General features: G+C 64.0%; 47 protein-coding genes (1 of these 47 running past the window's edge). 15 read left to right on the top strand and 32 right to left on the bottom strand.

Annotated features, from left to right (window positions below; translation table 11 throughout):
• Nucleotides 1–93: 93 nt before the first annotated feature.
• The gene (locus AC0L3A_RS20485; protein WP_007593903.1) at nucleotides 94–942 is read right to left on the bottom strand and encodes a VOC family protein; all 849 of its coding nucleotides are present in this window, start codon (nucleotides 940–942) and stop codon (nucleotides 94–96) included.
• Nucleotides 943–1,152: 210 nt separating this feature from the next.
• Between AC0L3A_RS20485 and AC0L3A_RS20480 the strand changes: the two genes are divergently transcribed.
• Nucleotides 1,153–2,046 carry a sugar kinase gene (locus tag AC0L3A_RS20480; protein ID WP_007593904.1) on the top strand — a complete coding sequence of 298 codons (894 nt, stop codon included), beginning with the start codon at nucleotides 1,153–1,155 and terminating at the stop codon, nucleotides 2,044–2,046.
• A 32-nt stretch (nucleotides 2,047–2,078) separates the two neighbouring features.
• Nucleotides 2,079–2,987: a ribokinase gene (locus AC0L3A_RS20475; protein ID WP_007593905.1), complete on the top strand. Its 909-nt coding sequence runs from the start codon at nucleotides 2,079–2,081 to the stop codon at nucleotides 2,985–2,987.
• Nucleotides 2,988–3,037: 50 nt separating this feature from the next.
• Here AC0L3A_RS20475 and AC0L3A_RS20470 read toward each other — a convergent pair whose 3' ends face one another.
• Nucleotides 3,038–4,258 (bottom strand): NAD(P)/FAD-dependent oxidoreductase, encoded by a 1,221-nt coding sequence (locus AC0L3A_RS20470; RefSeq protein ID WP_007593906.1) that lies wholly within the window; start codon nucleotides 4,256–4,258, stop codon nucleotides 3,038–3,040.
• A 225-nt stretch (nucleotides 4,259–4,483) separates the two neighbouring features.
• On the opposite strand from AC0L3A_RS20470, the gene AC0L3A_RS20465 reads away from it, so the two are divergent.
• Nucleotides 4,484–5,278: an enoyl-CoA hydratase/isomerase family protein gene (locus AC0L3A_RS20465; protein ID WP_007593907.1), complete on the top strand. Its 795-nt coding sequence runs from the start codon at nucleotides 4,484–4,486 to the stop codon at nucleotides 5,276–5,278.
• Nucleotides 5,275–5,880, top strand: a complete 606-nt coding sequence (locus tag AC0L3A_RS20460) for a histidine phosphatase family protein (RefSeq protein ID WP_473255077.1) — start codon at nucleotides 5,275–5,277, stop codon at nucleotides 5,878–5,880. The genes AC0L3A_RS20465 and AC0L3A_RS20460 overlap by 4 nt, the downstream gene beginning before the upstream one ends.
• Here the strand turns inward: AC0L3A_RS20460 and AC0L3A_RS20455 are convergent.
• The 4 genes from AC0L3A_RS20455 to AC0L3A_RS20440 all read right to left on the bottom strand — a co-directional run bounded on the left by AC0L3A_RS20455 (nucleotide 5,840) and on the right by AC0L3A_RS20440 (nucleotide 10,702).
• Complete coding sequence (locus tag AC0L3A_RS20455) at nucleotides 5,840–7,180, bottom strand: TRAP transporter large permease (protein ID WP_007593913.1); 1,341 nt, start codon at nucleotides 7,178–7,180, stop codon at nucleotides 5,840–5,842. The genes AC0L3A_RS20460 and AC0L3A_RS20455 overlap by 41 nt on opposite strands.
• Nucleotides 7,177–7,758, bottom strand: a complete 582-nt coding sequence (locus AC0L3A_RS20450) for a TRAP transporter small permease (RefSeq protein ID WP_007593915.1) — start codon at nucleotides 7,756–7,758, stop codon at nucleotides 7,177–7,179. Before AC0L3A_RS20450 ends, AC0L3A_RS20455 begins: the two co-directional genes overlap by 4 nt.
• A 168-nt stretch (nucleotides 7,759–7,926) precedes the next feature.
• On the bottom strand, nucleotides 7,927–8,922 hold the full coding sequence (locus tag AC0L3A_RS20445) for a TRAP transporter substrate-binding protein (protein WP_354127741.1): 996 nt from the start codon (nucleotides 8,920–8,922) through the stop codon (nucleotides 7,927–7,929).
• A gap of 61 nt (nucleotides 8,923–8,983) precedes the next feature.
• On the bottom strand, nucleotides 8,984–10,702 hold the full coding sequence (locus tag AC0L3A_RS20440) for an IlvD/Edd family dehydratase (protein ID WP_007593919.1): 1,719 nt from the start codon (nucleotides 10,700–10,702) through the stop codon (nucleotides 8,984–8,986).
• 175 nt (nucleotides 10,703–10,877) lie between these two features.
• On the opposite strand from AC0L3A_RS20440, the gene AC0L3A_RS20435 reads away from it, so the two are divergent.
• Nucleotides 10,878–11,561, top strand: a complete 684-nt coding sequence (locus AC0L3A_RS20435; protein ID WP_007593921.1) for a GntR family transcriptional regulator — start codon at nucleotides 10,878–10,880, stop codon at nucleotides 11,559–11,561.
• 40 nt (nucleotides 11,562–11,601) lie between these two features.
• On the opposite strand, the gene AC0L3A_RS20430 is transcribed toward AC0L3A_RS20435, so the two are convergent.
• Together AC0L3A_RS20430 and AC0L3A_RS20425 are read right to left on the bottom strand one after the other, a co-directional pair.
• On the bottom strand, nucleotides 11,602–12,015 hold the full coding sequence (locus AC0L3A_RS20430) for a hypothetical protein (RefSeq protein ID WP_007593923.1): 414 nt from the start codon (nucleotides 12,013–12,015) through the stop codon (nucleotides 11,602–11,604).
• The gene (locus tag AC0L3A_RS20425) at nucleotides 12,012–12,317 is read right to left on the bottom strand and encodes a hypothetical protein (RefSeq protein ID WP_157158573.1); all 306 of its coding nucleotides are present in this window, start codon (nucleotides 12,315–12,317) and stop codon (nucleotides 12,012–12,014) included. Before AC0L3A_RS20425 ends, AC0L3A_RS20430 begins: the two co-directional genes overlap by 4 nt.
• Here AC0L3A_RS20425 and AC0L3A_RS20420 point away from each other — a divergent pair.
• Nucleotides 12,316–13,587, top strand: coding sequence for an MFS transporter (locus AC0L3A_RS20420; protein WP_007593925.1), 1,272 nt, complete (start codon nucleotides 12,316–12,318; stop codon nucleotides 13,585–13,587). The two genes, AC0L3A_RS20425 and AC0L3A_RS20420, sit on opposite strands and share 2 nt — an antisense overlap.
• Before the next feature lie 38 nt (nucleotides 13,588–13,625).
• Here the strand turns inward: AC0L3A_RS20420 and AC0L3A_RS20415 are convergent, their stop codons facing one another.
• Entirely contained in the window at nucleotides 13,626–14,450 is an 825-nt protein-coding gene (locus AC0L3A_RS20415; protein ID WP_007593926.1) for an NAD-dependent epimerase/dehydratase family protein, read from the bottom strand.
• 89 nt (nucleotides 14,451–14,539) lie between these two features.
• Between AC0L3A_RS20415 and AC0L3A_RS20410 the strand changes: the two genes are divergently transcribed.
• Nucleotides 14,540–15,517, top strand: coding sequence for an SMP-30/gluconolactonase/LRE family protein (locus tag AC0L3A_RS20410; protein WP_354127747.1), 978 nt, complete (start codon nucleotides 14,540–14,542; stop codon nucleotides 15,515–15,517).
• 154 nt (nucleotides 15,518–15,671) lie between these two features.
• Here the strand turns inward: AC0L3A_RS20410 and AC0L3A_RS20405 are convergent, their stop codons facing one another.
• Both AC0L3A_RS20405 and AC0L3A_RS20400 read right to left on the bottom strand, forming a co-directional pair.
• The gene (locus AC0L3A_RS20405; RefSeq protein WP_007593931.1) at nucleotides 15,672–17,102 is read right to left on the bottom strand and encodes an aldehyde dehydrogenase family protein; all 1,431 of its coding nucleotides are present in this window, start codon (nucleotides 17,100–17,102) and stop codon (nucleotides 15,672–15,674) included.
• A gap of 204 nt (nucleotides 17,103–17,306) precedes the next feature.
• The gene (locus AC0L3A_RS20400) at nucleotides 17,307–19,670 is read right to left on the bottom strand and encodes a transketolase (protein ID WP_007593933.1); all 2,364 of its coding nucleotides are present in this window, start codon (nucleotides 19,668–19,670) and stop codon (nucleotides 17,307–17,309) included.
• A gap of 132 nt (nucleotides 19,671–19,802) precedes the next feature.
• Between AC0L3A_RS20400 and AC0L3A_RS20395 the strand changes: the two genes are divergently transcribed.
• Complete coding sequence (locus tag AC0L3A_RS20395) at nucleotides 19,803–20,264, top strand: Lrp/AsnC family transcriptional regulator (protein WP_007593935.1); 462 nt, start codon at nucleotides 19,803–19,805, stop codon at nucleotides 20,262–20,264.
• A 4-nt stretch (nucleotides 20,265–20,268) separates the two neighbouring features.
• Here the strand turns inward: AC0L3A_RS20395 and AC0L3A_RS20390 are convergent, their stop codons facing one another.
• The 12 genes from AC0L3A_RS20390 to AC0L3A_RS20335 all read right to left on the bottom strand — a co-directional run bounded on the left by AC0L3A_RS20390 (nucleotide 20,269) and on the right by AC0L3A_RS20335 (nucleotide 33,930).
• Entirely contained in the window at nucleotides 20,269–20,664 is a 396-nt protein-coding gene (locus AC0L3A_RS20390) for an MDR/zinc-dependent alcohol dehydrogenase-like family protein (protein ID WP_473255075.1), read from the bottom strand.
• A gap of 23 nt (nucleotides 20,665–20,687) precedes the next feature.
• Nucleotides 20,688–21,347 carry an alcohol dehydrogenase catalytic domain-containing protein gene (locus AC0L3A_RS20385; RefSeq protein ID WP_473255074.1) on the bottom strand — a complete coding sequence of 220 codons (660 nt, stop codon included), beginning with the start codon at nucleotides 21,345–21,347 and terminating at the stop codon, nucleotides 20,688–20,690.
• 59 nt (nucleotides 21,348–21,406) lie between these two features.
• Nucleotides 21,407–22,348 (bottom strand): DMT family transporter, encoded by a 942-nt coding sequence (locus AC0L3A_RS20380; protein WP_007593939.1) that lies wholly within the window; start codon nucleotides 22,346–22,348, stop codon nucleotides 21,407–21,409.
• 186 nt (nucleotides 22,349–22,534) lie between these two features.
• Nucleotides 22,535–23,374, bottom strand: coding sequence for an aldo/keto reductase (locus AC0L3A_RS20375; protein ID WP_007593941.1), 840 nt, complete (start codon nucleotides 23,372–23,374; stop codon nucleotides 22,535–22,537).
• Nucleotides 23,375–23,419: 45 nt separating this feature from the next.
• Entirely contained in the window at nucleotides 23,420–24,322 is a 903-nt protein-coding gene (locus tag AC0L3A_RS20370; RefSeq protein WP_035993133.1) for an SMP-30/gluconolactonase/LRE family protein, read from the bottom strand.
• A gap of 300 nt (nucleotides 24,323–24,622) precedes the next feature.
• Entirely contained in the window at nucleotides 24,623–27,328 is a 2,706-nt protein-coding gene (locus tag AC0L3A_RS20365) for a molybdopterin-dependent oxidoreductase (RefSeq protein WP_473255073.1), read from the bottom strand.
• A gap of 15 nt (nucleotides 27,329–27,343) precedes the next feature.
• Nucleotides 27,344–28,561 carry an NAD(P)/FAD-dependent oxidoreductase gene (locus AC0L3A_RS20360; RefSeq protein ID WP_007593947.1) on the bottom strand — a complete coding sequence of 406 codons (1,218 nt, stop codon included), beginning with the start codon at nucleotides 28,559–28,561 and terminating at the stop codon, nucleotides 27,344–27,346.
• A 10-nt stretch (nucleotides 28,562–28,571) separates the two neighbouring features.
• Complete coding sequence (locus AC0L3A_RS20355) at nucleotides 28,572–29,000, bottom strand: globin family protein (protein ID WP_007593949.1); 429 nt, start codon at nucleotides 28,998–29,000, stop codon at nucleotides 28,572–28,574.
• Between the two features lie 117 nt (nucleotides 29,001–29,117).
• Nucleotides 29,118–30,509: an MFS transporter gene (locus tag AC0L3A_RS20350; RefSeq protein ID WP_473255072.1), complete on the bottom strand. Its 1,392-nt coding sequence runs from the start codon at nucleotides 30,507–30,509 to the stop codon at nucleotides 29,118–29,120.
• A gap of 338 nt (nucleotides 30,510–30,847) precedes the next feature.
• Nucleotides 30,848–31,642 carry an ABC transporter ATP-binding protein gene (locus AC0L3A_RS20345; RefSeq protein ID WP_007593952.1) on the bottom strand — a complete coding sequence of 265 codons (795 nt, stop codon included), beginning with the start codon at nucleotides 31,640–31,642 and terminating at the stop codon, nucleotides 30,848–30,850.
• An 11-nt stretch (nucleotides 31,643–31,653) separates the two neighbouring features.
• Nucleotides 31,654–32,550 carry a nitrate ABC transporter permease gene (gene ntrB / locus AC0L3A_RS20340; RefSeq protein ID WP_007593954.1) on the bottom strand — a complete coding sequence of 299 codons (897 nt, stop codon included), beginning with the start codon at nucleotides 32,548–32,550 and terminating at the stop codon, nucleotides 31,654–31,656.
• 60 nt (nucleotides 32,551–32,610) lie between these two features.
• Nucleotides 32,611–33,930 carry a CmpA/NrtA family ABC transporter substrate-binding protein gene (locus AC0L3A_RS20335; RefSeq protein WP_007593955.1) on the bottom strand — a complete coding sequence of 440 codons (1,320 nt, stop codon included), beginning with the start codon at nucleotides 33,928–33,930 and terminating at the stop codon, nucleotides 32,611–32,613.
• Nucleotides 33,931–34,600: 670 nt separating this feature from the next.
• On the opposite strand from AC0L3A_RS20335, the gene AC0L3A_RS20330 reads away from it, so the two are divergent.
• Together AC0L3A_RS20330 and AC0L3A_RS20325 are read left to right on the top strand one after the other, a co-directional pair.
• The gene (locus AC0L3A_RS20330) at nucleotides 34,601–35,440 is read left to right on the top strand and encodes a formate/nitrite transporter family protein (RefSeq protein WP_007593957.1); all 840 of its coding nucleotides are present in this window, start codon (nucleotides 34,601–34,603) and stop codon (nucleotides 35,438–35,440) included.
• Between the two features lie 61 nt (nucleotides 35,441–35,501).
• The gene (locus AC0L3A_RS20325; protein ID WP_035993136.1) at nucleotides 35,502–37,238 is read left to right on the top strand and encodes a bifunctional protein-serine/threonine kinase/phosphatase; all 1,737 of its coding nucleotides are present in this window, start codon (nucleotides 35,502–35,504) and stop codon (nucleotides 37,236–37,238) included.
• A gap of 24 nt (nucleotides 37,239–37,262) precedes the next feature.
• Here the strand turns inward: AC0L3A_RS20325 and AC0L3A_RS20320 are convergent, their stop codons facing one another.
• Nucleotides 37,263–37,937, bottom strand: a complete 675-nt coding sequence (locus tag AC0L3A_RS20320; protein WP_007593959.1) for an NAD(P)-dependent oxidoreductase — start codon at nucleotides 37,935–37,937, stop codon at nucleotides 37,263–37,265.
• A 42-nt stretch (nucleotides 37,938–37,979) separates the two neighbouring features.
• Nucleotides 37,980–38,849, bottom strand: a complete 870-nt coding sequence (locus AC0L3A_RS20315) for an SDR family oxidoreductase (protein ID WP_007593960.1) — start codon at nucleotides 38,847–38,849, stop codon at nucleotides 37,980–37,982.
• Between the two features lie 104 nt (nucleotides 38,850–38,953).
• Between AC0L3A_RS20315 and AC0L3A_RS20310 the strand changes: the two genes are divergently transcribed.
• On the top strand, nucleotides 38,954–39,847 hold the full coding sequence (locus AC0L3A_RS20310; protein ID WP_007593961.1) for a LysR family transcriptional regulator: 894 nt from the start codon (nucleotides 38,954–38,956) through the stop codon (nucleotides 39,845–39,847).
• Nucleotides 39,848–39,877: 30 nt separating this feature from the next.
• Here the strand turns inward: AC0L3A_RS20310 and AC0L3A_RS20305 are convergent, their stop codons facing one another.
• Complete coding sequence (locus tag AC0L3A_RS20305) at nucleotides 39,878–40,795, bottom strand: intradiol ring-cleavage dioxygenase (protein WP_007593962.1); 918 nt, start codon at nucleotides 40,793–40,795, stop codon at nucleotides 39,878–39,880.
• A gap of 162 nt (nucleotides 40,796–40,957) precedes the next feature.
• Here AC0L3A_RS20305 and AC0L3A_RS20300 point away from each other — a divergent pair, with 162 nt between their 5' ends.
• A complete protein-coding gene (locus AC0L3A_RS20300; protein ID WP_007593963.1) occupies nucleotides 40,958–42,232 on the top strand; it encodes a serine hydrolase domain-containing protein in 1,275 nt (424 codons plus the stop codon).
• A 48-nt stretch (nucleotides 42,233–42,280) separates the two neighbouring features.
• On the opposite strand, the gene AC0L3A_RS20295 is transcribed toward AC0L3A_RS20300, so the two are convergent.
• The 4 genes from AC0L3A_RS20295 to AC0L3A_RS20280 all read right to left on the bottom strand — a co-directional run bounded on the left by AC0L3A_RS20295 (nucleotide 42,281) and on the right by AC0L3A_RS20280 (nucleotide 45,783).
• Nucleotides 42,281–43,600: a TRAP transporter large permease gene (locus AC0L3A_RS20295; RefSeq protein WP_007593964.1), complete on the bottom strand. Its 1,320-nt coding sequence runs from the start codon at nucleotides 43,598–43,600 to the stop codon at nucleotides 42,281–42,283.
• Nucleotides 43,597–44,112 carry a TRAP transporter small permease gene (locus AC0L3A_RS20290; RefSeq protein WP_007593965.1) on the bottom strand — a complete coding sequence of 172 codons (516 nt, stop codon included), beginning with the start codon at nucleotides 44,110–44,112 and terminating at the stop codon, nucleotides 43,597–43,599. The genes AC0L3A_RS20295 and AC0L3A_RS20290 overlap by 4 nt, the downstream gene beginning before the upstream one ends.
• Before the next feature lie 79 nt (nucleotides 44,113–44,191).
• A complete protein-coding gene (locus AC0L3A_RS20285; RefSeq protein ID WP_473255071.1) occupies nucleotides 44,192–45,190 on the bottom strand; it encodes a TRAP transporter substrate-binding protein in 999 nt (332 codons plus the stop codon).
• Between the two features lie 359 nt (nucleotides 45,191–45,549).
• Nucleotides 45,550–45,783: a hypothetical protein gene (locus AC0L3A_RS20280; protein WP_219682739.1), complete on the bottom strand. Its 234-nt coding sequence runs from the start codon at nucleotides 45,781–45,783 to the stop codon at nucleotides 45,550–45,552.
• A gap of 138 nt (nucleotides 45,784–45,921) precedes the next feature.
• On the opposite strand from AC0L3A_RS20280, the gene AC0L3A_RS20275 reads away from it, so the two are divergent.
• The 3 genes from AC0L3A_RS20275 (at nucleotide 45,922) to AC0L3A_RS20265 (ending at nucleotide 49,216) form a co-directional block, all read left to right on the top strand.
• A complete protein-coding gene (locus tag AC0L3A_RS20275; protein ID WP_007593970.1) occupies nucleotides 45,922–46,266 on the top strand; it encodes a DUF1236 domain-containing protein in 345 nt (114 codons plus the stop codon).
• Nucleotides 46,267–46,608: 342 nt separating this feature from the next.
• Entirely contained in the window at nucleotides 46,609–48,066 is a 1,458-nt protein-coding gene (locus tag AC0L3A_RS20270) for a sensor histidine kinase (protein WP_473255079.1), read from the top strand.
• 13 nt (nucleotides 48,067–48,079) lie between these two features.
• Nucleotides 48,080–49,216 (top strand): mandelate racemase/muconate lactonizing enzyme family protein, encoded by a 1,137-nt coding sequence (locus AC0L3A_RS20265; RefSeq protein WP_473255070.1) that lies wholly within the window; start codon nucleotides 48,080–48,082, stop codon nucleotides 49,214–49,216.
• On the opposite strand, the gene AC0L3A_RS20260 is transcribed toward AC0L3A_RS20265, so the two are convergent.
• Together AC0L3A_RS20260 and AC0L3A_RS20255 are read right to left on the bottom strand one after the other, a co-directional pair.
• On the bottom strand, nucleotides 49,213–49,944 hold the full coding sequence (locus tag AC0L3A_RS20260) for a cytochrome c biogenesis CcdA family protein (protein WP_007593977.1): 732 nt from the start codon (nucleotides 49,942–49,944) through the stop codon (nucleotides 49,213–49,215). The two genes, AC0L3A_RS20265 and AC0L3A_RS20260, sit on opposite strands and share 4 nt — an antisense overlap.
• A gap of 206 nt (nucleotides 49,945–50,150) precedes the next feature.
• Nucleotides 50,151–50,166, bottom strand: the end of a protein-coding gene (locus AC0L3A_RS20255; RefSeq protein ID WP_007593979.1) for a hypothetical protein. It continues 251 nt past the right edge of the window; only the last 16 of its 267 coding nucleotides appear in the window; the start codon falls outside the window, past its right edge; it ends in the stop codon at nucleotides 50,151–50,153.

Below are 50,166 nucleotides of genomic sequence, written 5' to 3'. Positions count from 1 at the left end.
CGGCGACCTCTCATTGATATGGGCCCCGGCTCTGCAGCGCACCGCTGAAGAAGCGCTGCGCTGCGTCCGGGGCACGACCGAGCGTTAGGCCCCTCACTCCACCGGCTTCGACGAGCGCTCCAGCAGGACCGTCTGGATGCCGCAGGTGCCGGTCCGCACCGTCATCACCCGCGTGCCCGGCTTGCGGCCGTTGCGCACGTCGCTGACGTCGAGGCCGGCGGCAATCAGGCGGGCGCGCGTGGCGTCGATGTCGGTCACCCGCCAGCTCAGGCCCCAGAGGCGGTCATGCAGGGGATCGCCGCCCGCGACGGGGCGGCGCACCAGCTCGACCACGAGATCGCCGCAGCGGAAGAACATCAGCTGGCCCCAATCCTGGTGCGAGCGGTCGAGCGCCAGATCGAGCCCGAGCCGCGCGCCATAAAGCGCGGCGGCGCCATCGGAATCCTCGGTCGTGATCACGACGTGGTCGAGCGCATCGATCGGCCCGATATCGGTCGCCGGCGAAAGCGGACGCTCATCGGCCAGTTCGAGGAAGAACATGCGCACGCCGCGCGTGAGCTCCGTGGCGGCGCGCGTCCGCTTCCAGTGCAGGGCCGCGCCGCTCTCCGCGTCGCTGCTTTCGACCTCGGCAACCGGATCCGGCTTGAGCGCCACCCGCTCCAGCCGCCGGTGCATTTTGCTCATGTCCGCGACACGAAAGCACAGGCTGGCGAGCACGCCTTCCTGGTCGCCGAGCAACGCGCGCATGCGGTCGGCGGTCACGCTGAAGCCGTTCGGCGCCATCAATTCGATCGTCATGTTGGCGAGAGTGAACAGCACCCGATCTGCGCCCTCGCCCGAATTCTGCCAGGCCGGCGCGCGCCCGAGCAGCGTCTGATAGGCCGCCCTGGCCGCACCGATATCCCTGACCAGTGCGACGACGTGATCGAGGCCGGTGATCATGCTACCCCCTGTTGAACGGCCCGGAACCGTGGACCGAGAGACGGCGTTTGTCCGGGCTTGGCATTGTCCGGTGATGGTCGTATTCCGGCCGCATGCCGACCTCAAGCACTCCGGGCGGCGGTTTTGCGAATAATTTCAGCGGTCCCGCGGCGGAACCGGTGTTACAGTAAGCGCGCCGGCCGGGACCACAAAGCGCATCACGGACAAGCAATGCAGGCTCTCTTCATCGGACAGACCTATATCGACGTCGTCTTCATCACCGACCACATGCCGACCGGCGACGAGAAGCACGTGGCCTCCGACTACGCGGTTTCCTTCGGCGGCAATGCGGTGACCGCGGCGTTCTGCTGCGCCAAGCTCGGCATCGTGCCCGATCTGATCGCGACCGCGGCCAATGACTGGCTCGGCCGCATGTTCATGGACATGTGCGCGAAATACGCGATCTCGCTGCATGGGCGGAAGGTCAACCAGTCCTCGCTGTCCTTCATCATGCCAAAGGACGGCAAGCGCGCCATCGTCCGCTGCCGCGACGACGACCACATCCATCCGTTCCCGATGCTCAATCTCGGCGGCTGCCGCGCGCTGCATGTCGACGGCCATCAGCCCGATGCCGCGATCCACTACGCAAAAGTCTGCCGCGAGGCCGGCATTCTGACCTCGCTCGACGGTGGCGGCCTTCGCACCAACACGCATGAGCTATTGGAATTCATCGACGTCGCGATCGTCGCCGAGCGCCTGTGCGAGCAGATGGACCTGACGCCGGAGAAGATGCTGGACTATCTCAAGAGCCGCGGCTGCAAGATCGGCGGCATCACCATGGGCGAGAAGGGCCTGCTCTGGTACGACGAGACTGGAACGGTGCAGGTGATGCCGGCGATGCCGATTCCGCGCGAGCGCGTGATCGACACCAACGGCGCCGGCGACGTCTTTCACGGCGCCTATGTCTATTCTTATCTCGCCCATCCCGGCAAAAGCTGGCGCGAGCATTTCGATTTTGCCCGGGCAGCCTCGACCTTCAAGATCCAACGCCTTGGCAACGAAGCCGGCCTACCGACGCTTGTCGACATCGCCAAGGTCAGGCACGAGTTCGAGGTCAGGGTCTAGCGTTCGCCGAGGTCTCTCATCTGAGGTTTCTTATGGGGCGCGTCTTCGTCGCCGGCAGCATCAACATGGATGTGGTGGCGACGGCCGATCGCCATCCCCGGGTCGGCGAGACCGTCGCCGGCAAGCAGGTGTTGTATTTTCCGGGTGGCAAGGGCGCCAACCAGGCGGTGGCGGCGTCGCGGCTTGGCGCGCGGACCACGCTGATCGGCCGGCTCGGCAAGGATTCGTTCGGCGGTGAGCTGAGGACGTTCCTCGGCGCGCAAGGCATCGATCTCGGCGCGATCCGCGAGACGGCCGAAGCGCACACCGGCACCGCCATCATCACGGTGGCGGAGGCCGACAACACCATCGTCGTCATTCCCGGCAGCAATGCGCTCGTCGGCGTCGATGACGTCGCGGGCGTCCCGCTGGCAAAGGGCGATGTCGCGGTCAGTCAATTCGAGATCCCGCTGCCGACGATTGCCGCGTTCTTTCAACGGGCTCGCGACACCGGCGCCACGACGCTGCTCAATCCGGCCCCGGCACAAACCATGTCGAGCGAATTGCTCGCGCTGGTCGACATCCTCGTGCTGAACGAGACCGAGCTCGGCCTCCTCGCCGGCGTGGAGTTGTCCGACAGTGACGAGGCCGCGCGGATCCTCGACGTCGCGCGAAAACTTCAGGCGCGCGAGGACCAGACCATCTGCGTCACGCTCGGCAAGCGTGGCGTGCTCGCGCTCGCCGGGCGCGAGGAGATTTCGGTGTCCGGCCGCGTGGTGAAGGCGATCGACACCACAGGCGCAGGCGATTGTTTTGTGGGAGCACTCGCGGCGCAACTTGCCGACGGCGTCGACTTGCGCGCGGCACTCGCCTTCGCCAATGCCGCCGCCTCGATCTCCGTGCAGCGCATGGGCGCGGGGCCGTCGATGCCGACAGCCGCGGAAGTCGGCGCGGTGGTGTAGACCGCGCGCTTCCTTCACCTCGCCCCGCAAGCGGGGCGAGGGAGAAGAGCTCACGCCAGCGCGCCCTTCAGGTCAAAACTTTCGTCGGCGGCCTGCTCCGGCGTGATCGAGCGATCCAGGCCGAACAGGCGGCGGCCGAACATGTGGTCGCCGGCACGGTTGATCGATTCGATGCCGAGCAGACTGTCCCCCTTGTAGCAGAACGCCGAGAACGCCTTCCTGGCGGGATCGCCGCGCAGCACGACGCGGTCGTAGCCGGTGGTGAGGCCAGCGATCTGGAGCTTGTCATCGCCCTGGTCGCTCCAGAACCAGGGATGGCTGTCATAGGCCTTACGGTCGCCAGTCAGCCGCGCCGCGAGGCAGCGCGCCTGATCAGTGGCATTCTGCACCGATTCCAGCCGCTGCGATCCGCCGAAGCGCGGGCTGTTGAACAGCGCGCAATCGCCGATCGCCGAGATATCGGGATCGGCCGTCGCGAGATATTCGTCGACAATGATACCGGCCGCGACCGGCAGCCCCGCCTCCGCCGCAAGCTCGATGTTCGGCAGCACGCCGACGCCGACCACAACGAGATCCGCCGGCAAATGCCTTCCGTCACTCAAGGAGACGCCGGTGACCTTGCCGTCCTCCGCCTCGATGGACGTTGCCTGCACGCCGAGGTGAATGCGGATGCCGGCCTCGCGATGCCGCGCCTGAAAATACTCCGAGACCTCCGCCGTCACCGCGCGCGCCATTACGCGGGGCGCGAGCTCGAGCACGTCGACCTCTAGCCCCTTGATCCGCGCGGTGGCCGCGAATTCGAGGCCGATAAAGCCCGCGCCGATCACCACGATCCGCGTCTTCGACGGCATGATCTGCCGCAGCGCCTCGCTGTCGTCGAGGATGCGCAGATATTTCACGTCCGGAAGGTTGGCATTGGGCAGATCGAGCAGCCGGTTGCGGGCGCCGGTCGCCAGCACGAGGTGGCCGTAGGGCAGCGTTTCGCCCGAGGCGAGCAGCACCTTGCGCCCCGCGCGGTCGATCGACACGGCGCGGCCCGCGACCAGCTCGATGGTCTGGTCCTGGTAGAATTTCTCCGGCCGGAACATCAGGCTCTCCGGCCCGGCCACGCCCTTGATATAGGCCTTGGACAGCGGCGGCCGCTGATAGGGCAGATGCGCCTCGTCGTTGATCAGGCAGATAGCAGCGGAAAAGCCCGCCTGGCGCAGGGATGCCGCGACCTGGTAGCCGCCATGGCCGGCACCGACAATGATCACCGGGCCATCGGTCATTGGACAGCCCATTTCCGCAAGACACGAGCGTCACCCATGTCGTCTCCTCTCTCGCTGATTTTGGCTTGCTTGCCCAGGAGGAGCCGGCGCTCGTGTCCGTCCCTGACGAAGGCAGGCCCATTTGAACCTATCGTTCCGGCTTGCGCAAGGGCGGCTGGCGGGGATTGTCACCCCTCGCCTTCTGCGATTTAGTCGCACGAACGATCTCATGCCGGGGATTCCAAGATGCCAGCTCCCATCTCTCAGCCCGACGATCCCGCCTTGTTGCGGATCGATGGCCCGATCGCGACCATCACGCTCAACCGGCCCGCGTCGTTCAATTCGATCAATCTGGCGATTGCACAAAAACTCGAACAGCTTGCGGCTTACATCGAGGGCGAGGATGGCATCAAGGTTTTGGTGATTGAGGGCGAAGGCCGCGCCTTCTCGGCCGGCGGCGATCTGCAGACGATCGGTGCCGCGGCCGAGGCCAATACGGTGACGCCTGTCGTCGGCGAGCTATTGAAGCACTATCATGCCTTCATCGAGATCATCCGGCGCATGCCGAAGGTCTCGCTGTCGAGCGTGCACGGCTCGGCGGCCGGCGCCGGCATGGGCCTCGCCTTCGTCACCGATCTCTGCATCGCCGCGGAGGATGCCAAATTCACGCCGGCCTATGCCAAGATCGGCGTGTCGCCGGACGGCGGCTCCACGGTCGGCATCGTCAACACGGTCGGCTCCCGCCGCGCGCTCCAGATTTTCCTGGCCGAGGACAATTTCACCGCGCAGCAGGCCCATGAATGGGGCCTCGTTGCGAAGCTCGTTCCCGCCGCCGAGCTGAAGGCGGCAACGCGAACCCTCGCCGAGCGGCTCGCACAGAACCCGCCGACCGCGATCGCGGGCACCAAATCGCTAGTCTACCAGGCCGCCACGACGCCAGTGAAGCAGCAGCTCGACGCCGAGGAGCACAAGATCATCATGGCGATGAACACGGAGGAGTTTCGCGCCGCCGTGAAGAAATTCACGAGCAAGTCGAAGTGACACCCGCCCGCAGTTTCTACGGCCTTCGTCATGGCGCGACCGACTGGAATCGCAAAGGGCTGTTCCAGGGCCGGACCGACAATCCGCTGAACGAGGACGGTCTGCGGCAGGCGCACCAGGCAGCGAGCATGTTGCGCGGTGCCGGCATCAGTCGCATCATCGCAAGCCCGCTGCTGCGCGCGGCGCGAACGGCCGAGATCATCGCAGACGCGATCGCGGTGCCGCTCACGATCGACGCCGGCATCATCGAGCTCGATTTCGGCAGCTTCGAAGGCCTCCCCGTCGGCGACCTCATGATCAAGCACGGCGTCACATCAGCGACAGGCCTTGTCTCGATCCTGCCCGCCGATGGCGAGAGGTGGGAGGCCATGGCCGAGCGGTCGCTGGCTTGCGTCTCGGCATGGCTCGACCGTCATCCCGGCGACGATCTGCTGTTCGTTTGCCATGACGCGGTGATGCAGGGCGTGGCGAAGGAGCTTTGCGGCAATTACTTCAAGAACAGCCACGGGACGCCGTTCCGCTATCTGCACGAAGCCGGACAATGGCGCGTCGAGCAATTCGCTACCGCGGACAGATATAACCCGTCCCCGCCGGCGACTTGAAGCATCCGACCGATTCCGGCAGCACTTTCTGCGGCAGCCACAGCACCACACTCGGGAAGTAGATCGCAAACGCGATCGTCCCGAGGAACACCAGATAGATCGGCAACGCGGCGCGTAGCGCCTTTGCGAAACTGACGCCGACGAATTTCGAGGCCATCAGCAGCACCAGGCCATACGGCGGCGTGATCAGGCCGAAGGCGAGCGTGGCGATCAGCACCACGCCCATATGCACGGCGTTGATGTCGCCGGCCTCCGTCAGCGTGTTGACGAGCGGCATGAAGATGATGATGGTCGGCACCGGCTCGATGAAATCGCCGACGATCGTGAACAGCAGCACCATCAGCAGCATGATCAAATGCGGATCGTTGCCGGCGATCGAGGTGATGACTTCGGCGATGTAGCTTGCACCGCGCAAATAGGCGAGCATCCAGCCGAACGCATTGGCGGCGCCGATCGTGATCAGCGGCAGCGAGAAGATCAGGCCCGCAAGGCAGAAATCGTACGGAATCTTCCTGATATGGCCGCGGTTGAGCGCGGGGATCACGACCGCGACAATCCAGACCACCGCAACGACGCCGGCTTCCGTCGGCGTGAACCAGCCGGTCAGAATGCCGCCGAGCAGGATCACGGGAATCATCAGCGGTAGCGCCGCATCGCCGGCCGCGAACACCACCTGCCGCAGCGGCGCGCGCGGCTTGCGCAGGCCGGACGGGCCGAAGAAATAGCAATAGATCATCAACCCGAAGCCGATCATCAGGCCCGGCACGACGCCTGCCATGAACAGGCCGGCGATCGAGACGTTGCCGACGGCGCCATAGACCACGGCCGTGATGCTCGGCGGCACCAGCGCCGCAATCGTCGATGCGGATGCGATGATCGCGGCGATGAAGGCGGGCTCGTAGCCCTCGCGCTTCATCGGGCCGCCCAGCGCGCGGCTCATCACGGCGACGTCGGCGGTGGTCGAGCCCGACATTTCCGAGAAGAACATGCTGAAGACGACCACGACCTGGGACAGTCCGCCCCTGATATGCCCGACCAGTGACACAGAGAGGTTGGCTATCCGGACCACCACATTGGCCGAGCTCATGAGCTCGCCGACCAGCAGGAAGAAGGGGATCGCCAGTAGTGCCTCGGAATCGACGCCGTCGAAGATCTTCTGGATGATCGCGGCGAGCGAGACGTCCGACAGCAGCGCGCCGATGAAGACGCCGGCCATCAGCGAGAACGGCACGGGCACGCCGAGATAGCCGAAGGACAGGAAGCAGACCGTCATCAACGCCAGAACGATGGGTGCGCTCACGGCTGCGCCCTCATCTGCGCGTCGGTGATGACAGGCGCCCCGTCATCCTCTTCGGGCGGCTCGGGGTGGTCAAAGCCGTTGCGCACGCCGTTGACGAGCTGCTCGATGGTGAACAGGCCGATCAGCACGCCCGACAGCGGAATGATCGCGTAGAGCGAGGCGATCGGCGTGCCCGACGGCAGGCGAAAACTGCCGAAGCCGCGAAGATAGTTCTGATAGCCGTACACGATCAGGCAGAAGGCGACGCCAAGCACCACGATCCGGATGATGATCTCGACGATCAGACGCGGCGTGCCGTGCATCGCCTCGGAGATCGCGGTGAGATAGAGGTGGTCGTTGCGCCGCGTCGCAGCCGCTGTGCCGACGAAGATGGCGTAGATGAACAATGTCGAGGTCACTTCCTGGAGCCAGAGCCAGGGATGGCCGATGGTGCGGGTGACGATGTCGGCGGTCACCGACAGCGAGAAGCCGAAGCAGAGCACGCCGCAGAGGATCATCAGCGCGAGCTCGAGCCAGTCGAGCCCGCGCCATTTGAGGTGGCGTTGGCGTTGCACCAGCAGTTTTTCGGCGATGGGCATTGTTGCTCCCGGCTGCGGGTTTTCTGAACCTCTCCCGCTTGCGGGAGAGGTCGGCGCGAAGCGCCGGGTGAGGGCTCTCTCCTCATCGGGAGTCTCTCCGCGGAGACACCCTCTCCCCTACCCTCTCCCGCAGGCGAGAGAGGGAGCGCACCGTCTTTCGGCATCACGTCAATTGATCGAGCGGATCAAATCCTTGATCTTCTCGGCGTGCGGGCCGAGCTCCTTGGCGAGCTTGTCGAGATAGGGATCGGCGACCGCCGTGAAGCTCTTCTTGTCGACGTTGTCGACGATCTTCACGCCCATCTTCTTGAGCTTCTCCGCCGCGGTGCGTTCGAGGTCGAAGGCCTTCTGCGGCTCCTTGGAGCTGACCTCGTTCCCCGCCGCCTGCACCCAGCCCTTCTGCTCCGCCGACAGGCTCTGCCAGAGCTTGTCGGAGATGAACACCAGCGCGTTGTTGGCTTCGTGCTCGGTGATGTTCAGGACCGGCGCGACCTCGTAGTGCTTGTTGACGAGATAGACGTTGATGCTGTTTTCGGCGACGTCGACGACACCGGTCTGCAGGCTCGTGTAGACGCTGCCGAACGGCATGTGCACGGTCTGGGCGCCATAGGCCGGGAACATGGTGTCCTCGGTCGCGGTCGCCTGCACCCGGATCTTCAGGCCCTTGATGTCACCGACGTTATGGATCTCCTTCTTGGAGTACATGTGGCGCACGCCCTGCGAACCGGTCGCGATCACATGCAAACCCTGCGTGGTCTCGTCGATCATGGTCTTGAGCGCCGCGAACACTTTTGGATCGGCCAGGCCCTTGACCACGTGGTTCTCGTCGCGGAAGAGGAAGTGCAACGACATCACGCCCGCTTGCGGCGAGATCGTCGCGGTGTTCGCCGAGGAGATGATCGCAAATTCGACGTCGCCCGCTTTCACGAGCTGGAGCACCTGCGGCTCCTGCCCGAGCTGCGCGCCCGGATACTGGTCGATGATCATGGTGCCTTTGCTCAATTCCTTGAGCTTGTCGGCAAAGAGGTCGCCCGCGATCGAATAGCCGGTGTTGCGCGGCTGGTCATAGGCGAAGCGATAATGCTTCACCTCCTGTGCCGACGCGCTCGTTACGAAGAGAACAGCGGCCGTTGCCGCCAGCCCAAGCATGGATCGTGCAATCATCGTTTCCCCCTGTTTTATCGCTCGCCGCTTTAGCGGTCTAAGCGTTCGTTCGGGTGGTTGGTCACCCCTTATCCGTCTTCTTCCCAGTTCTCTGCATAAAATCGAAATCGCAGCCCTCGTCGGCCTGCATGATGGTCTCGTTGAACAGCCAGGCATAGCCGCGCCGCGCCTCGTCGGGAGCGGCTGCCGGCTTCAATAAGGCATGGCGCCGTTCCAGCTCGGCCGCATCGACCAGCAGCTCGATGCTGCGCTTGGCGACGTCGAGCCGAATCATGTCGCCGTTCTTCACCAGCGCCAGCGGCCCGCCGACGGCGGATTCCGGCGTGATGTGCAGCACGATGGTGCCGAACGCGGTGCCGCTCATACGCGCGTCGGAAATGCGCACCATGTCCTTGGTGCCGCCACGCGCGAGCTTCTTCGGGATCGGCAGATAGCCCGCCTCGGGCATGCCGGGCGCGCCCTTGGGCCCGGCATTGCGCAGCACCAGCACATCATCGGCGGTGACGTCGAGATCGGGATCGTCAACCCGCAGCGTCATATCCTCGACGGATTCGAACACCACGGCACGTCCGGTGTGCTGCAACAGTTTTGGGCTTGCAGCTGACTGCTTGATCACCGCGCCGCGCGGGGCGAGGTTACCGTGCAGGACGGCGAGGCCGCCTTCCTTCTTGATCGGATTGTCGCGCGCGCGGATCACGTCCTGGCCGGGTACGTGTTCCGCGTTGGCGGCGACATCGCGCAGGCTCTCGCCCGTGATGGTCTTCGCGTCGAGATCGACGAGGTCACCAAGCTGCGCCAGCAGTTTCGGCACGCCGCCGGCGTGATGGAAATGCTCCATGTAATGCTCGCCGGACGGCTTGAGATCGATCAGCACCGGCACCTCGCGGCCGATCTGGTCGAACACGCCGAGGTCGAGCCGGTGCGGCGAGCGATGTGCCATCGCGGTCAAATGAATCAGGCCGTTGGTCGAGCCGCCGATCGCCTGGAGCACGACTTGGGCATTCCTAAAAGATGCAGGCGTCAGCACCTCGCTCGGCTTCGGACCCTTGGTCTTGGCCATCTCGGCGGCCACCCTGCCGCTCGCTTCGGCGAGCCGAAAGCGCTCCGCATGCGGCGCGGGGATCGTCGCGCTCATCGGCAGCGACAGACCCATGGCCTCGATCATGCAGGCCATGGTGGAGGCCGTGCCCATCACCATGCAGGTGCCAACCGACGGCGCGAGACGGCCGTTGACCGCCTCGATCTCAATGTCATCCATTTCGCCGGCGCGATACTTGCCCCAGAGACGGCGGCAATCGGTGCAAGCGCCCAGCACCTCGCCCTTGTGATGACCAACCACCATGGGGCCAACGGGAATGACCACCGTCGGCAGATCGGCGCTGATTGCGGCCATCACCTGCGCCGGCAGTGTCTTGTCGCAGCCGCCGATGACGATCACCGAATCCATCGGCTGGGCGCGGATCATCTCCTCGGTGTCCATCGCCATCAGATTGCGCAGATACATCGAGGTCGGATGCGCAAAGCTCTCGGCGATCGAGATAGTCGGGAACACGAACGGCATCGCGCCCGACAGCATCACGCCGCGCTTGGCGGCCTCGATGATCTGCGGGACGTTGCCGTGGCAGGGATTGTAGTCGCTATAGGTGTTGGTGATGCCGACGATCGGGCGCTCCAGCGCGTCGTCGGAATAGCCCATGGCCTTGATGAACGCCTTGCGCAGGAACAGCGAGAAGCCGGCATCGCCATAGCTTGTCAGCCCTTTGCGCAACCCACTCGTCATCATACCGCTCCCATTACCGGGTCATTGTCGTACAGCCTGCCCCTTGATTGTCAATAAGACAGACGTCAAACCTGCTATTTTGGCCGTCGACGCCCCGGTGATGACCAGATTATTGACAATCCAAGCCTTCCCTGCTCCACAGGACGGACCGGCCGAGCGCCGGGAGGCCGAGGGCATGTCCGACACTCACACCGCAGATGCCACGATGGTCCGGCGCGACGATCCGGACGACATCGTCGCGCGGCTCGAGGAGGACATCATCTTCGGCCGCCTCGCGCCCGGCGCGCGTCTGACCGAGGACGCGCTGATGTCGGCTTACGGCACCTCGCGGCACTTCGTGCGCCAGGCGCTGGTGGATGCGCAGCGCCGCGGCATCGTCCGCCGCGAGAAGAATGTCGGCGCCACCGTGCGGTTCTACTCGGCCGAAGAGGTCCGGCAGATCTACGAGGTCCGGGAGATGCTGACCCGGCAGGCGGCGCTGATGATCCCCCTGCCCGCACCGCAAGGCCTGATCGACGAGCTCTCTGCATTGCAGCGGCAATATTGCGCGAAGGCAGAGGTGCGGGATCTGCGCGGCATCCATGAAGCCAATGACGCCTTCCACCTCGCGCTGTTCACGGCCTGCGGCAATCCATATCTGGTGCGCTCGCTGCAGGACTACATGAACCTGACGCTGCCGATGCGTGCCAAGAATCTCGCCGACCGAGACGGCCTCGCGCAATCACGGCGCCAGCACGAGCTGATGATCGAGCTGTTGAAAGGCCGCGACAGCTGGGCGCTGGCCCAGCTCTGCGTCGATCATATGCAGTTCAGCAAGAAGGATTATCTGGCGCGGATTGCGGGTGAGGCCGAGCGCTAGCGCGTGCGCCCGTTAGGCCATGGCAAGCCAAGTCGCAGGTTCAGTACCGTCTTAGCAGGCCGCGCTCCACGCTGGTATCACCATAGTCGGCGCAGGCCGCTTTCGGGTCGTTGATCAACTGCGCTCGGATGCGCCTGAACGTTTTGGCGGCCGCGTCGGACACCTCGATGCGGAATTTACCGGCATCGTAGTTTTCGCCGTCGCGGGCCTTGATGGCTGCCGCATAGGCGTCGATCATCGCCATCGCGGCATCCGTGCTGCCGAGAAGTCGGGCGCCGAGCTGGACACTGCCGGCACCATTGACCTCGTAGCCGACGCATCGTTGTTCGAGCACCGCGGACGCGGTGACGAGCTGGTCGAGAAACGTCGCCTCGGCGTCGCTGAGCATCGCGGCTCGCGCCGGGGCCGACATGATCAGCGCGAGCAGTACGACGGCTGGCAATTTGATTTTCATTGTTCTGACTCTCGCCGCCGCAATCGAACCGTGATCGCGGCACCGGCTGCCGAAATGCGATCGCGCAGATCGAGAACCAAATGCCGAAGGCAAGGTTGACCTGGATCAATGGGCAGGGCGGCCAAGCCAAAGCTCGGCCCCCGCATGCGCTCGTCCTCAATGAACCGGGGCACCGCGTCGTGATGGACATCAAAACCTTTTGTCAACCCATCGAAATAGCGCGCCGTCGGAAATAGATAGGACCGGCGTCCAGCCGCGAATCGCACGTTCTTCCCCGTATTCCCTCCCGAATGAAATGCCATGACCGAACAAACCCTGACCGAGCCGATCGTCGAGTCGCAGGAGCGATCCCGCGGTTTTACGTGCTACCAGACGATCCTCGTTGCGCTGCTGGCGCTGGTCCAGTTCACGATCATCATCGATTTCATGATCATGTCGCCGCTCGGCGCCATCATGATGCCGGCGCTCGATATTTCGGCCGCTCAGTTCGGCGTGGCGGTCTCGGCCTATGCGTTCAGCGCGGGAATTTCCGGCATCCTGGCGGCCGGCTTCGCCGACCGGTTCGACCGCAAACGGCTGCTGTTGTTCTTCTACGCCGGCTTCACCCTCGGCACGGCGCTGTGCGCGATCGCGCCCAACTATCATCTGTTGCTGCTGGGGCGGATCGTGACCGGCCTGTTCGGCGGCGTGATCGGCTCGGTCGTGCTCGCCATCGTCACCGATCTGTTCACGCTGCAATTGCGCGGCCGCGTCATGGGTTTCGTGCAAACCGCCTTCGCTGCAAGCCAGGTGCTGGGCATCCCAGCCGGCCTTTTCCTCGCCAACCAGTGGAACTGGCACGTCGCGTTCGGCGCGCTGGTCGGCCTGTCGGTGATCGGGATGATCGCCGTGATGCTCCTGATGAAGCCGGTGAACGGCCATCTCGGGCTGAAGCAGGATCGAAACCCGTTCCGGCATCTGATCGCAACGGTCTCTCAGCCGCGTTATTGGATGGCGTTCTCGGTGACGACCCTGCTGGCGACCGGCGGCTACATGCTGATGCCGTTCGGCAGCGCCTACACCGTGCACAATCTCGGCATCGACATCGTGCATCTGCCGACGATCTATCTCGTCTCCGGCCTGTTCAGCATTGTCATCGGCCCGCTGGTGGGACGCGCGAGCGATGCCTTCGGCAAATACCCGACCTTCGTCTTCGGCAGCGCGATGTCCATCGTCATGGTGCTGATCTACACCCATCTCGGCGAGGTGAGCCTGACGGTCGCGATCCTGGTCAACGTCCTGATGTTCGTCGGCATCTTCTCCCGCATGATTCCGTCGCAGGCGCTGATTTCCGCAATCCCCGAGCCGGCGCAACGCGGCTCCTTCAGCGCGGTCGGCGCGTCGCTGCAGCAGCTCTCCGGCGGGCTCGGCTCCGTGCTCGCCGCCGCGCTGATCGCGCAGGATCCCGACGGTACGCTCCGGCACTTCGACCGGCTGGGATACGTCGTCGTGACGACGGCCGTGATTTCCCTGATCCTGATGTACTTTGTGCAGCGGCCCATCGCGGCCCAGGCCGGCAAACGCGTTGTCTAGGGCGTCGTTTCCGACGCCCTGGATTTGCGAATGCGCTCCTACCGCTTATTCCAATCGATGATGCGACTTGTGTCGCCGTCGAACTCGTTGCTGCAGAACGCGCCGCCCTGATAGTGATCGCCGACCGGATCTGGCTTCAGCTTGGCCTGCTCGGCCATCGCATGTGCCACGTGGTCCTCGGAGCGCCCCGTCGGACGGTAGCCGAACTCGTAGGCGCGGTGGTTGTCCCACCAGGCGCGCTCGTTCAGGGACACGCCGTAGAAGATCTCGAAATGAATGTCGGGATGCTCGAGCCCGATCTGGCAGAGCTGCACCAGATCTTCCGGCTTCAGCCAGATCGAGATCCGGCGAAGGTCCAGGGGCACGTCGCCGAAATTGCCAATGCGAAGGCAAGTCACCTTCAAGCCGTGCTTGTCGGCATAGAGCGCCCCGACCGCTTCGCCGAACACCTTGCTGACGCCATAGCGGCCGTCGGGGCGCGGGGTCACGTCGGTGCCGATCTTGTGGTGGCGCGGATAGAATCCGACGGCATGGTTCGAGGAGGCAAACACCACGCGCTTGACGCCCTTGCGATATGCAGCCTCGAACAGATTGTAGCCGCCGATGATGTTGGCCTGGAGGATGTCGTTCCAGGGACCTTCGACCGAATAGCCGCCGAAATGGATGATGCCGTCGACGCCCTCGCAGATCGCCTCGCACTGCGCCAGGTCAGAGAGATCCGCCGCCTTGAATTCCTCGTTCGCGCCGAGGTCCTTCGGCGGGCGGATATCAGAGAGCAGCAGGTCCGGATAGATCGGCGGCAGCAGTTTCCGCAGACGCGTTCCGATCCCGCCCGAAGCTCCCGTCATCAAGATACGCGGCATGTCTTTCCTCGCCTTTGGCAACCAATTTGCGGTCACATGTCTCTAATGATAGCAGGATTGTCCAGAGGGAACGAAACGAGAGAACCGACATGAATGAGGCATCGTCCCATCCCCAGGAGCGGCCAGGCTGGCGGCCGGCGAGCTACTATCCCGATCCGGCGATAAAGGCACTCGATCCCCGCTTCGAAAAATACTGGCTAAAACTCTCGGCGGTGGAGCGGCTGACGACCGGCCTGCGCTGGGCCGAGGGTCCGGTGTGGTTCGGCGATGGTCGCTATCTCCTGTGCAGCGACATTCCGAACCAGCGCATCGTCAAATGGGAAGAGGAGACCGGCGCGGTCTCGGTGTTCCGCAAGCCCTCCAATTTCGCCAACGGCAACACCAGGGATCGCCAGGGTCGGCTCGTCACCTGCGAGCATGGTGGGCGCCGCGTGACCCGCACCGAATATGACGGCGAGATCACCGTGCTGATGGATCAATTCAACGGCAAGCGGTTAAACTCACCGAACGATGTCATTGTTAAATCGGACGGCTCGATCTGGTTCACCGATCCAACCTTCGGCCTGCTAGGCAATTACGAGGGCTACAAGGCCGAGCCGGACATTGATCCGAATGTCTACCGGCTCGATCCCACAACCGGTAATGCGACCATCGTCGCCGAAGGCGTGCTGGGTCCGAACGGGCTGTGCTTCTCGCCGGACGAGAAAATTCTTTATGTGGTGGAATCGCGCGGCGTGCCGAACCGCAAGATCCTCGCCTATGACGTCTCGGCGGATGGCACCACGATCTCGAACAAGCGCGTCTTCATCGACGCAGGCCCGGGCACGCCGGACGGCATGCGCTGCGACATCGACGGCAATCTCTGGTGCGGCTGGGGCATGGGCGATCCCGAGCTCGACGGCGTCGTGGTGTTCGCCCCCGACGGCGTCATGATCGGCCGCATCGCACTGCCCGAACGTTGCGCCAACCTCTGCTTCGGCGGCGTCAGGCGCAACCGCCTGTTCATGGCGGCGAGCCAGTCGATCTACGCGTTGTATGTGAACACGCAAGGAGCGGTCGGGGGATAGTTTCGCCGCCGTCGTTGCGAGTCCGTAGCCCGGATGGAGCGAAGCGCAATCCGGGACAGTCCCCGCATTCCGCTTCGCTCCATGCGGGCTACGAAAAAATAAAAACGCCGGAGCGGTGGCCGCTCCGGCGTTTTGTTGGTTCAGGCGATAAAGCCTACGCCGCGTTGAAGCCCGCAACTGCCTTCACTTCTAGGAAGTCCTCGAGGCCGTACTTGCCCCACTCGCGGCCGTTGCCGGACTGCTTGTAGCCGCCGAACGGTGCGCTGCGATCGTTGGGCACGCCCTGCAGATTGACGTTGCCGGCGCGGATCTGCCGGCCGACGCGCTTGGCGTCCTCGACGGAAGCACCCGTGACGTAGCCGGCAAGCCCATAGGGCGTGTCGTTGGCGATGTGCACGGCCTCGGCTTCGTCCTTGGCGCCGATGATGGTGAGCACCGGTCCGAAGATCTCTTCACGCGCAATCGTCATGTCGGGGGTGACGTCGGCAAAGATGGTGGGACGGACATAGAAGCCCTTGTTGACGCCTTCGGGCAGGCCGGGGCCGCCGGCGACGAGCGTTGCGCCCTCATCGATGCCCTTCTTGATCAGGCCCTGGATCTTGTCCCACTGGCCGCGGTTGACCACCGGACCAATGGTGGTGCCTTCGGCGCGCGGATCGCCCGCCTTGGTCTTGTCGGCGACCGCCTTCGCGATCGCGGCGACTTCCTTCATCTTCGAGGCCGGCACGATCATGCGCGAGGGCGCGTTGCAGGACTGGCCGGAGTTGTTGAACATGTGCATCACGCCGCCGGTCACCGCCTTCGTGAGGTCGGCGCCTTCGAGAATGACGTTCGGCGACTTGCCGCCGAGTTCCTGGCTGACGCGCTTCACGGTCGGTGCGGCGCGCTTGGCCACGTCGATGCCGGCGCGGGTCGAGCCGGTGAAGGAGATCATGTCGATATCGGGATGCTCGCTCATGGCGGCGCCGACCTCGGGGCCGAGACCGTTGACGAGATTGAATACGCCCTTCGGCACGCCGGCTTCATGCAGGATTTGCGCGAAGATCAGCGCCGAGGTCGGGGTGAACTCCGACGGCTTCAGGATCATGGTGCAGCCGGCGGCAAGCGCGGGCGCGACCTTGCAGGCGATCTGGTTGAGCGGCCAGTTCCAGGGCGTGATCATGCCGACCACGCCGACCGGCTCGCGCAGCACCATGGCGGTGCCGACCGGTTCCTCGAAATGATAGTTCTTGAGCACGTCGAGCGTGGTCATGAGGTGGCCGAGACCAGCGCCGGCCTGCAGCTTCTCCGCCATCGGCAGCGGCGCACCCATTTCGTCGGAGACGGCAGCACCGATCTCCTTGAGGCGGCCCTTGTAGATCTCGATGACCTTGGTGAGCAGCGCGACGCGCTCGTCACGGCTGGTCTGGGAGAACGTCACGAACGCGCGCTTGGCGGCGGCAACGGCTTTATCAACGTCGGCCTTGGAGCCCAGCGCAACCTCGTACATCGCCTCTTCCGTCGCCGGATTGACCACGGCGGTGGACTTCTTGACGGCGGGATCGACCCAGGCGCCGTCGATGTAGAACTGCATGCGATTGACCATAGTGAACCTCTTCTTGGGGGCTTGGGGGCGTTTCGGCAGGCATCCTTGCACGAAAGCGCCGGCAATTGAACCCGCCATATGCGGGGCCAGCATTGCGGCGGACGGAGGTTATATGAGCCGATGGCGGAGGGGTGGCAAGGTCTCGCCTCACTCACGATGTCATCCCGGCCTAGTGCCCATTGCGCGCTAGGCCGGGATGACGAACTACACAGCCATCTTCCGATGCAACACCGGCGCGCCGGTGGTGAGGCTTTCGGCCGCATCGATGATGGCGTTGGCGTCGATGCCGTAGTGGCGGTAGAGGTCGGCGATGGTGCCGGTCTGGCCGAACTGCTCGACGCCGAGTGCCTCGACGCGATGGCCGCGGACGCTGCCGAGCCAGCCGAGCGCCGCCGGATGTCCGTCGATCACGGTCACGATGCCGCAGTCGCGCGGCAGCGGCGCGAGCAGTTTTTCGATGTGGCTGAGATGCTGCACGCCGCGCCGATCCCGGCGCAATTTCCGTGCGGCGGTCCACCCCGCATGCAGACGATCTGCGGACGTGATCGCGAGCAGGCCGATGTCGCGCCGGCTCTCGCCGATGAAGCCGGTCGCTTCGATCGCTTCCGGCGCAACTGCGCCGGTATAGGCGATGACGGCTTCGGCATTGGGGCCCGGCTTGCGCAGCCAATAGGCGCCGTCGGTGATGCCCTGCGCGAGCTCCGGCGTCATGATCCGCTGCGCCTGCTCGATCGAGCGCGTCGAGAGCCGCAAATAGACCGAGCCGCCCTCGCCCGGATCGCGCTGCATGTGGTTGAAACCCCACCCCATGATCACGGCGAGCTCGTCGACGAAGGCAGGCTCGAACGAGGCGAGGCCGTCCTGCGCCATGCCGATCAAAGGCGTTGCGATCGACTGGTGCGCGCCGCCTTCGGGTGCCAGCGTGATGCCCGACGGCGTTGCCGCCACCATGAAGCGGGCATCCTGGTAGCATGCATAGTTCAGCGCATCGAGACCGCGCTCGATGAAGGGATCGTAGAGCGTGCCGACCGGCAGCAACCGCTCGCCGTTGATCTGGTGCGACAGGCCGAGCGCCGAGAGCATGATGAACAGGTTCATCTCGGCGATGCCGAGTTCGAGATGCTGGCCCTTGGGCGAGAAGTCCCAGTTGAAGGTGGATGGAATTTTCTCGCTGCGGAATAAGTCCGCCTTCTCGCCGCGCGCAAACAGGCCGCGCCGGTTCACCCACGGACCGAGATTGGTCGAGACGGTGACGTCAGGCGACGTCGTCACGATGCGCCTGGCAAGCTCGCTGTCGCCGCGCGCGATCTCGTTCAGCACCAGCCCAAAACCTTGCTGGGTCGACATCTGCGGCGCCGGCTTGAAGGCGAGCTGCGACGGCACCTCGATCACAGGCGCGGTGAGCCGGCGGCCGTCCTGGTTGAACGGCACGCCCGCGAGGAAGGCGTCGAGCTCGGCAGGACTTTGCGCGAGACCCTCGTATCTGTCCCATTCGTGTCCGGGCCGGATGTTCTGGCTGTCGCGATATTTCTCCATCTGCGCGACTGTCATCAGGCCGGCGTGGTTGTCCTTGTGGCCCTGGAACGGCAGGCCGACGCCCTTGATGGTGTAGGCGATAAAGCAGACCGGGCGATCGTGATCGATGGATTCGAACGCATCCAGCATGCTCGCCATATCATGGCCGCCGAGGTTCGACATCAGCGCCAGCAATTCGTCGTCGCTGCGCTTGTCGATCAGTTTGGTGATGGGGCCCTGATCGCCGATCTCATCGTGAAGATGTTTGCGGAACGCCGCGCCGCCCTGAAAACACAAGGCGGCGTAGAGCGCGTTCGGGCAATTGTCGATCCAGCGCTTCAACGCCTCGCCGCCAGCTTCGGCAAAGGCCTCGCGCATCAGGCGGCCGTATTTCACGATCACCACGTCCCAGCCGAAATTGCGGAATACGGTCTCGAACTTTTCCCAGAGGCCTTCGCGGACGACGGCGTCCAGCGACTGCCTGTTGTAGTCGACCACCCACCAGGTGTTGCGCAGGCCGTGCTTCCAGCCTTCCGCCAGCGCCTCGAAGATGTTGCCCTCGTCCATCTCGGCGTCGCCGACCAGCGCAATCATCCGCCCTTCGCGGCGATCCTTCATCCAGCCATGTGCCTTGACGTAGTCCTGCACCAGCGAGGCGAACAGCGTCTGCGCGACGCCGAGGCCGACCGAGCCCGTGGAGAAATCGACGTCGTCGACGTCCTTGGTGCGCGAGGGATAGGACTGCGCGCCCTTGAAGCCACGAAAATTCTCCAGCTTCTCGCGGCTCTGCCGGCCGAACAGATACTGGATGGCGTGGAACACCGGGCTCGCATGCGGCTTCACCGCGACGCGATCTTCGGGCTTCAGCACGTGGAAATACAGCGCCGACATGATGGTTGCGAGCGAGGCCGACGAGGCCTGATGTCCCCCAACCTTGAGGCCGTCCGCGTTCGCGCGGACGTGGTTGGCGTGATGGATGGTCCATGACGACAGCCACAGCGCCTTGCGGGCGAGCGCGGTCAATGTGTCGAGGCGGGCGGTATCAACGGGCATGGCAATGCTCCCGGAAAACAGGTGCCGATGATACCCCTGCCGGAAGCGCCAAACTTCTCAATTTTTCGCGCAGTACCAGCCCATATTGGGATATCTTACCAATCGATCGGTAAAAACGACAGGTTCATCCCAATGCCCGCCCTCGACGCCATCGACCGAAAAATCCTCAGCTACCTCCAGAACGACAGCCGGCTGACCATGCAGGAGCTGGCCGATAAGGTCGGGCTGTCGGTGTCGCCCTGCCATCGCCGGGTCAAACTGCTCGAGGAACGCGGCGTCATCTCGCGCTACATCGCGACCGTCGACCAGAAGGCGCTGGGGCTGCATGTCAGCGTCTTCATCTCGATCAAGCTGGCGCGGCAGAAGGAGGAGGACCTCAACCGCTTCGCGCGCGCGATCTCGAAATGGGACGAGGTGCTGGAATGCTACCTGATGACCGGCAACCGCGACTATCTTTTGCGCGTCGTCGCAGCCGACCTCGCCTCCTACGAGACCTTCCTCAAGACCAAGCTGACCCGGCTCGACGGCATCGCCTCGATCGAGTCGAGCTTCGCGCTCAGCCAGGTGAAATATTCGATCGCGCTACCGGTGTGAGGCATCATCGCCACGGCTGCACGATGATCTTGGTGTGCGCTTCAGGATTGGCGAGATCGGCGAAAGCCTTTGCGACGCCATCGATGCCGATCTCGGCCGTCACCATCGCAGCCGCATCCACCTTCCCTTCCGCGATCAGGCGCAGCGAAGCTGCGAATTCGTCCGGCGTGTAGCCGAGCACGTACTGAACGTTGAGCTCCTTCATGATGCCGAGCATGGGCTCGCTCCTGTCGGTCTCCATGCAGACGCCGACCACGACGATCCTGGCATCGCGCGGCGCGCCTTCGAACACCTGCTGCAACAGACCAGGCACGCCGACGCATTCGAAGATGATCGCGGGCTTCAGCGCGGGCAGCATCGCCTGGAACGGCGGGCGCGCCGCCTTTTCCGCGTCCGACATTTGCGCATGCTCGGCCCAGATCGCTAGGGCTGCGACACCCTTGGATCCACGACGATATCGGCGCCGAGTTTTGCCGCAAGCGCGCGCCGCGCCGGCGAATAGTCGGCCGCGACGATCGGATGCAGGCCCTTGAGCTTCAGCGCCGCAATCACCGCGAGCCCAACCGGGCCGCAGCCGATCACGAGCGGCACTTCGCCGCCTCGGATATTGGCCTTGGCAACGGCGTGAACACCGACCGCGAGCGGTTCGGTGAGCGCGGCATGCTCCGGCGCGAGACCGTTGGGTACCTCGAGCAGCAGCGCTTCGCTCAGTAGCATCGCCTCGGCATAGCCGCCAATATTTTCGTTGGAATAGCCGATGCCCTCGATGCCCTGCGGCGTCACGAGGGCCGGCAGCGAGCACACGCGCGTGCCCGGCTTGAGCTTGCGCACAGTGCCCGGGCCGAAATCGACGATCTCGCAGCAGAACTCATGGCCGAACACGACGTCGCGGGCGAGGTCCATCGGCTTGCGGCCGCTCTTTCGCGCCATCTCCACCATGCGATGGGCGTGCTGGCGCGCGTGCAGGTCAGAGCCGCAGATGCCGCAGGCGAGCGTCTTGACCAGCACCTGGCCGGGGCCGGGCTTTGGCTCCGCCATCCGATCGACGACAATCTCACCGTTCCTGAAAATCGCAGCGCGCATTCGGCTCCTCCCGGCTTGTTGGAGCCATTGATAGCACGAAGCGGACGCGTGAACTTGCGTCAGGGGTTCGGGGAACGCTCTTCCATGATCAGGAGCTGGGCGCGACGGATGCGCTCCCGATGGGCGATGTAGAGGCCGCTGGCGACGATGAAGGCTGCACCGGTGACGGTCCAGACATCAGGCACTTCGCCGAACAGGAAGAAGCCGAGAATGCTGACCCAGAGCAACTGAGTGTAGGAGAACGGCGCCAGCACCGAGGCATCGCCGTAGCGATAGGCCAGGACGATGATCCACTGGCCGACGGTGGAGGCGACGCCGATCACGATGCCAAGCCCGATCGCGGTCCAGGTCGGCGTGACCCAGACGAATGGTACCATCAGGGAGAGGATCGCAACGCCCGTCAGCGCCGAATAGGCCATGGTGGTGAGGACGGCTTCGCGCCCGCTCATCATGCGCGTCAGGATCAGCGCCGCAGCCCAGCAGAACGCCGAGACGATCGGGAAGAACGCGGCGGCGTGAAACGCGCTGGAGCCCGGGCGCAGGATGATCATCACGCCCGTCAAGCCGATCGCGGTGGCGATCCAGCGGCGCATGCCCACCTTCTCGCTCAGGAACACGATCGAGAGCGCGGTGACGAACAGTGGCGAGACGAACCCGGTCGCGGACGCTTCCGCGATCGGCAGGAAGCTCAGGCCGGTGATGAAGAACAGCGAAGAGCCGAGCAATGCCGCGCCGCGCATCAGCTGCAGGCCGAGGCGCTCGGTGCGCATGGCATGAAGCGGCGAGCCCGGCAGCATTACCGGCGTGAACATCAGCGCGAACGTTACGAAGCGGATCCAGGTGATCTCGATCGACGGCAGGCTCGACGACAGATATTTCGCGGTGACATCGGAGCAGCCGAGAAAGATCGTCGACAGCAGCACCAGCGCGATGCCCTTGAAGGGATGATCGACGCGCGCCGGCGCGCGGCGCGCCTGCGGCTTCTTTTCCGGCATGAGCATGGGAATACTGTCGAGCCTTGCGGCTGCGGCGGGCGGCGGGGTCACGGCTGGAACCTAGGAGATGCGAATCGGGAATGATCGTAAAAAACGATAATTGCGCCGCTTTCACAACTTCCGAAAACAGGATGCCGATATGCGCTCACGTCCGCGCGCGTCAAGACTCCATTAACAATGGGCGTTTGTGCACTACAGCATGGGCAGGCCGCGCGGCTTCGGACCGCGCGGAAACGCCGCATCGAGCGCCGCGATCTCGTCTTTCGTCAGCACGAGATCGCCGGCCGCGGCATTTTCGCCGGCGTGTTCCGCGGACGACGCCTTCGGGATGGCGAACACCGTAGTCGCACGGGTGAGGAAGCTCAGCGCGATCTGGCGCGGCGTTGCGCGACGCGCCTCCGCGATGCGCGCCAGCACTACACCGCCCTTGCTGTTGCTCGCAGGGAAATCGTCGTGGCCGAACGGCGAGTAGGCGACCACGGCGACACCATGCTGTTCGCACCACGGGATCACCGCGTGCTCGATCGCGCGTTCCCTCAGATGATAGAGCACCTGATTGCAGGCGATGCGGCCTTCGCCGGCAGCGTCGAGCATCTCGTCGAGATCATCGGCATCGAAATTGGAGACACCCCAGGATTTGATCTTGCCGGCCTTCACCAGTTCCTCGAACGCGGCCACAGTGTCCTCCAGCGGATACGAGCCGCGCCAATGCAGCAGATAGCAGTCGAGCCGATCCGTCTTCAGCCGCTTCAGCGAGCGCTCACAGGCGGTGATGGTTCCGCGGCGCGAGGCGTTGCTCGGCAGCACCTTTGACACGAGGAACACCTCGTCGCGTCGCCCCGCGATCGCATCGGCAATGACGAGCTCGGCGTCGCCATACATCTCGGCAGTGTCGATGTGGGTCATGCCGAGATCGAGCCCGCGCTGAAGCGCCGCGATCGCGCGCTTGCGATCGCCGTGGTCGAGATACCAGGTGCCCTGCCCGATGACAGAGACGCTGGCGCCGGTTTTGCCGAAGGGGTTCGTGTTCATATTTGCTCCGATACCACTCGTTCGCTCAGGCAACCGCCATCGAGCTCAAGAGTTCAATCCGCCGATGTCAGCGACCAGTACGCTACCGGTCGCAGATTCCGTGATGTAGAGCTGATCTTTGTTCGCGCCACCAATCGCGACATTGGTGCAGTTCGGCCCGGCACACGACTTCACCCGCGCGATCAATTCGCCGTTGGGCGCGAACACGAAGACATGGCCGAGCGATGCGTGGCCGACGAACAGACGGCCCTTGGCATCCATGGTCAAGCCATCGGGGCCGCTGGTACCGAACAGCGAACAGAAGCGGCCGACCTTCGACACGCTGCCGTCCTTCATGAAAGGCAACCGCCACACCGCGTTGTCGCGCGTCATCGCGACGAACAGCACGGTCTCGGTTGGATCGAGCACCAGACCGTTCGGACTGATGCCGGTGTCGATCAGGCAATCCAGGCGGCCGCCTGGCGTCAGGCGATAGACACGGCCGCTGGGGTCATGCAGGCCGGTCTGCCCCTGGTCGGTGAAATAGATATCGCCGTTGGACGCGAGATGCAGGTCGTTGCAGCCGCGGAAGGATTCCGAATTGCGCGAGGTCAGCACCGGCGCCACGTGCCCCGCGTTGGCGTCGAACTCCATGATGCCGTGCCTGTAGTCGGCGACCAGGATGCGGCCGTCGGCCGCGATTTTCAGCCCGTTCGGCCAGCCTTCATATTCAATCGCCAACGACCACTCGCCGTCGGGCGCAATGCGGAAGATCCGGCCGAACGGAATGTCGACGATGTAGAGATTGCCATCCCTGTCGAACGACGGCCCTTCGATGAAGGAGTCCGTCGGCACGCCCGGCCGGTTGGCATCGGCCCAATCCGTCCGCTCGCCTTTGCGGCGGAATTTGTCTGGCATGGCGGAAAAGAGCCTGGTCTCGATCAGGCGCGGCGGCGTTTCCAGGTACATCATTGTTGTTGTTGTCGTTGTTGATGGGGGAGAGCGCGGCAACATAGGGCACAATGGGGCGTGCGTCGATTGGGCTGAGGCGTAGCGCCGCGCCCCCGCTGTCATTCCCCGCGACCCGGCTACGCCAAGGCTTCGCCGGGGTCGAGGTCCAGGGGCGCCGAAGCTTTAGCGTAGGCGTCAAGCGGGGAATCCAGTACGCCGTGGCCTTACCGCTTGATCACAGGCGTCTCGGCGTACTGGATCGCCCGGTCAAGCCGGGCGATGACGGCGGAGTATTCGGCGACGACCGAGAAAGCGCCCCTACCCCGCGGCGCCCGCGACCTTCGCCTGCTTTACTGGAGCCACCTCGGTCGTCGCGATCAGGCGCTTCAGTTCAGGAATGCAGGAGCCGCAATTGGTGCCGGCCTTGAGCTTTGTGCCGATCTCGGCCGCTGTGCGCGCGCCTGCGGCGATGGTGTCGCAGATGGTGCCGCGGCCGACGCCGAAGCAGGCGCAGACGACGGGGCCGGTCGAAGCCGCGCCCTCGCTCGACTTGCCGGACAGCAGCATGCGCCGCTGCTCGTCGGTGACATTGTCGGCCACGAACAGGCTCTTCACCACCTCCCAGTCGCCGGCGTCATGCGCGGGGCCGACGAACAGGCAGGTTTCGATGCGGTCGCCCGCAAACGACGCTGCGCGATAAACGCCGCCGCCGAAGTCGCGATAGTCGGCGACGTCCTCGCCGGCAACGCCTTCGAGCCAGGCCGGCCAGCGCGACAGATCCGCATTGTCGGCGAAGAGATAGCCGAAGCCGCCGGCAACAGTGACGCGGGTCCACATCAGGTTCGGCGGCAGCTCCAGCTGCTTGCGCGACAACGCAAAGCCGCGGAAGACGTATTCATAGGGCGAGATCGCGGCCGGTGTCGCCTTGGACTCCGGCTGTCCCGAGAACGGATCGGTGAACGGTGCGACCAGCGCCCCCACGCGACCGTGCGAGGCGTTCATCGCACTCCAGTGGATCGGCGCGAATAGCGTGCCGCGCTGCTGCCGGTCGCTGACGACGACCTTGAGGGTGCACTGGCCGTAGTCGGTGGTGATGCGGGCATAGCCGTCGTGGACGACGTTGTATTTGTTGGCGTCATCGGGATGAATCTCGACGAACGGCTCGGGCAGATGCGCGCCGAGCCGCTGGCTGAGGCCCGTGCGCGTCATGGTGTGCCACTGGTCGCGGATGCGGCCGGTGTTGAGCCGCAGCGGTCGCGACGGTCCGGTCTCGCCACGCAGCGCCGGCACCTCCGGCGCGACGAAGCGGCCCTTGCCGTCATTGGTGAAGAACCCGCCGGCCGCGAAGAAGCGCTCGCCGGGCGCCTCGCCCTGGCGCGCGGGCCACTGCACGGGCTTCAAGGCGTCAAACGCCTCGTCCGACAGCGAAGTCAGCGCGCCGATGTCGAAGTCGCGGCTGCCATCGTTCTCGAACGCGGAGAGCGCGGCGTGCTCGCGAAAGATGTCGGCTGCGGATTTGTAATTAAAGCTGTCGCCGAAGCCGAGGCGCTTTGCGGTTTCGCTCAGGATCCACCAGTCCGGCCGCGCCTCGCCGGGCGCCGGCAGGAACGAGCGCTGGCGCGAGATCCGGCGCTCGGAATTGGTCACGGTGCCCGACTTCTCGCCCCAGGCGAGCGCGGGCAGCAGCACGTGCGGTCCGGCCTCGACGGTGTCGTTGGAGAGCACGTTCTCGGAGACCACGAACAGCTCGAGCTTCTTCAGCGCCTCGCGCACGAAGTCGGCATCGGGCAGCGAGACCGCGGGGTTGGTGCCCATCACCCATAGCGCCTTGACCTCGCCGCGGTTGATGGCTTCGAACAGCTGCACCGCCTTCAACCCTTCATGGGTGGCGATGCGCGGCGCCTTCCAGAACCGCCGCACGCGATCGATGTCCGGCGGCGTGAAGTTCATGTGCGCAGCGAGCTGATTGGCGAGGCCGCCGACCTCACGGCCGCCCATCGCGTTGGGCTGGCCGGTGAGCGAGAACGGCGAGGCACCCGGCTTGCCGATGCGCCCCGTTGCGAGATGGCAGTTCAAGATCGCGTTGACCTTGTCGGTGCCCTGCGCCGATTGGTTGACACCTTGCGAGTACAGCGTGACGACGCGGGGCGTGTCACGGAACATCTTGAAGAAGGTCGCAACGTCCTGCTCGGAGAGGCCCGTCGCCAGTGCGGTCGCGGTGACGCTGCCGGCGATGCTACGTGCACGCGCCAGCGCGTCGTCAAAGCCCGAGGTGTTTTGCGCGATGTAGTCCTGATCGAGGGCACCATTGTCGGCGAGGTGAACGAACAGGCCGGAGAACAACGCCGTGTCGGTGCCCGGCTTGAGGCCAAGGAACAGATCGACGTCGGTCGCGGTGTCGGTGCGGCGCGGATCGATCACGATCATGCGGGCGCCGCGTTCCTGCCGGTTCTTCAACATGCGCTGGAACAGCACGGGATGGCACCAGGCGGCATTCGAGCCGACGAACACCAGCAGATCGGCCTGATCGAGATCCTCGTAGCAGCCGGGTACGGTGTCGGCGCCGAAGGCGCGGCGGTGACCGGCGACCGAGGACGACATGCAGAGCCGCGAATTGGTGTCGACGTTGGCCGTGCCGACAAAGCCCTTCATCAGCTTGTTGGCGACGTAATAGTCCTCGGTCAGCAGTTGGCCCGAGAGATAGAATGCGACCGCGTCAGCGCCGTCGCGCGCGACGATGTGCTGCATGCGGTGGGCGACGTGATCGAGCGCATCGCTCCAGGCGACGCGTTCGAGCACGCCCTTGCAGCGGATCATCGGATAGAGCAGCCGGCTTTCGAGCCCGACGGTCTCGCCGAGCGCCGAGCCCTTGGAGCACAGCCGGCCGAAATTGGCAGGATGATCGGGATCGCCCGCGATCGCCGCGCCGCCCTTGCCGTCTGGCGTCGCCAGCACGCCGCAGCCTACGCCGCAATACGGACAGGTCGTCTTGGTGGCGCGGAGCGTGGGATCGATCGCCGTCATATCAAGCCGCCTCTATCAAGCCGCTTTGGAGGGACGCGCGAGCGCGCGGCCGAATATCATGTCGGCGCGGATGGCCGCCACCTTTTCGCGATTGCGGATCAGTTCGAGATACCAGAGCGCATCGACGGTATCGCCGATCAGCAGAGCGCCGGTGAGCCGGCCCGCGGCGATGACGAGCTTCTTGTAAGTGCCGCGCCTGCGGTCTGACAGCACGAGGCTCTCGCTGCCCTCCCCGCCCATGAAGTCACCGGCGGAGAACACGCTGACGCCCGACACCTTCAGATTGGTCGAGACCACGCTGCCCTGATAGGCCGCGGGACGGCCGGCAAGGTGTCGCGCCAGCACGCGTGCCTGCTCGTAGGCGGGTTCGACCAGGCCGTAGCAGATGCCGCGATGCTCGGCGCATTCGCCGAGCGCGTAGATATCTGGTGACGCCGTCTGCATCTCATCGTTGACGACGATGCCGCGATTGACGGCGATGCCGGCGTCCTTTGCCAGCGCAATGTTGGGCCTGATGCCGGCGGCGAAGATCACGGCATCGGCCTCGATGCGGCTGCCGTCGGCAAGCTCGACCGCTTCGACATGACCCTCGCCATGGATGCGGGCTGTGGATGCATTGAGCAGGATGCGAATGCCCTTGCGCTCGACCAGTGTCTTGAGCAGGTCGGCGGCGGGGGCATCGAGCTGGCGCTCCATCAGCCGGTCCATCAGGTGCAGCAGCGTCACGGGCGCTCCGGCCTTGGCGAGGCCGTAAGCCGCTTCGAGTCCGAGCAGACCGCCGCCGACCACGACGACGCGCTTCCTGGCGGCAGCGAGCGTCAGCAGCAGATCGACGTCGCGGGTGTCGCGAAAGGTGTGCACGCCGGAAAGGTCGGCGCCGGGCACGTTGAGCCGCAGCGGCGTCGAGCCGACGGCGAGCACGAGCTTGGAGTATTCCATACTCTCTTCGCCTTCGATCTTGAGCTCGCGTCGGCCGGTGTCGATCTCGGTGACGCGATAGCCGTAGCGCACCGTGACGCCGCGATGGCGCCACCAGTCGGCGGGCCGGAGCTCGATCTCGTGCGAGCCGGTCTCGCCGGCCAGCACGGAGGAGAGCAGAACGCGGTTGTAAGCGAGCCGCGGCTCTTCGCCGATCACGGCGACCGCGTAGCGGCCGAGCGAGGTCTTGGCGAGCTCGTCGACCAGACGCGCGGCCGCCATACCGTTACCGACGATGACCAGCGGTTCACTCACAACGCATCTCCTATTCGGCGGCCTGCGGCTGTGCGCCGTAGGCCTCGGAAATCATGTAGCCGGACAATACGCCGTAGGCGTCGGTCCAGGCGGTAGCCAGTTCGGGCGTCCAGGCTTCGCCGAGGCCCTTCTCCAGGGTCCACAGCAAGGTCGCGCCGACCACCGGGTAGTGCTCGGCCTTGGCGCCGTAGCCGACGTGACGCTTCGCAAGCGCCGAGGCCGCGGGAAGAATCGAGTCCAGGTTCGACAGACCGCCGACGACGGCGGCGAGCATGCCCATCAGCTTCTTGCGCTGCTCGGTCATGTCCTCGGGAAACATCGCGCGCACGGACGGCGCCACCTCGAACAGGCGATCGTAGAACAGCACCGCGGCCTGCGCGGAAATCGGCGCGACCTTGGCAAAGCTCTGTTGGACGAGGGTGATCTGTTCTGGCGTCATGATGTTCTCCTGCCTGTTGGGTTTGCCTATGCGCGCCATTGCGAACCAGGTTCATTGTCAAACTGTCGGGCAATGCTTCTCCCCGCGTACGGGGAGAAGCGAGATTCGTACCAAGTGTTAAACTCGCGCGCCGGCGAGGCTTGAGGCGCCCTCACCTTGCGGGCTGCGACGCAGATAGAACCACCAGGTCAGCGCGAGACAGGAGGCGTAGAAGCCGAGATAGATCGCGAGCGCGAGCTGCGGGCCGCCGGTCAGCGCGATCGACTTGCCGAATCCGGTCGGGATCAGATAGCCGCCGACTGCGCCGACCGCGCCGATGAAGCCGACCGCGGCACCGCTCTCGATGCTCGCCGTCTTCAAGGCGAGCGCGCGCTCCGCATCGCCCTTGCCGCGCACCCTGAACAAATTCTGCTCGCGGAAGATCGAGGGGATCATGCGGTAGGTCGAGCCGTTGCCGATGCCCGTCGTCACGAACAGGACCAGGAACATCGACAGAAAGCCGATGAAATCCTTGTGCCCGACGAAATAGAGCACGCCGATCGTGGCGCCTGCCATCACGATGAAATTCCAGAACGTGATCACCGAGCCGCCGATCCTGTCGGCAAGCCAGCCGCCGAGCGGCCGCGACAACGAACCGACCAGCGGTCCCAGGAACGCGATCGCAATCGTGACTTGCGGGAACTGGGTCTTGATCAGCAGCGGAAATGCCGCCGAGTAGCCGATGAAGGAGCCGAACGTGCCGATATAGAGATACGCCATGATCCAGGTGTGCTTGCGTTTGACCACGGCGAGCTGGTTCTTGATCGACGACTTGGCCGTGGTCAGGTTGTTCATGAAGAACACCGCGCCGAAGACCGCGATCGCGATCGGCAGCACCCACATCAGGCCGGCATTCTGAAGAAAGACACCATCGACAGGCGTTGCCTGGAACAGATTGATGACGGCGAGCGTCATCAGGATCGGGGTCAGGAGCTGCACGCTGGAGACGCCGATATTGCCGCCGGCTGCATTCAGTCCCAGCGCCCAGCCCTTCATCCGGTCGGGGAAGAAGAACGAGATGTTGGTCATGCTGGATGCAAAATTGCCGCCGCCGAGACCGGCGGTCGAAGCAATCAGCAGCATCAGCCAGAACGGCGTGCCGGGCTGACCGACGAAATAGGCCAGCGAGAGCGTCGGAATGAACAGGATCGCCGCGCTGAAGATGGTCCAGTTGCGGCCGCCGAAGGTCGTCACCGCGAAGGTGTAGGGAAAGCGCATCAACGCGCCGATCAGTCCGGGCACAGCGACGAGCTGGAACAGCTGGTCGGTGGTGTAGTGGAAGCCCGCCTGCGGCAGTTTGGTGGTGACGATGCTCCAGATCAGCCAGACCGAGAAGCCGATATGTTCGGCCACGATCGACCAGATCAGGTTGCGTCGCGCGATAGTCTTGCCGCCCGCACTCCAGAACGCCTCATCTTCGGGGCGCCAGTCTGAAATCCAAGTCTGATTACCAGTCGGACTCTTCGTCATTGCAAAATCCCTTCCAGGCTCACCGCTGCGTCGTTGCAGGCTCAGCCTCCGGCCACGGAGGCGCGCTCCGAGGCTTCACCCCGGTGGCGAGTTACGATGCTGATTGATGATGTTGAGGGACGTCGTCGTTGGCGTCGCGGTTGGTGCTTCAATTTCCGTGCCAACTGCGCGCATTCCGGAAACGCAGGAAATTCAGGAGCTTGTTCGGAGTGCTCCGAATTTTTGCAGGACTATTTCGCACGCAAATTTTGCGATTCGCTCAATCCCTGTGCGGCGCACAAGGATTGAGCTTGATGATTCAAAATTAGGCGTTGCGTCAGCACCTGTTGGTGACGCGTTTACGCGGCCTCGACGAAGCGATGACGCTCATAGAGGAATTCGAGCACGCGCTGCCGGCACTTCAAGTAAGTGGTGTTGGTCGCGAGCTCGAGCCGCTTGCGCGGGCGCGCCAGCGGCACCTCCAGCACCTCGCCGATGCGCGCGCTCGGCCCGTTCGTCATCATGACAATGCGGTCGGACAGCAGCACCGCCTCGTCGACGTCGTGGGTGATCATCAGAATCGTGTTGCCGAGCTTCTGATGCAGCGCCATCACCGAATCCTGCAAATGCGCGCGGGTCAGTGCGTCGAGTGCGCCGAAAGGCTCGTCGAGCAGCAACACTTTCGGTTCCATCGCGAGCGCGCGGGCAATGCCGACGCGCTGCTTCATGCCGCCGGAGATTTCCGAGGGCCGTTTGTCCTTGGCATGGGCCATCTGCACGAGGTTGAGATTGTGCATGACCCAGGCGTCGCGTTCGGCGCGCTTCTTGGTCTTAGCGAAGACCTTGTCGACGCCGAGCCTGACGTTCTCGTACACGGTTAGCCACGGCAACAGGCTGTGGTTCTGGAACACCACCGCGCGATCCGGTCCCGGCGAGTTCACCTCGCGGTTCTCGAGCAGCACGCCGCCGGTGGTGGCGTTGGTCAGGCCTGCGATGATGTTGAGCAGGGTCGACTTGCCGCAACCGGAATGGCCGATGATCGAGACGTATTCGCCCTTCTCGATGGTGAGATTGATATCCTTCAGCACCTCGGTGGAGGCAGCGCCGCGGGTAAAAATCTTGTCGATGTGGTCGAGCTTCAGATAAGCGGTCATGTGCTTCCCCTTCAGTTCAGCGCGGTGCCGCGGGTGACGATCTTGCCGGCACCCGCGATCAGGCGGTCGAGCACGAAGCCGATGATGCCGACATAGAACAGCGCCAGGATGATTTCGCTGATATGCGAGGAGTTCCAGGCGTCCCAGATGAAGAAGCCGATGCCGACGCCGCCGATCAGCATTTCCGCGGCGACGATCGCGAGCCAGGACAAACCGATGCCGATGCGAAGCCCCGTGAAGATATAGGGCGCGGCGGCCGGAATCATGATCTTGGCGAAGAATTCGAGCGGGTTAAGCTGCACCACCGCGGCGACGTTGCGATAATCCTGCGGGATGTTGCGGATGCCGACCGCGGTGTTGATGATGATCGGCCAGATCGAGGTGATGAAGATGACGAAGATCGCCGAGGGCTGGCCGTCGCGGAACGCGGCGAGCGACAGCGGCAGCCAGGCCAGCGGCGGGATCGTGCGCAAGACCTGGAACAGCGGATCGAGCCCACGCATCGCCCAGACCGATTGCCCGACCAGCACGCCGAGCGCGATGCCGGCAATCGCCGAGAGCGAATAGCCGAAGGCGACGCGTTGGAGGCTAGCGGAGAGGTGCCAGAACAGCCCCTTATCGATGCCGCCGTGATCGAAGAACGGATCGAGGATCAGCTCCTTCGTGTCCTTGAACACCTTCGACGGCGGCGGCAGTGCCGAGCCGGCGCGGCGGCAGACCAGCTCCCACACCAGAAGCAAGAGCGCGATCACGACCAGCGGCGGGATGACGCGCACGGCGGTCTCCCGCGCCATCCGCGCGTAAGTCTCCGAACGCGGCGGCCGCTTCGGTGTCATCGCGACGACCGGCGCGGCAGCGCTCGCGGGCTTCGCGGTCTCAACCTCGATCTTGGTGGCGGGCATGTTCATCGCAATATTTCTCCGGCTGCAAAAGGCGATGCGGCCGCCCGGAGGCGGCCGCTGGCTCCATCAGACTTCGACGCGCTTGATCGCGAGCGACTTCAGATAGGCAGCCGGATTTTCCGGATCGAACACCTTGCCGTCGAAGAAGGTCTCCTTGCCGCGCGAGGTGGAGGTCGGGATCTCGGCGCTTGCGATGCCGAGCGTCTTGGCCGCGTCGCGCCACATGTCTTCGCGGTTGACCTTGGCAATCAGCGCCTTGGTGTCGAAATTCGCCTCGTATTTGCCCCAGCGAATGTCCTCGGTGAGGAACCAGAGGTCGTGGCTCTGGAACGGATAAGAGGCGAAGTCGCGCCAATACTTCATGATGTGCGGCGAATTCTCGACCACCTTGCCGGGAAGGCCGTAGTCGAACTTGCCGGCGGTGCGGTCGAGTACGTCTTCGACAGGGCAGTTCATCCACTGCCGCTTCCCCATGATGGCAGCAAGCTCGGCCTTGTTCTCGGCCTTGTCCGACCACTGCTGCGCTTCCATCACCGCCATCAGCAGCGCCTTCGCGGCCTTCGGGTATTTATCGACGAAGGCGGCGCGCATGCCGAAGGATTTTTCCGGGTGCTTGTTCCAGAGCTCGCCGGTCGTGATCGCGGTATAGCCGATGTTCTGGTGGATCAGCTGCAGATTCCAGGGCTCGCCGACGCAGAAGCAGTCCATCGTGCCGACCTTCATGTTGGCCACCATCTGCGCAGGCGGCACCACGATGGTCTCGATGTCCTTGTCCGGATCGATGCCGCCGGCGGCAAGCCAATAGCGGAGCCAGAGGTCGTGCGTGCCGCCGGGGAAGGTCATCGCCGCCTTCACGGGCTTGCCGGAAGCCTTCTTCTTCTCCAGGGCCGCCTTGAAGGTGGACGCATCGACGCCGAGCTTCAGGTCGGCATATTCACTGGCGACGGAGATGCACTGGCTGTCGAGATTGAGCCGCGCCAGGATGTACATCGGCGTCGGCTGGTTGTTCTGCGTCACCTTGCCGGCCGAGATCAGATACGGCATCGGGGTCAGGATATGCGCACCGTCGATGCCGTTGCCTTCCGAGCCGAGCACGAGATTGTCCCGCGTGGTGCCCCAGGAGGCCTGCTTCTGCACGTCGGTGTCGGGCATGCCGTATTTGGCGAACAGGCCCTTGTCCTTGGCGACGAACAAGGGACCGGCATCGCTCAGCGCGATGAAGCCAAGCTTTGCGCCCTTGACCTCCGGACCGGCGTCCTGCGCGAAAGCGCCCGCTGGGAAATTCAGCTTCACGGCGGCCAGGAGTGCGGCGGTCGAGCCGGCGGCCTTCAACAATTGACGGCGGCTGAGGCCAGTGTCCGACGGCCGGCGGGTGCGCTTGGTCATAGGCGGTATCGTCCTTTGCGTCGTTGCAGAATGATTGTGTCAGTGCACACGAGCAGCCCGTCCGTCCGGCGACGCCTGAAGCAGCGCATGCGAACGCGCGACGGGGAGACCCCCGTCTGGTGGCGTCGGCAATTCGGATGAGAAGTCTCGCGGGACGGCTTCAATGGCGTCGGCGTGGAACTATTCAAGCTTCATGCCAAGCGTGAGGCAGCCGAAAACAAATCGATATCAATAGCTTATGTACGCCGCGCCAGTCTGTCGCAGGTCTGCTCCGCTCGTGAAATTTGCGACCTGCCCAACATTTGTGCGGCGCACAAGTCTTGTGCAGCCGCTTAAGCAACAGGCCACTCGGCCCGCAAAAGCCGGGTCAGGAAAAAGTCGTATCTTCTTGATATCGCTGGGTTCTTATAGGCCAGGCGCACGGCACGCAATTTGCATTTGAGTTCGCGTCAACGAAGACTGCGGCTCGACCGCAATGCTGCAGCCTCAGGCGGCTGCAGCACGGAAGCTCACCTGCTTCGCGGCCCTCCCGGCTTCATCCTCGTGACGCGATTCCCAGAGCTTCCAAATCTCTCCGGCTTACGCGCGGCAACCAGCCCGCACGGCCAATGATGTTCAGTCGCGCTCACGCAGAGTGTGTCGATCTCACCAGGAAGCAAAGGAACCATTGATGTCGTATCTCGCGCCTTCGGAATTCGTCACCAAGATGGTGGATGCGGGCGAGTCCAAAGTCTTCATGTCCACCCGGGATACCATCATCCGGGCCTACATGGCCGGCGCTATCCTGGCGCTCGCGGCATGGTTCGCCGTCACGATCAACGTGAACACGGGGCAGCCGCTGATCGGCGCGCTGCTGTTCCCGGTCGGCTTCGTCATGCTCTATCTGCTGGGCTTCGACCTCCTGACCGGTGTGTTTGTGCTCTCCCCGCTCGCCCTGATCGACAAGCGCCCGGGCGTCACCTTCGGCGGCGTGCTGCGGAACTGGGGCCTCGTCTTCGTCGGCAATTTCGCAGGCGCCCTGACGGTGGCCTTCATGATGGCCTTCGTCACGACTTTCGGCTTCACGCAGGATCCGGACAAGGTCGGCACGGCGATCGGCAATATCGGCGAAGGCCGCACGCTCGGCTACGCCGCGCACGGCGCGGCCGGCATGGCGACGCTGTTCATCCGCGGAATGCTCTGCAACTGGATGGTCTCGACCGGCGTCGTCGGCGCCATGATCTCCACCTCGGTCCCCGGCAAAGTCATCGCGATGTGGATGCCGATCCTGGTGTTCTTCTACATGGTGTTCGAGCATTCCGTCGTGAACATGTTCCTGTTCCCCTCCGGCCTGATGCTGCACGCGAAATTCTCGATCATGGACTATCTGATCTGGAACGAGATCCCGACCGTGCTCGGCAATCTCGTCGGCGGCCTCGCCTTCACCGGCATGACCCTCTACGCCACGCACGTCTTGACCCAGCCGAAGCGCCAGGCGGGCAAGGCCTCGTCGCCCCGCGTCGCGGCCTGAGCAAACAACGTCTCGACAGGAGAGCCTCGCCCGATCAGGGTGAGGCTCCCCTTTGCCGGTGATGACGATGACCCGCGGACTTCAGATCTCGGTCGGCCAGCATTCCGACAAGGGTCGCAAGCCCATCAACCAGGATTTTCACGGCGTCCTCGTCCCGGACGAGCCGATGCTCAGCCTGAAGGGCATTGCGGCCGTCCTCGCCGACGGCATCTCCAGCAGCACGGTGAGCCAGATCGCCAGCGAGTCGGCGGTCAAGAGCTTCCTGATGGACTATTACTGCACGTCGGAATCCTGGACGGTGAAGACCTCCGCCCGCCGCGTGCTGGATGCGACCAATTCCTGGCTGCACGCGCAGACGCGCAAGAGCCAATATGCCTATGACCGCGACAAGGGTTATGTCTGCACGCTGAGCGCCATGGTCATCAAGGCGACCACCGCGCACATCTTCCACGTCGGCGACTGTCGCGTCTACCGCGTGGCGGGCAAGGCGCTCGAGCAGCTGACCGACGATCACCGGATCATTGTGTCCTCGGAGCAGACCTATCTCGGCCGTGCGCTCGGCATCAATCCGCAACTCGAAATCGACTACCAGAGTTTCGAGATCGAGACTGGCGACACCTTCCTGCTGGCGACCGACGGCGCCTATGAATTCGTCGACGCGCGTTTCATCACGAACGCGCTCAGCGAGCATGCAGCCGAGCTCGACGGAGCGGCGAAGGCGATCGTCGAGGAAGCCTACCGGCGCGGCAGCGACGACAACATCACGGTCCAGATCCTCCGCATCGATGCAGTGCCGCAGCGCGAGCCGGCCGGCATCTTCAACCAGACCTCCCAGCTGCCGCTTCCCCCGCTGCCGGAGCCGCGGGCGATCTTCGACGGCTACAGGATCGTCCGCGAAATCCACGCCAGCAGCCGCAGCCATATTTACCTTGCTGTCGACGCGGTGACCGAGGAGCCGGTCGCGCTGAAGCTTCCGTCGATCGATCTGCGCGACAATGCCGCCTACCTGAAGCGCTTCCTGATGGAAGAGTGGATCGCGCGCCGGATCGACAGCCCGCATGTGCTGAAGCCGTTGTCGCAGTCGAAACGGCGTGGCTATCTCTATGTCGCGACCGAATTCGTCGAAGGTCAGACCTTGCGGCAATGGATGACAGACAATCCGCGCCCCGATCTCGAAACCGTCCGCGGACTGGTCGAGCAGATCGCCGCGGGCCTGCGCGCCTTCCACCGCATGGAGATGCTGCATCAGGACTTGAGGCCCGACAACATCCTGATCGACAAGACCGGCACCGCGAAGATCATCGACTTCGGATCGGTGAAGGTGGCAGGCGTCGCGGAGGCAGCGCCACAGGACGAGGCCGACGAAATTTTGGGAACGGTCCAGTACACGGCGCCGGAATATTTTCTTGGGCAAGTCGGTTCGCCGCGCTCCGACATGTTTTCGCTGGCCGTGATCTGCTACCAGATGCTGACGGGAAAGCTTCCCTATGGCACGCAAATCGCCAGGATCCGGCGCAAGGCGGACGTGCGGAGGCTCAAATATCGCCCGGCCGACGACAACAGCAACGTGCCTGCCTGGGTCGACGGCGCGCTCAGACGTGCGCTCCATCCGGATCCCTACAAGCGGCACGAGGATCTGTCCGAATTCGTCTTCGAGCTTCGCACGCCCAATCCGGCCTATCTCGACACGCGGATCACGCCGCTTTTGGAGCGCAGCCCGCTGATGTTCTGGAAATTGACCACGGCGGCGCTCGCCTGCGTCGTCGTGGTCCTGCTTGCGATGTTGCACGCGCGCTGATCAGGGGTTTAGCCACGCAAAGCGTCACCACGTGATCAGCGGAGACCGATGCAGCCAGGTATCGGCGCGCACTTGATCCAGCACGAATGTCGCAACGTCCTCGCGCGCGATGCTGCCACCATGGAAGCCCGAAAGATCCGTCAGCGCCCGGACCGAGCCGCGGCCGGGCTTGTTATTGAGGATCGAGGGGCGAACCAAAATCCAGTCCAGCCCGCTGTCTCTGACGATCGCCTCCTGCCGGTTCTTGTCGGCGTACACCTTCTTCAGGAGAAGCGGAAAGATCACGTTGTCGGCGACAAAGCCGCCGTGCCCGGCACTGTCGCCGGCGCCCATCCCCGTGATGCAAACCAGCCGCGAGACCTGCTCGGCCTTCATCGCGCTCACGAGCGCGCGCGTCGCGGTCGAGAGCAGCGTCACCTCGCGGAACGGACTTACCGGTGTACCCAGCGCACTGACCACGGCGTCACGGCCTTTGAGGGCTTCGCGCAGGGCTGCTTCATCGCGTGCATCTCCGACGATGAGCTTCGCCCCCCTGATGTCACTTGCCTTGCCGGCGGAGCGCACCAGCACGGTGACGTCGTGCCCTCGCGCCACCGCCTGGTTGACGATCAGGCGACCGGTGGCACCAGTCGCTCCAAGCAGCAATATCTTCGTTGCGCCTTCCGGATCCGCCGGAACGGTGGCGGTTGAAGAGATCATGATAGGATTCCTCGTGTCGTGATTGGGAATGCGCCCCTGCCGTCAGGCAGTGGCCGCGATCTCGGAGACGAAGTCGCGATAGGATCGCAGCGGACGGCCCAACAGCGCGGTCAGACGCTCGACGTCGCCGGCTTCCGGGATCATTCCCTCGGTGAGGAAACGCTCGCTCATCAGCCGCATGTCGAAAGCCATCCAGCTCGGCATGAACTGCCGGAGATTCTTCTCGAAGCCGGCGGTATCGTCACCGGGATAGGCGATCGTGCGGCCCAGCACCTCCGACCAGACGGCGGCGGCTTTCGCGCCGGTGAGCGTATCAGGACCGACGAGATTGATGCGCGTGAGCGGAAGCGGTGTTGCGGCGCGCTCACGACGGACGAGCTCGATGGCCGCGATCTCGCCGATGTCGCGCGCATCGATCATGGCGAGCCCCCTGCTCCCGATCGGCATCGGATAGATGCCGTATCCGGTCACCACGTCCTTGATCGTGACGTCGTTGTTCATGAAGTACGCCGGGCGCAGGATGGTGGCGTTGAAGCCCATCTGCTCGATCATCCGCTCGACGCCGAACTTGCCGGCAAAGTGCGGGACGTTCACGTAGCGATCGCTGTGGATCACCGAGAGGTAGACGACCCGCTCGACGCCAGCCTCGCGGGCCAGGTTGAGCGCGATCAGTGCCTGGGTGAATTCATCCGGCACCACTGCATTGAGCAGGAACAGGGTCGAGACGCCCTTGAATGCGCTGCGGATCGAGTCGACGTCGAGCAGATCGCCCTGCACGACGGTGACGCCTGCCGGGAGGTTTGCCTTGGCAGGATCGCGCGCAAGAGCGCGGACATCGGCGCCGCGCTTGACGAGCTGTTCGACGACATGGCGGCCGACGGTGCCGGTTGCGCCGGTAACGAGGATGGTCATGGGGATCACTCCGGGGTTGGGGTCAGAAGACATCCCGGAAATTACTGATCCACATTCGGACCGATAGCCGCTATGTCTGGACAGACTGTCTCACTGGTGGAACAATGGACCTGCTCGCACTCGCCGATTTCAATCTCGTTGCCCGGCACGGCGGGTTCGGCCGGGCCGCACGCGCCGCCGGACGCCCGAAAGCCACCCTGTCCCGGCGGGTCGCGGAGCTGGAAGCCGCGCTCGACCTGCGCCTGTTCGAACGGGGAGCGCGCACCCTGAAACTCACGCAGGAAGGACGCGCCCTTTACGAGCGGACGGGGGCCTTGCTCACCGAGCTCGACGAGACGGCGACAGCGATCGCCTCGGGTGGAGACAGGCCGCGCGGCAGCTTGCGGATCAGCGCGCCTATGCTGTTCTCGCAGACTGCAATGGGAAATCTCGCGGCCGGGTTCGCGCTCAGATATCCGGAGATCCGTCTTGAGGTCACGACGGAAGATCGCTCCGTCGACATGGTGGAGGAAGGGTATGATCTGGTGATCCGGGTCAATCCCGATCCGGATGAAAACCTGGTCGGACGAATCTTCTTGCGCGATCGGCTGGTGGTGGTGGCGAGCCCTGACCTCGAACGACCGCGGGACGGAATCGCCGTGCCGGCCGTCATGCGCGGCGCGGGCGATCAGCTAACAAGCTGGGACGTGACAACGCCAGGCGGACAATCGCGCATTGCGATTGATCCAGTCCTCCGCCTGTCGTCGCTCATCATGGTCCGCGATGCGGTCCGGGCCGGCGTCGGCGCTACGCGCCTGCCAGTGTCACTGGTCAGTCACGACCTCGCTGCGGGCACGCTGGTGCTTTGGGGCGATATCGAGGGACCGGAGATCGCGCTGTGGACGCTTTATCCATCACGCCGGCTCCTGAGTGCGCGCGTATCCGCCTTCCTCGACTTCATGAAAGAAGCCTTTCCGATGGGGACGCCTGACGAGCTGGCGGCCTTTATCGGGAGATGAGAGGGCGGCGCGTGCTCTCGCGCCTGACGGTCAGGCCGGCTCCTCCGCCTTCATCCCCAGCGGCTTGGGCGCCATGCCGCCGCCGGGCTTGAGGTGGAATTCGTAGGTCATCAGGTGCCACTGCCCGCTTGCCCTGGAGCCGTCGGGCATCTCCGGGTCGCTGCGCGGCTCGACCTTGGCGACGAGGTCGTCCTTCACGCCGAACACCACGTCGGAATCCAGATATTTGTCGCCGTCCATAAAGACGTGGGTGATCAGCGGCTCGTAGCCCTTGGCATTGACCAGGAAGTGCACATGCGCCGGGCGCATCGGGTGGCGGTTGGTCTGCACGATCATCTCGCCGACCGGGCCGTCAGTCGGGATCGGGTAGCTGCAAGGCAGGATGGTGCGGAAGAAAAAGCGGCCATCGCTATCGGTGATGAAGCGCGCCCGCGCCGAGGCGCCGACCTCATCATAGTTCGGCTTCTGCGAGTCGTAGAAGCCGTCATCGTCGGCGTGCCAGACGTCAACGGGGACATTCGCGAGCGGCTTGCCCTTGAGATCGGTGACACGGCTCTGCACGAACATCCGTTCGCCGGTCTGATTGTTCGGAGAGATGTCGGTGCCGTGCGCCGTCACCTTGTGCTCGCCGACATAGAACGGCCCGAGCACGGTGGTCTGGGTAGCGCCCTCGCGCTCGCGATGGTTGACCGCGTCGACCAACATGGAGACGCCGAGCACGTCGGACAGGAGGATGAATTCCTGCCGGGTGTCCGTGCATTTCTGGCCGGTGCGGGTCAGGAAATCGATGGCGTATTCCCACTCCTCAAAGGTGAGGCCGGTCTTGCTCACGTAATCGTGCAGCGACTTCACCAATTCCTGGAGCAGGAATTTCGCGCGCGGGTCGGGTGTCTGGTCAAAGCTCCGGACGACGGCTTCAGTGAGTTCGGTCTCGTTGAACTGGGTCATGGTGCGTTTGCCCTGGTTTTTTCGTTGGCCCGGGTGGGCTCCTTGGAGGCGTTCCAGGGCGCAGCCTACACCAGTCGGGCCGGCTGCGTTAAGCGCAGCCGGCTTGGAAAGAGGTCGCCATTTCGGCTATCACCTTTCCGATAAAATGCCCCGGAGGAACTGATGCTCGCCCCTACCCCCGCCTCGCCCGAATCCGTCGGTATGTCCAAGTCCGCGCTCGACCGTATCGATGCGCATCTGAAGAGCCGGTACATCGATGCCGGTCGCTTCCCGGGCACGCATCTCCTGGTCTATCGCCGTGGCAAGGTCGCCCACAGCTCTCTGCAGGGCTTTGCCGATATCGAGCGCAAGGCGCCGGTCAAGGACGACACCATCTACCGCATCTATTCCATGACCAAGCCGCTCACCAGCGTCGCCTTCATGATGCTGGTCGAGCAAGGCCTCGTCGCGATCGATGAGCCGGTCGCCAAGTACATTCCGGAATGGAAGGATCTCGGCGTGTTCGTCGCCGGCACCGCGCCGTCCTTCCTGACCCGGCCGCCGTCGCGGCCGATGCTGATCGTCGACCTCCTGCGCCACACCTCCGGCCTCACCTATGGCTTCCAGCAGCGCTCGAATGTCGATGCCGCCTACCGCGCTGAAAAGATCGGCGAGGTCGAGAAATCAGGCACGCTGCAGACCATGATCGAGAGCCTCGCGAAAATCCCGCTGGAGTTCTCGCCGGGCGAGGCCTGGAACTACTCGGTTTCGACCGACGTGATCGGTTACCTCGTCGGCAAGATCTCCGGGATCCCCTTCGAGCAGTTCCTGAAACAACGCATCCTCGATCCACTCGGCATGACCGACACTGATTTCCACGTGCCTGCTTCCAAGGCCCACCGGTTCGCCGCCTGTTACTCGGCCGACCCGGGCGGCGGCATGACCTTCCATGCCGGCCAGCGGCGCGAGGGACTGACATTACAGGACGATCCAACCAAGAGCTCGTTCCTGTCACCGCCGTCCTTCATCTCGGGCGGCGGCGGGCTGTGCTCGACGACGGCCGACTATCTCACCTTCTGCCGTGCGCTGCTCAATGGCGGCGAGCTCGGCGGCGTCAGGCTGATCGGGCCGAAGACGCTGGCATTGATGACGACCAACCACATTCCCGGCGGGCGCTTTCTCCCCGAGGTGTCGCGCTCGCTGTTCTCCGAAGCGACCTACAACGGCATCGGTTTCGGCCTCGGCTTCGCCGTGACCATGCGCCCGGCCGAGACACTGGTCGCCGGCAGCCCCGGTGAATACAATTGGGGCGGCGCGGCCACGACGTCGTTCTGGATCGACCCGGCGGAGGAGCTGATCACCATCTTCATGACGCAGGTGCTGCCATCCAGCGCCTACCCGCTCCGGCGCGAGCTGCGCAGCATGGTCTACGCCGCGATCACCGAGAGCAATCTCTAGACAAAATCACCGATCCCGCGGCATCAGAACCGCGGGATCAAGCCCCGTTCATTTCAACATCTCCGGCACGATCAGGCGCGGCAGGAACAGCGAAACGCTCGGCCAGATGATGACCGCCGCCAGCACGAGCAGCATCGGAATCAGCATGATCACCGTGTCCTTGAGCGCATAGCGCAACCGCACCCCGGCGATCGAGCAGGCGATCATCAGGCACAGGCCATAGGGCGGCGTCACCAGCCCGAAGGCCAGCGAGACGATCGATATGATCGCAAACTGCACCGGATGAAGGTCCACCGATTTCGCCAGCGGTTCGAGAACGGTGCCGACGATGATGATCGCCGGAATGGCGTCGAGGAAGCAGCCCACCACCAGAAAGCAGAACGCGATGAAGAAGCCGGCCCCGATCGCACCCATGCCCCAGGTCGAGACGTTGGCCAGCAATTCCTGCGGAATCCTGTAGTAGGCCAGCAGCCAGCCGAACGCGCTGGCGGTGCCCACGCAGAACAGCGCGACACCCGCGAGACGGCCGGTGTCGAGCAAAGCCTTGTAGAGTTCGCGCGCGCCGGTTTCACGGTAAAAGAATGTCGATAGCGCCACGGAATAAAGCACCGCGACGCAGGCGGATTCGGTCGCGGTGAACCACCCCAGCAGGATGCCGCCGACGATGATGAACGGCGTCAGCAGCGCCGGTATCGAGCGCCAGATGGCGCAGCACATCTCCCTCCAGGTGTCCTTCGGATAGGTCGGATAACCACGCCGCACGGCATAGACATGCACTGTTGCCATCTGCGCGCCGGCGATCAGCAAGCCCGGCACGATGCCCGCGAGATACATCGCGGCGATCGAAGTCGAGATCAGTCCGCCCCACACGATCATCAGGATCGAGGGCGGGATGATGACGGCGAGCACGGCCGACACCGCTGTAATGGCGATGGAGAACGAGAGGTCGTAACCCTCTTTGGTCTGGGCATCGATGAATATCTTGGACTGGCTCGCCGCGTCCGCGGTGGAGGAGCCGGAGATGCCGGCAAAGAACACCGACAGCACGACGTTGATCTGCGCCAGCGACCCCGGCCAGTGCCCGACCATCGAGCGCGACAACGCCACCAGGCGATCGGTGATGCCGCCAATGCTCATCAAATTGGCGGTGAGCAGGAAGAACGGCACCGCCAGCAGGATGAACGAATTGTAGGCGTTGAAGGTTTCCTGCGCGAGCGTCATCAGCGACAGATGCGGTTCGATCAGCAGGATCGGCACGCAGGCCAGACCAAGCGCGAAGGCGACCGGCACGCGTATGATGAGCAGGCCAACGAAAGTACCGAACAGGACCATCGCGGCCTGCCCGGCAGAAAGAACATTGCCGCTCATTGATTTGCCCCAACCAGAATCCGGATCTCGTCGACAATCTGTTCACCGGCGAACACGATCCAGGTCACGCCGGCAACCGGCCAGGCGACGTGGATCAGCCAAAGCGGCAGATCGGCCAGCTCCGAAGTTCTGTTCCAGGCAAAGCGGGTGAACTCGATGCCGGCGGATACGAACACCAGCGCCAGCACCAGCACGCCGAGCCGCGCAAGAATCCGCACCAAGGCTTCGCTTCGGCGTGACAGGTCAGGCCAGACGTCGACTTCAAAATGCTGCGACTCTCTGATGCCGACCATGGCGCCGATCATGATCGTCCAGATGAACATGAACCGCGCCATCTCCTCGGTCCAGATGTAGGACGGAATCAAAGGCGTGTAGCGCGAGATGATCTGCAACGTGACTGGAATGACCAGAAGGCCGACAGAGGCGGCGAGCAGGATTTCCAGCAGTTTTGCATAGGCCGCCGTTGCTCGGCGCCATGGCGACGGGTTCGGCGGCATCGATATTTCGGTCATTACGACTCCGGGGGATCATAATCACGCAATGGGGCAAGCCGTCTGGCTTGCCCCGCTGTCGCGTGGGCGGCGACAGTTCTCAGACGACGTTGATCTTCTCGAAAATGCCTTCCGCGCCGATTTCCTTGGCGTAGGTGGCCATCACGGGATCGGCGAGCTTTTTCATGGCGTCCCGCTCCTCGAACGGGACCCGCTTGAGCTTGCCAGCCTTTTCCAGCGTGTCGAGCTTGACGACCTCTTCGCTCGACTCCAGCTGACGGCCGTAGTCGCCGGCCTCCTTGCCGGCCTTCATGATCGCGTCCTGCAAATCCTTCGGCAGGGTCTTCAGCGTCTTCACCGAGAAGCAGATCGGCCGGATCGACACGGCGTGCTGGGTCAGGTTGAGATGCGGAGCCACTTCGTAGAACTTCATCGCCTCGACGCCGGCCGCCTCGTTCTCCCCGGCCGCTATCACGCCGTTCTGGATCGCGTTGTAGATTTCGTTATAGGCGATCACCGTCGGGCTCATGCCCACGGCCGCAAAGGTCTTGGACCAGATCGGCGCGCCCTGCACGCGCACCTTGAGTCCCCTAAGGTCGGCAAGAGTCTTGAGCGGCTTGTTGGCGAAGATATTGCGGATGCCACCGCCGGAATAGCCGATCAGAACGACCTCGGCCTTGGCCGCGACTTCGTCAGCGATCGGCGCCAGGATATTGGCTTCGACGACCTTGTTCATGTGTTCGATGCCCTTGAACACGAAGGGCGCGTCGATGAACGGAGCCGCCTTGGCGAAGGTCGACATGTGAGCCGGCGAGACGATGCCGTAATCGACGGCTTTGCCCTGCGACATGTACTCGAAATACTGCTTTTCGAGGCCAAGCGAGGAATTCCTGTGCAGCCTGAAGTTGACTGGCTTGCCGTAATACTTCTTCACCAGCTCTTCGAACCGGAGCAGGGCCCGGTTAAAGGCGTGGTCGTCGTTGAACTGGACCGCGCCGTTCAGCGTGATCGGCGACTGTGCCCTGACGATTGACGGCATGCCAATCGCGGCCGCCGCAGTGGTCGCACCGATCCCAGCGAGAAATGATCTTCGCTTCATCGTCTCCCCTCCCTTTGATGCTCCGGCCCTGTCGCCGGGCCGTGAGCGCAGCCGGTATGCGGCTTGCGAGAGGGAAGCGTATGGAAAACGTCGGCGGGACGGAAGTCATTTCGCGTGCGCGGGAGGTCCTCTTCGTCGCAGGGCCACTCTTCGCGCGAACTGTTGCACTGCAACTTGCGCTCCTGGCGACGCGTGGCAGGCTGAGGGGAGACAGGCTTGCGGACCTGTGCGCTGCACGCACAGATCCGCTCGCCTTCCACTGTGCTTTAATGCAAATGGCCGATCAGATAGATGCCGCCGCCGATCACCAGCACGGCAGGAACGGCCCAGAGAATCAGAACTGGCATTTGTCATCCTCCTCAGTTCGACGTGCAGACCTTGACGGTCTTCATGCCGCTTTCAGCCTCGGTGCGCGACTTGTAGATCGTGCCCGACGGGCTGACGACGGTCATGGACGTGTCCGTCGGCTTCTTGTCGACGATCGTGCACTTCTTGGTCTTGACGTCCTGCACGACATAGAACTCGTCGGCAGCGAACGCCGGCAGGGAAAACGCGGCAAGCATCAGTGCTGCAGTTACTATCTTCAACTTCATTGGTCGTCCTCCTCCAGAACCCGAGCCGTTCAGCCCGGTCATCTACAAACGGGAAAAAATGGTAATTGGTTCCCAGAGCCGGGAACGCTGTCGGCGATGAGGGGTTGTTGCGGCGCATATTCGAATGAGGAGAACGAGATGAAGAAGTTGTTCCTGCTTTCCGCCGCCGCGGTCCTGATTTCGACCGGTGCTTTCGCGCAATCGACCGTCGTAACGACGACCGGAACCGGTCACGCGGCGGCCGTTCAGATCGAGCCGCAATACCGGACCAGGATCAAATCCTACGTCACCGAGCATCGCATTCGCCCGGTCACGACGAAGGAGAAGATTATCGTCGGCGCGAAGGTGCCGAGCGACGTCGAGCTCGAGGCCGTTCCGGCCGACTGGGGCCCGTCCCTCACGAAGTATCGCTACGTCTACTCCGGCGATCGCGTGATGCTCGTCGATCCCGGCTCGCGTACGGTCGTTCAGGAAATTGATTGATCCAGGTGTAAGGGGGCCGCCTTGAAGGCGGCCTCCCTCTCTGGGAGTTGACGTTATGAGATCGCATCGAGAGGCCCGGATCGCCGGGCTCAGCCTGGCGGCCGTGTACGCCATGTGCCTGCTACTAACCGCAATCAGCATGAGCTGAGGCACAGCCGCCGACTGCGATGCAAAATCTTCTGGGCGGCTCGTCCGGACGCGAAAATTATGGCGCGGCGCAAATCCCGCCCCTATGGTCTCCCAAAATCATAAATCCGGCGCTCCCTTGCGCTGGAACCGGGACGCCCGCGTTTGTCAAAGCTCACTTTGCCGGTCCGGCTCGCTCTTCTGGTCACGGGAACGATGTTGCCGCTGATCGTCTTCGCGGTCGGTATTGCCGTCTACAATTACAAGCAGGACCGCAACGACGCGACCCGCCGCGTGCTGGAGAACGTGCGCAGCATGCGCCTCGTGCTGGACTCCGAGGTGCAGCGGATGACCGGCGGCCTGCAAGTGCTTGCGCTGACCAATTCGCTGCGCAATGACGACTTCCAGAGCTTCCGCCGCATGGCCCTCGGCTTCGTCGACCAATATGGCAAGGGCGGCCTGGTGCTGATCTCCGATCGCAAAGGCCGGCTGTTGTTTTCCTCCGCGACCGAGGACACCGCAAGCCTGCCGCCGCGCGGTCATCTCGAGATCATCGAGAAGGTGTTTGCGACCAGGTCGCCGCAATATTCCGACCTGTTCACCGGCGCGATCAACGGCCGACAGGTGCTTACGGTCGAGGTTCCGGTGCTCCGCGATGGCGAGGTGATCTACGACCTCTGCTTCAGTCCGCCGGTCAGCACCTTTCAGGACCTGGTCGAGAAGCAACGGCCCGACCAGAACTGGACGGTTTCCTTGCTCGACACCAAGGCTTTCGTGTTCGCGCGCACGCCGAACCCTACGGAGACGTTCGGCAAACGGGCTACCGGCACGCTGTATGAGAGTATATTGCGCACACCGGAGGCCGCACTCTCGACCGTTTCGCTCGATGGTGTTGCGTTGTCCACCGTCTATACGAGGTCGCGGCTCACTGGCTGGACCATCGTGGCCGGCGTCGCCGAGAGCTCGCTGATCGCTCCGCTCTGGCGCAACATCGCGATCACCAGTTTTATCGGCGGCATCCTGCTGCTGACCGGCCTGACCTTCGCGGTCAGGATGGCGACCACGATCGCGCGCGGCGAGATGCTGCACGATCTCCTGATCGACGAGCTCAACCATCGCGTCAAGAACACGCTCGCCTTGATGCAGGCGATCACGGTGCAGACCTTCCGCAGCGCCAGCCGGGACGAGCGGACGAAGTTCGAGGGGCGGCTCGGCGCGCTGGCCGAAGCGCACAATTTGTTGAGCCAGGAAAAATGGGCGGGCTCCGAGCTGCGGGACGTGATCACCCGCGCGCTCCAGCCGTTCCTGCTGAACAATCCAGAGCGCATCCGCATGGCCGGACCCGCAGTGCCGCTGTCGCCGCGGCTCGCCGTGGTGCTGTCGATGATCGTGCACGAGATCGCCACCAACGCTGCAAAGTACGGCGCGCTGTCCAATGAGACCGGCCGGGTGACGCTGGAGTGGGAGGTCGTTGCCGAGGCGCCGAAGCCGCGGCTCCGCCTGATCTGGACCGAGATCGGCGGACCGCCGGTGACGGCGCCGGTGCAACGCGGCTTCGGCTCACGCCTGATCGAACGCAGCGCGCGCGACCAGCTCGGCGGCGAGGCAACGGTCGACTTCCTGCCGCGCGGCGTGGTCTGCACGGTGATTTGCGCGCTGGATGAGGCGCGATGAACGGAGGCCGGCAATGAAGATCACAAGCGTTCGCACGCACATCCTCGAAGCAAAGCTGTCGCAGCCCTTCGCCTATTCGCGCGCCTGGTACGACACGCGCACCGCGATGCTGGTCGAAATCGAGACTGACGACGGCCTTGTCGGCTGGGGTGAATGCTACGGCCCGGCACGAATGACGGCGGCGGTGGTTCGCAGCATCGAGCCATGGCTGATCGGCGAAGATCCGTTGCGCACCGACGTGCTGTGGCAGATGGTCTATGCGCGCTTGCGCGATCATGGCCAGAAGGGCGTCGTGATCCAGGGGATGAGCGGCATCGACATCGCGTTATGGGACATCAAGGGCAAGCATTTTGGCGTACCCGTGCATCAGCTTCTCGGCGGTGCCGCGCGCAAGCAGGTTGTGGCCTATGCGACCGGTCTCTACCGGCGCAAGTCAGGCGATCCGCTGACCTATCTGCCGGAGGAAGCGGCCGGTTATGCCGCCGAAGGATTCCGCGCCGTGAAGCTGAAGGTCGGTTTCGGCATCGCCGAGGATGCCGCAGTCACCCGCGCGGTGCGCGAGGCGATCGGCGCCGATGTCGCGCTGATGGTCGATGCGAACCACGCCTATGACGCGGTCGCGGCGATCCGGCTCGGCCGCCTGATCGAGCGCCATGACATCGGATGGTTCGAGGAGCCGGTGCCGCCGGAGGATGTCGCGGGCTATCGCGCGGTGAAATCCGCGCTCACGATTCCGGTCGCCGGCGGCGAGTGCGAATTCACGCGCTTCGGCTTTCGCGAGCTGTTCGTCTCGCACGCACTTGACATCGCCCAGCCCGACAGCTGCGCGGCAGGTGGTTTGAGTGAATGCAAGAAGATCGCCGACATGAGCGAGGCGTTCGGCATCCGCTACAATCCGCATGTCTGGGGCACCGGCATCGCGATCGCGGCCTCGCTTCAGCTCCTCGCCGTGCTGCCGTCGCACACGCCGACTTCGCTGTCCTCGCTCGAGCCGATGCTTGAATTCGACCGCACCGAACATCCGATCCGGCAGGCGATTTTGAAGGAACCGATCGAGCATGAGAGAGGCGTCGTGCGGGTGCCCGAGGGGCCTGGCCTCGGCATCGAGATCGACCGCGAGGCGCTGGCGCGCTTTGCGGCGGAGGCCTAGCCGATCGTCTGCAACGCCGGAAACGTCTCCAGCAGCCAGATGCTCACGTTCGAGACCGCGCCGGTGAGGAATCCAATGCCGGTAATCACCATCAGGACGCCCATGGCGCGCTCGACATTGACGAGATGGCCCTTCATGCGCGCGAACAGGGTGGAAAATTGCTCGATCATCAGGGCCGCGATCAGGAAGGGAATGCCGAGGCCGGCCGAATAGACCGCGAGCAGGCCGGCACCCTTCGTCACCGTGGCTTCGGCCGCGGCGACCGAGAGGATCGCGGCGAGGATCGGGCCGATGCAGGGCGTCCAGCCAAAGGCAAAGGCCAGCCCCATCACATAAGCGCCCCAGAGGCCAACGGGCTTGGGCGCGGTCAAGCGTCCCTCGCGCATCAACAGGCCGATGCGCGTCAGGCCGAGGAAGTGCAGGCCCATGACGATGATAACGATGCCGGCGAGGATCGAGAGTTCGGCCGACCAGGCGCGGATCAGTCCGCCGATCAGAGAGGCGCTGGCGCCGAGCGCCACGAACACCGTGGAGAAGCCGAGCACGAACAGGAGCGCCGACATCATGATGGCGCGCTTGGAGGTCGAAGCGGGCTCGTTGCTTTCGACATGCTCGATCGTCGCGCCCGTCAGATAGATCAGGTAGGGCGGAACCAGCGGCAGGACGCAAGGGGAGAGGAAGCTGACGAGGCCGGCAATCAGCGCCGCCGGGATCGAAACGTTTTGCATGATGCAGTCGGAGCCATCTCAGGCCCCGGTGCGGCGCGCGGGGAATGCGCGCGGCCCGGAGCCGAACCGGCTCTGGTGTAGCCGATGCCAGCGAATGCGCAACAGAGGCGCACAAAACCAGGGCTCCTCCCGATGCCGTCTGTGATCACAGATGCGGCATCGGGACACGCACAAATCTCGCCAAAAAGCGAAACTCGGCGGCGCGGCTACTTCACCACGCGG

This window comes from Bradyrhizobium sp. MI1.3, assembly GCF_055811695.1.
The sequence above is the reverse complement of the archived record's forward strand: the minus strand, read 5'-3'. Positions and strand labels throughout refer to the sequence as shown.

Coding starts and splice junctions, on each gene's coding strand:
- AC0L3A_RS20400 (WP_007593933.1), bottom strand. CDS start 19,670: ATGCCCGTTGATACCGCCCGCCTCGACACATTGACCGCGCTCGCCCGC.
- AC0L3A_RS20470 (WP_007593906.1), bottom strand. CDS start 4,258: ATGACCGATGGCCCGGTGATCATTGTCGGTGCCGGCCATGGCGGCTAC.
- ntrB (WP_007593954.1), bottom strand. CDS start 32,550: ATGAACATGCCCGCCACCAAGATCGAGGTTGAGACCGCGAAGCCCGCG.
- AC0L3A_RS20265 (WP_473255070.1), top strand. CDS start 48,080: ATGAAGATCACAAGCGTTCGCACGCACATCCTCGAAGCAAAGCTGTCG.
- AC0L3A_RS20270 (WP_473255079.1), top strand. CDS start 46,609: ATGTTGCCGCTGATCGTCTTCGCGGTCGGTATTGCCGTCTACAATTAC.
- AC0L3A_RS20475 (WP_007593905.1), top strand. CDS start 2,079: ATGGGGCGCGTCTTCGTCGCCGGCAGCATCAACATGGATGTGGTGGCG.
- AC0L3A_RS20450 (WP_007593915.1), bottom strand. CDS start 7,758: ATGCCCATCGCCGAAAAACTGCTGGTGCAACGCCAACGCCACCTCAAA.
- AC0L3A_RS20290 (WP_007593965.1), bottom strand. CDS start 44,112: ATGACCGAAATATCGATGCCGCCGAACCCGTCGCCATGGCGCCGAGCA.
- AC0L3A_RS20345 (WP_007593952.1), bottom strand. CDS start 31,642: ATGACCGCTTATCTGAAGCTCGACCACATCGACAAGATTTTTACCCGC.
- AC0L3A_RS20325 (WP_035993136.1), top strand. CDS start 35,502: ATGACGATGACCCGCGGACTTCAGATCTCGGTCGGCCAGCATTCCGAC.
- AC0L3A_RS20260 (WP_007593977.1), bottom strand. CDS start 49,944: ATGCAAAACGTTTCGATCCCGGCGGCGCTGATTGCCGGCCTCGTCAGC.
- AC0L3A_RS20395 (WP_007593935.1), top strand. CDS start 19,803: ATGCCCGCCCTCGACGCCATCGACCGAAAAATCCTCAGCTACCTCCAG.
- AC0L3A_RS20350 (WP_473255072.1), bottom strand. CDS start 30,509: ATGACGAAGAGTCCGACTGGTAATCAGACTTGGATTTCAGACTGGCGC.
- AC0L3A_RS20405 (WP_007593931.1), bottom strand. CDS start 17,102: ATGGTCAATCGCATGCAGTTCTACATCGACGGCGCCTGGGTCGATCCC.
- AC0L3A_RS20300 (WP_007593963.1), top strand. CDS start 40,958: ATGCTCGCCCCTACCCCCGCCTCGCCCGAATCCGTCGGTATGTCCAAG.
- AC0L3A_RS20285 (WP_473255071.1), bottom strand. CDS start 45,190: ATGAAGCGAAGATCATTTCTCGCTGGGATCGGTGCGACCACTGCGGCG.
- AC0L3A_RS20370 (WP_035993133.1), bottom strand. CDS start 24,322: ATGTACCTGGAAACGCCGCCGCGCCTGATCGAGACCAGGCTCTTTTCC.
- AC0L3A_RS20335 (WP_007593955.1), bottom strand. CDS start 33,930: ATGACCAAGCGCACCCGCCGGCCGTCGGACACTGGCCTCAGCCGCCGT.
- AC0L3A_RS20310 (WP_007593961.1), top strand. CDS start 38,954: ATGGACCTGCTCGCACTCGCCGATTTCAATCTCGTTGCCCGGCACGGC.
- AC0L3A_RS20390 (WP_473255075.1), bottom strand. CDS start 20,664: ATGTCGGACGCGGAAAAGGCGGCGCGCCCGCCGTTCCAGGCGATGCTG.
- AC0L3A_RS20375 (WP_007593941.1), bottom strand. CDS start 23,374: ATGAACACGAACCCCTTCGGCAAAACCGGCGCCAGCGTCTCTGTCATC.
- AC0L3A_RS20355 (WP_007593949.1), bottom strand. CDS start 29,000: ATGACGCCAGAACAGATCACCCTCGTCCAACAGAGCTTTGCCAAGGTC.
- AC0L3A_RS20415 (WP_007593926.1), bottom strand. CDS start 14,450: ATGCCGCGTATCTTGATGACGGGAGCTTCGGGCGGGATCGGAACGCGT.
- AC0L3A_RS20275 (WP_007593970.1), top strand. CDS start 45,922: ATGAAGAAGTTGTTCCTGCTTTCCGCCGCCGCGGTCCTGATTTCGACC.
- AC0L3A_RS20315 (WP_007593960.1), bottom strand. CDS start 38,849: ATGACCATCCTCGTTACCGGCGCAACCGGCACCGTCGGCCGCCATGTC.
- AC0L3A_RS20485 (WP_007593903.1), bottom strand. CDS start 942: ATGATCACCGGCCTCGATCACGTCGTCGCACTGGTCAGGGATATCGGT.
- AC0L3A_RS20420 (WP_007593925.1), top strand. CDS start 12,316: ATGACCGAACAAACCCTGACCGAGCCGATCGTCGAGTCGCAGGAGCGA.
- AC0L3A_RS20440 (WP_007593919.1), bottom strand. CDS start 10,702: ATGACGAGTGGGTTGCGCAAAGGGCTGACAAGCTATGGCGATGCCGGC.
- AC0L3A_RS20280 (WP_219682739.1), bottom strand. CDS start 45,783: ATGAAGTTGAAGATAGTAACTGCAGCACTGATGCTTGCCGCGTTTTCC.
- AC0L3A_RS20380 (WP_007593939.1), bottom strand. CDS start 22,348: ATGCTCATGCCGGAAAAGAAGCCGCAGGCGCGCCGCGCGCCGGCGCGC.
- AC0L3A_RS20330 (WP_007593957.1), top strand. CDS start 34,601: ATGTCGTATCTCGCGCCTTCGGAATTCGTCACCAAGATGGTGGATGCG.
- AC0L3A_RS20410 (WP_354127747.1), top strand. CDS start 14,540: ATGAATGAGGCATCGTCCCATCCCCAGGAGCGGCCAGGCTGGCGGCCG.
- AC0L3A_RS20430 (WP_007593923.1), bottom strand. CDS start 12,015: ATGAAAATCAAATTGCCAGCCGTCGTACTGCTCGCGCTGATCATGTCG.
- AC0L3A_RS20365 (WP_473255073.1), bottom strand. CDS start 27,328: ATGACGGCGATCGATCCCACGCTCCGCGCCACCAAGACGACCTGTCCG.
- AC0L3A_RS20295 (WP_007593964.1), bottom strand. CDS start 43,600: ATGAGCGGCAATGTTCTTTCTGCCGGGCAGGCCGCGATGGTCCTGTTC.
- AC0L3A_RS20435 (WP_007593921.1), top strand. CDS start 10,878: ATGTCCGACACTCACACCGCAGATGCCACGATGGTCCGGCGCGACGAT.
- AC0L3A_RS20385 (WP_473255074.1), bottom strand. CDS start 21,347: ATGCGCGCTGCGATTTTCAGGAACGGTGAGATTGTCGTCGATCGGATG.
- AC0L3A_RS20445 (WP_354127741.1), bottom strand. CDS start 8,922: ATGATTGCACGATCCATGCTTGGGCTGGCGGCAACGGCCGCTGTTCTC.
- AC0L3A_RS20465 (WP_007593907.1), top strand. CDS start 4,484: ATGCCAGCTCCCATCTCTCAGCCCGACGATCCCGCCTTGTTGCGGATC.
- AC0L3A_RS20425 (WP_157158573.1), bottom strand. CDS start 12,317: ATGGCATTTCATTCGGGAGGGAATACGGGGAAGAACGTGCGATTCGCG.
- AC0L3A_RS20480 (WP_007593904.1), top strand. CDS start 1,153: ATGCAGGCTCTCTTCATCGGACAGACCTATATCGACGTCGTCTTCATC.
- AC0L3A_RS20320 (WP_007593959.1), bottom strand. CDS start 37,937: ATGATCTCTTCAACCGCCACCGTTCCGGCGGATCCGGAAGGCGCAACG.
- AC0L3A_RS20305 (WP_007593962.1), bottom strand. CDS start 40,795: ATGACCCAGTTCAACGAGACCGAACTCACTGAAGCCGTCGTCCGGAGC.